Raw genomic sequence first — 45,300 nt, 5'->3', positions numbered from 1 at the left:
GTCAAACCTATGCGAGTCACCCCAGCAGAGCTGGGGGTTTATCAATGTTTAATTATATTTTGTCCTTTAGTTCAGCCTTTTACTTATGACTTGGTCACACTATGATTGCAGGCTTCCGCAAATTGTTTTTTATAAGATTATGGTCACGCTAACGCGTCTGTAAGTTTATGAATTGTAATAGGAAGCTAGGCACTCAACCGAGATTTGTTATGTATGATAACCATTATTGTGTCTGTTAGAACCGCATGACCTATCAAACATCAGACTCATAACTGAACGATATTATTCCAACGCAAGTTAATCAGACCTCACCTCATCTAGAAGCATATTACCGATGCAATTCGGCATATTCTTACTGAACACTGACTCGCCTATCTCCAGGCACTATGTCAAAATACTCGCCCTCACGACGACAACACATAAAGAACCACGGATATGAATTTTCAAGCTGCTATTTTTGATATGGATGGACTGCTGCTCGACACCGAGCGACTTTGTATGCAGGTTTTTGAAGAAGCATGTCACGCGCAAGGTGTTCCGTTTTTGCAGGATGTTTACCTAGGCATCATTGGCTGTAACGCAAAAACCATCGAACAGATTTTTAGAAATGGCTACGGTGAAGGGCTAGATTACCCAGCGCTGAACAACGAATGGCGCACACGCTACAGTGCGATTGTTAAGCACCAAGCTATCCCAGTAAAAGACGGCGTGATTGAGCTTCTTGAGTGGCTGAAATCAAACGACATTCCAATCGCGGTGGCGACCTCCACTCAGCTTGATATCGCGAAAAAGAAGCTTGAGCTGGCTGGCCTAGATTCTTACTTCACCTCACTAAGCACAGGCTGTGAAGTCACCAATGGTAAGCCTCACCCCGAGATCTACCTGCTAGCGGCAGAACGCCTAGGTGTTGCCCCTGAAGCCTGCCTAGCGTTTGAAGACTCAAACAACGGTATTCGCGCATCAATGGCAGCCAACATGATCAGCTTCCAGATCCCTGATTTAGTAGAACCTTGTGACGAAGTAAAAGCGCTTGGACACACCATCAGCCCTTCTCTGCATGATGTGTTAGCGCAGCTTCAACAAGCCGCTGCATAAGCTCTGATTACCGTTGATAACGCTTTAATCAACACAGAATAACCTTTCTATTAAGCCGACTCACAGAGTCGGTTTTTTTGTGGGTATTCCTTTTATAAAAGATAAAAAATCACGCTAGAAACTGTTACAGTCGATGTGAAACTGATGCTAAGTGACAAGCAACATTGATAACGTCTAGAAAGGGAGAAAGAGACGCGTGATTGAAAGATTTGAAAGCCAACTGCTTGATTTTGCAAAACAAGAAATGACACAAGATGCCGCGCACGACATCAGCCATATTAAGCGCGTAGTCAAAACTGCCAAGGCTTTATGTACTCAAGAACAAGCTAAGCTTGAAGTCGTGGTGCCCGCCGCTTACCTTCATGATTGCTTCACCTTTCCCAAGAACCATCCAGACAGAGCCCAAAGCTCACAAATGGCAGCAGACAAAGCCATCTCTTATCTCAAATCTATCGAGTATCCTGCGTCCTATCTTGATGAGGTCCATCATGCCATTGTCACGCACAGCTACAGCGCCAACATCACACCTGAAACGTTAGAAGCTCAAATCGTCCAAGATGCCGATCGCCTAGATTCTCTCGGTGCGATTGGCATTGCTCGCTGCCTGTATGTGGGTCAAAGCTTTAACGCAGAGCTCTATAACCATCAAGACCTATTCGCTGAACATCGTGACTTGGATGACAAGCATTACAGCGTCGACCACTTCTACGTGAAGCTGTTTAAACTCGCTGAAACCATGAATACAGAATCCGCCAAGTTAGAAGCCAACAAGCGCACTGACTACATGCGTGGTTTTCTCTCTCAATTAGCGACAGAAGCTTAACGGCTTAGAAAACAGACACACGATAAGGAAGAGAAAAGGATATGGAAATAAACCGCTTTAAAGCATCCGACGCTGAAGAGATCGTCACTTGGTTTACATCCTTAGAAGACTACGTTCTATGGGGAGGGAGAACATTTGGTTGGCCGTTAAAAGCCGCCTCCATCATCGAGAGATCTCAAGAGCCACATGTAGAGCTTTACACATTCTCCACGCCTTGCACTAATGCCAATGACTTGCTCGGCTTTATGGAATTTCAACGTATGTCAGACAGTGAACTTCGATTCTGCCGAGTTGCGATTCACCCAAACCAACGAGGCAAAGGGCTTGGGCAATCCATGATAGAAAGTGCATTAGACGCTGCAAAACAAATACCGAATGTCACCACCATCAGCTTGGCGGTCTTTCAACAGAATATCGGCGCAAAACGTTGCTACGACAAAGCGGGCTTTGAGGTGGTAGACAAAGAACCGAGCGTCAAAGAATTCAATGGCAAAACCTGGCCCCTATATCAAATGGAATTAAAGCTCGGTTAGTATGTTTTACTCGGCTCGATCGTTTTAATTAACAGAATGATTTTAATTGCCAGATTTGACCCCATATCATTAAACATTGCTCCACACTCAAGATACACAGATGTAATTTGGAACCTTCAATGACCCAAGAAAAATTCGACACCATTTATCAACGTGCCACTCACCGTAAAGGCGGAGCGGCCGAGCTCGAAAAGATTGTTCGTGCGCCCCTTTCACAAGCTGAGCTATCACAAATCACAGACGACCGTTGGTTGGCCGCCTTTACTGAAAAGGTATTCCAATGTGGTATTTCGTGGAATGTGGTGAGAAAGAAGTGGCCGCAATTTGAAGAAGTGTTCTTTGAATTCAATATCGAAAAAATGCTGATGCTACCGAATGAAATGTGGGAACAGAAAGCGCAAGACCCGCGCATTATTCGCCACCTTACTAAAGTGATGACTATCCCTGCCAATGCCACCATGATCCACAATGCCAAGCGTGAAGCCGATTCATTCTCGCAAATGGTTGCCGACTGGCCATCAGAACGTATCACAGAGCTGTGGGATTACCTGAAAAAACACGGCAAGCGACTAGGTGGTAATACTGGTGCCTACACTCTGCGTCAAATGGGTAAAGACACCTTCATCTTGTCGTCGGATGTTGAAGCGCACCTACGCAGTACCGATGTGGTGGATAGCGGCCGTAACACCAAGCGAGCACAACTGGCAGCGGGTAAAGCCTTCAACGAATGGCAGCAACAGTCAGGTCGTAGCCTGAGCGAAATCAGCCAGATCGTTGCCTACAGCTGTGGTGATAATCGCGTTTAGTGGTCACCATAGTTAATTAAAGAACCCGTCCAGATTTATCTAGCCTTTAAAGACCCGTTGCGGATGCCACTGGTCTTTTTTGTGACTCATTCAAAGAAATGTAAATTAACCGCTGACAGACAACGATCTTCGGTGACGCCAAGTCATTATGTTGATAGGTTAATGTTTATACATCTCGATTTCATACGTATCTATAGCGCTCTCTAAAACATTCGTTTCTCCGCTAAATGGAGGTACTAAACCTAGAAAGGAATTCTATGTTCGAACAGGTCATCAGCATTCTGTTTCCCGTTTTTGCTTTAGCCAGTGCTGGCTTTGCGGTCGGTCGTTGGCTAAAGCCCGATTTCAAACCGATCAATCGCATCAACATGGATGTGTGCATCCCTGCGCTAGTGTTTGCATCGCTGACCACCATGCCTCTCGACACAGAGCAATTGCCACTCATAACCGCTTCTTTGGTCGCGGTGTTAGTGCCTGCTTTATTGATGATTCCGATCTGTAAGATCTTTAAGCTCAATTTCAAGGCTTGGGCTTGGGCTCCGCCACACATGTTCCGTAATAGTGGCAACCTAGCCATTCCCCTATTCACCTATACCTTTGGCGAGAGCGCACTAGCCCCTGCGGTATTACTATTTATGGTATCGGCATGTGTCCATATTAGTGTTGGCTTAGCGCTATTGAGCGACGGTAATCCGATCAAACAGATCCTCAAGATGCCAATTTTCTTAGCGGCTGCACTAGCGATGACGCTCAACCTGTCTGGAATTACCGTGTGGAATCCGATCTACGAAGCCACATCACTGCTTGGGCAAGCTGCCGTTCCTATTATGCTGCTGTCGCTGGGTTCGCAAATGGTCAACTTGAGACTGAGCGGATTAAAGGTCGGCTTGTTGTGTACGGCTCAATCCCTATTTACAGGGGCGATCGCTTTTACCATCATCTACTTCTTTATCCCGCTGCCGACGCTGCACTTACAAATGATGGTACTGTTCACCATGCTGCCACCCGCTGTGATGAACTACCTGTTTAGAGAGGTTCAATGTCGAGCCCCCTAAGGTCGCGTCCATGGTGTTGTTTGGCAACTTCCTAAGTGTGGTTACCCTACCAATCTTGTTGTCGTTCGCACTGTCTTTATCGAGTTGAACCCCAAGCTAAAGGAAGGTTTGTCATTCGTTGCAGTTATAAAAAATGGGCAGATAAACTGCCCATTTTTGTGTTCAGAAAGTTAGGAATTAGAGTTAACTACTTCCAGAATTGAATGCTATTGAAGTCTTTGTATTGCTTTGTCGCTGCATCATATTTCGCTTTCATTGCAGTAAACTCAGCATCCGTTAAACCAGAAGCTGATGTAGAGTCTAGCTCCACTGCCTGAAGAATATCAGACGCACTTTTTTTCAAGCTAGCAACCGACACTTTCTTACTGCCATCATTCGTAAGAGTAGAAGTGGTCACTTTCTTTTTACCAGCAAGGTCAGCGGCTGTTGCTGAACAATCCTTTCCTCGATTAAATCCAGTGTACCAAGTTACCGTTGCCTTACCGTCAGCAATTTGCTTAATCGTACAAGCATCAGGGCTCAGACCAACTAATTTATTAGCGTTATTGAAGTTATAAGCGATCAAATCAGACGAGGCTTTGCTAGAGTACGTGTCCTTTTGCTCAATATTGTTGTCGACAGAAGAACGCGCTAAACGGCTAACCGCTGCAGCAAAGTAGAAATCACCGTTAACATTAGAAGGCGCTACATGATCCTTTATCACCCAATGGAACGCTGTCTTTTTGTTGTCCAACGTAACTTTCGATCCGTAATGGTATGACACAGAGTTAACTATCGCTTTCTGACCATCGGCCATATCGTCAGCCCATTGATATGCCTTAAAGCCAATTTTAGTCCCGCCTTCTGGGCCTGCATCCACGTAATGTTCAACAGTGTACTTGCCGGCAGGGCTCGTCTTAACCTTAACGATATCACCGAGCAATTTACCCTTAGATGTGTACAAGAATGTATTAGAGATATCTAAACCAATAAGACTAATCTTATCAATTGTATATTGAGTCTCTTCACCGGTTCCGTAGCGTTTGAAGAAAACAAGATCTTCCGTTGTTTTCGCCATTGCTTTGTGTACTTTATCTAAATCAAAGGCACAAGTCGTCGCACCATCATCAGCTTCGAACGCAATCGTCGCGCCATCTTCAGCTTCGAACGCAATCGTCGCGCCATCTTTTGAAATCACGCACACTTTATTGGTTAATTTGAACTCTTTAGCCTTCGACACAAATACATCACTGTGTGCTGGCTTAGAATTAGCGAGGTCATCAATAGAAACTAGAGTTTGCGGAGAAGTGCTAGGGGAAAGTGTAAGCGCCTTATCTAAATTCATAAATTCAACTTTATTTTGCTGAATTTTATCTACAGCGAACTTTATCGCCGCCTTAGATTTATAGTAGCCCTGTAGATTAATATCTTCGTTTGCATGAACCATTGTCGCAAGTGAAGAAACGCCTAGCACTAGTGGTAATAGTGTCTTTGTCATATTTTATGTTCCTTCTAGTGGTTTATTTGGACTGACTTGGAGCTTCAAATCCAGTAATGCTTGCAGATGAGAAAACAACAGAGCTCAATTTCTGTACATCACCCACGCTAAGTTTAAGAACAGAACGCTCGGGCGCTTGAGTAGAAACCGCTGTACTGCTGCCAGTACCACTGCTGCTACCACCTTTAGTCGCACCGCCACCGCCGCCTCCACCACCGCATGCAGTAAGTGAAGCTAATAAGATTAAACCAACGATTTTCTTCATACATTTGTTCCTAAAACGAAATTTAGACCGCTTGTCTGTTTTCAATTAATTCAAGTGAGAATCAGAACATAGGGCGATACAAAAAAAAATTAAAATCGTTGTTGGTTATTGCAGTTATGTTTAATATACAACCATCAAGCAAAGGAATGGGTTATCGCCCCCCTATACAGCACAATCAAGATGGACAACAAGAACACACATTTTCTTTGACTTAACTTTCGAAGAACTTCATCGCTTTGGCGTGACAATAAATAAAGCATGACCAAGCGCTTTACTCCACTATTACTATCTTTTGTAAGTCATATGAAAATTAAAAATGTAATACCTCTACTGCTATGCCTCTTCTCTCATCAAGCTATATCTGCGGCAAATTTCACAACGGACTTTGTAGAACTTGGGATGCAAGCAAAGCCTATGGGGTTAAGCGTGGATGGTGGACGCGACATCAACGATAGCTTGGCAATTTTGGGCGGCCTTAGTACCAACACAGCCGAAGATGAAAGCAACTTTGATGCATACATCGGCCCTCAAGTTTATGGTCCAATAACTCAAGGGATCGACTTAAATACGCAGCTGCTACTCCATTTCAACAAAAACTCATACGCAGCTGGAGAAACGAAAGCTTATGTCGAATTTAATGCGGGTATTCGAGCGTGGATCACTCAGAGAGTAGAAGCCCATGTGCTTGCGGGTTCTAACGGAGAGCACTCAATCTTTACGTTTGGAGCTAGATTCCATGCCACAGATAAAGCCGTGTTTTCAGTTGCTTCCAAAAACAACGGTCTTTACGGCCCTCAATTACAACTTTCGGTTAGATACCAATTTAAGTAGCCACCTTTATAAACAACTTTCCGCTACTGTTGGATCTAACATAAAAATAGCGTCAGTAATTCAATACTGACGCTATTTTTTTATCTCTAATTCAGACACATCCTATTAGTTATACGCTTACCTAAAGTTATACGCTTGCCTAGCTATTGAGTTACCCATTGATATAGCGATGAACCGTGAACTACAAACATTCAGTGAACTATGAGCATTTATCCAACTTGAGCTCTGCTGTCACCTTAGTAAGACGTAGTGCAATCGCGAAACACACTAAGTAAGGACTCACATACCAAAAGATACTTTCTAGCGGCTGCTTTACCTGCGCTTCTCTGGTTTTTATATATTGGTTTTTCTGCTTTTCATACTGACTCAGCATACCATCCACCCACACCGCATCACTTTCAACTAACGACACGCTCGGCGCAGGAACCGTAAAATCCGATGCATTGGGTAACAAGGTGAAATCGACATCTTTAAACGTAATCGCCGTATTCAAGTACCACAAACACGCGTCGTGGTACTGAGCGTGATTATCTAAAGATGGCTGACTTGTACAGGTATCACTTCTCAGCTTATCCAAAGAGAACTGCTGAACCGATTCTAAAATCGCCACCGCTCTGGTTTGTTCGGTTTCAACCCAATCACCCGCCACCTTCGCTCTAATCTCAGACACGGCACCAAGCATTCCGATACCCGCTAAAAACGGCCATAAATAATCCATACGCTTCCATTTTCGCCGACTCAGGTTGAATCCACACCAAATTGGAATATGTAAGAGGAGCGTTAGTCCAAGTGACAGCAGAACAAAGTTCAAGGAGCTAGAGAGCATGAGCTCGCTATCGAAAAAGTTCTTCATAATGAGAAGCTTGCCTGTATAACCAAGAGAAATTTGATACTAGGTTCGATATAAGAAAAGTGTGTAAGAGGAAAGTAAAAACAGCACTAAGAATTGGTGTTAACGCTGTTTATTTGGGCCTATAACCACCGATGGCAGGGCTTAACCACTCGTTACTCAGAAATGGCTAAGTTGTTCAGTTGTTCACGATACACAAGATGCTAAAGGCGCTTACGCGCCAGACTTGAGGTAGATACCTACTTCTCTTAGCTGTGCTTTAATGTCTAACATTTGGACGTGCGATAGCACTAATTGGATCAAATTGAATATTGCTCCAGCGAACATCAAACCCGCGACATAACCAGACCATGCTTGGTGATCAACTTGATACAGAGTATTGAACGAAAGAACGAAGAAGATGAGACTGGAAAAACCAATAGCATACTCATTACAGTTGTAGACGTATGAATTCGTCGCGTAATCGTATTTGATTTTTACCTTTCCACCCGCTCTGCCTAGCTTAAGATTAAGAACATTTCCGCTAACCTCATATTCCAATCCATTAATTAATACAACGCGCTCTACTTTCTCAAGCATATCTGTTTTTTCCGTATTATTTTGAATACTGTCCATAGTCGTACCCTACTCAGTCACCTAAAAATTATTCGTAAGCGCTCAACCATGCTTTCAGAAGTTGATTAGCGTTCTTCTTCTGGCTCGCAGACAATGACTTAACCAGTTTTTTCTGCATTTCGACATGTTCAGTCATCATTTGGTCGATCAGAATAAGACCATCTTTGGTTAGCTGAACACTCACGCTGCGTCTGTCTTCTTTGCTGTGCTCACGACGGATCAGCCCTTTAGCTTCTAGTTTACCAAGGCGATTGGTCATTGCGCCTGATGTCAGCATCATCGATCCGATCAGTTCTGATGGCGTCAGTTGATAAGGCTTCCCAGAACGTCGCAACGTTGCCAACACATCAAACTCACCAAGTTTCATGTCGTAATTTTTATGCAGCTCGGCAACTTGCGTCTCCATATACTTGGCAATACGCATAATCCGGCCCATCATTGCCATTGGCTCAGTTTCTAACTCAGGCTTTTCCTTTGCCCATTGCTCTACTACGCGGTCGATAGCATCCATTTGCGATCTCGCTCCGTTATTAGTCTTGTTTACCTCAAACTAGTTTAACATAAAGATACTTTACAACCATATGATCTAGGTATACAGTTCATACAACTAATTATCTTAATATAAAGATATTTCATATGAACATATTATTAGCAATGATTCCCGCGTTCTTTTGGGGAACAACCTATGCTGTGACGCAATTTACGCTACAGGAATGGCCCCCCTTATTATTGGGTGCTTTGCGCGCGTTGCCTGCTGGTTTGTTATTGCTAGTAGTAAAACCGACACTGCCTCAAAAAGGCGAATGGCAGATCATTTTCACATTGGGTCTTATCAATATCGCGACCTTCTTTAGCTTAATTTTCGTGATGGCGTTGACGTTGCCTTCGGCAATCTCCGGTGTAGGTATGATCTCTGTGCCAGTGTTTGCGATGATCTTCCATTGGGTAGTAAAGAAACAGCGTCCGCAATTGATTCAAGCCTTGTCTGGTGTTGGATTAATCACATTGGCGTGGATACTGTTTAATCCAAGTCAAATCGCATTAAACCCAATAGGTTTAGGCGCCATGTTCGCTGCAATCATGTGTATCGTTATCGGCAGTAGCATTACCAAGTCACTGGGTAATCGCATGCACTGGTGGAAGGTATTAACGTGGCAACTGATTTTGGGTGGTACGATTTTATCTGTCGCGTCTGGCGTTCATGCGCTCATCGACCCACAGCCTTATGTTAACGCTGTGACTCATTTCGATACTCGTAACGCAATAGGACTTGTTTGGGTGATTGTCCTGAACACGGCCCTGGGTTACGGCATGTATGTGTGGCTACTACAACGTATGTCTGTGGTGGATTTCACCTTCGGTGGCATCGCTAACCCAATTGCGGGAATTGTGACGGGTATGATGTTGATGGGTGAATCCTTTACCCCACTCCAGTACTCGCTAATGACAGGCATGATCGTGATGTCACTGCTACCACAACTGATTCTTGCGGTAAAACAGTCCAAACAAGTTAAGCCTGTTACGTAGTTGAATCTACCGACTGTACTGAGAATAATAACGCGCCTTACATCTTATACAGTGATTTAAACGGCGCCTTTTGTTGCTACGCTGACAGCAATAAACCAAATAGCCATACTCGCCAAGTTGATCGTTTCTTAAACGAAATTAAACCTTACAAAGAATAATGCCTTTACTCAAGCTACCTAAATTGAATTTATTTTCTAAAAATAGATATATTAGAGATTATTTTTCCATGAAACATTGCAATTAGAGATAAAAAGACAAAATTTTTCTCCGACGACCTCCTTATACTGTGCCACGTCATTAAGGCGCCACAAGCCGATGATTTAAAATAATTATTAATGAGTAGTCACCATGAATTCGAAGTCGCTAACTATCTTGCTTTTTGTCTCTGTTTGCCTAATTTGGGGAACCACTTGGTTCGCAATGGAAGTGGCATTGCATTCTATCCCACCAATTTTTGCTACTGCATTGCGCTTTTTACTCGCAGCACCTCTGCTTGCGGTATTAGCGAAAGTCTTCAACCAGCCACTGCTGTTTCCTAAAGGCAAGCGTCAATGGTTACTGATTGTTGCGCTGATGTACTTTGCGATTCCATTTACTTTGATGATCTATGGCGAGCAATACATCTCTTCTGGTCTAGCGTCGATCATCTTCGCTAACATGCCGGTCGCTGTGATGTTGATGTCAGGCCTATTCCTAGGCCTACGATTGGCTAAGCACCAAATATTTGGTTTGGCTACCGCTGTTGTAAGCCTATGTTTGATCCTCGGTAATGAAATGCAGATGGGTGGCGATGACTACCTAGTTGGTACAGTTTGCTTAGGTCTTGCTGTGGCAATACACGCTGTTATGTATGTGTTAGTTCAAAAGCACTGTAAAGGCATCGAAGTACTGACGTACAACGCAGTCCCAAGTCTGATTGCTTCTCTATTCTTGTTCGCCGTTTCGGCGATGGGTGAAAGCGTGAATGTTGAATCCTTCACTTGGGATTCAATCTCAGCGGTATTTTACCTCGGCTTTGTGGCGAGTGTTGGAGGCATTGTTGCCTACTTTAAACTCGGACAAGTTTCGACGCCGTTCCAAGCGTCTATCTGCTTCCTGATTTTCCCTGTGGTTGCACTACTGATCTCTTGCTACATCAATGGAGAAGTGCTGTCTGAACAGTCACTGGTGATGATGATTCCTCTGCTTTGTGGCATCTTGTTGACTAAGGCACCAAAAGGAATCTTCAAGTTACGTGGTGAATTAAAAACCGCAAGAAGCTAATCCTACTGAAAGCTAACCCTACCGGAAGCTGACTAGATATTTCCATCTAGTACATACAAAAAAGCTCCAATATCACTATTGGAGCTTTTTATTAGTCTTTATCCAGAGTTAACGCCAGCTAAACATTCGCACTTCATTGCCCTCTTCGGGCTTCTTAGGGATGTTTAAAGACAACGCCAAAGATACCGCCGCCATCGCAGCACCTATGTAGAAAACCGTTGCAGGGGACGATAACCAAATCACCCCAAATACGACCGGAATAACAACCGCTGCAATATGGTTGATGGTGAAAGAGACACCTGCTGTTGATGCCATGTCGGCAGGATCGGCGATTTTCTGGAAGTAGGTTTTGATCGCTAATGCGAGTGCAAAGAACAGATGGTCAACAACATACAGCGCCGCCGCCCATTCCGCGCTTTGTACTAAACCATAACCGACAAACACACCAATCAAACCAACATACTCGAAGATCAGGGCCTTGCGCTCTCCAACCACACCGATAAATCGACCAATACGTTTTGCGAATAAGAAGTTAAACAGGTAATTAATTAAGAACAGTAGCGTTACGTCAGCAGCCGAGTAACCAAACTTCTCTACCATCAGAAAGCCAGCAAATACCGTGAAGATCTGTCTTCTCGCGCCACTCATAAAGGTGAGCGCGTAGTAAAGCCAGTAACGCTTTCTCAGCACCAATTTCTTATTTTGTTGAGTCTTGGTTTGAAACTCAGGAAAACCAAAGGTCATCACCAAAACTAGAATAAATCCAATACCGCCAGTAATGCCGTACACCCAAGCAAAATCGAGCTTCAGCTGTTCTAACATCACCCAGATTGAGCCATAAGTAATTAACGAGGCCAACGCGCCAACAGAGATCATTTTACCCAGCATCTCAGGGGCTTCTTCTTTACTCAGCCATTGGAGTGACAAAGACTGCTTGAGCGTTTCAAAATAGTGAAAACCCGTCGACATCAAAATGGTGGTCAGCAGTAGGCCAGTGAGTGAAGGAAACAAACCGGTAATCGACGTACCGACAGTGAGCATCGCCAGCGATATCAACATGAAGCGTTGCTCGCGAATGAACGCCAACACAAACACCACGGTAAAGGCCAAAAAGCCAGGGATCTCACGAACACTTTGCAATAAACCAATATCCGCACCATCAAAATTCGCTTTCTCAATAACGAAGTTATTAAGCAGCGCCATCCAGCTCGAAAACGCGATAGGGACAACAATTGAAATCAGTAATAAGAAGTTTTGCGGCGTTTTCCAATTCGTAACAGGTTCACTCATGAGTAGAATTTCCTTATCATTAATCCAACATCATACTCTCGTTTCATTAGAATCAACAAATGATTAACTCGGCATTTACAAGGTGAGCAACGAAACCTTTGATAGTAAAATTAGAATGTGGCGGTAAACGAGGAGGCTTTAAATGTCGAAAAAAATATGAATTATGAATTATGAATTATGAATTATGAATTATGAATTACACCATATCGACCTTAATAAGTGATGAGTAGCATTCATTCGGTGTACATAATGCATCCTCATAGCTCTACAATGACTGAAGACTGAATGGGTATTATAGATAAGCAGCAAGAACGAAAAAATCCTCATAGAACAATTCTATGAGGATCTGTATTCTTAACTTACAAAGTAGCAACCCTGAAAGGAATCAGGTTTACTTTTAAATCAAAAGTAGAACTTTAAACCTGTTACCCCAGACCATTGTTCAGATTCTTTATAAGTTTTATAGCTTGCACCTAACTCAATCGCAAAAAAATCAGTAAAGTTTATCTCGCCCATTAGCGAGTATTTATTCATCGTATTTTTATCAACGTAAGAGTAACGATAGCTAGGAGTAAAAGTCAGAAAGCTAATTGGGGTATATTTGAAACCAACATGCGCAGAAGGAGCATATTCACTAAACTCAAGTTTGCGTCGCTCTGCATCGATACGATTTACGCCAACAGATAAAAAAGGCACGACTCCATTGACATAGTTACCGTTAAACCCTAATCCAGCATAATGATCTCTAAACTGAGTTTTCCCGGTGCTCATCCCAGAGAATTCAGTTTCCACGAATACATTGTTAGTCAATGAGAAAGATAATGAAGCATATGCGCCCACAAGGTCTTGTTCTTCTTTTTCTGAAAACTTGGATCCTAAATATTGGTCCAAACCTTCATTTTGCCCACCTTGAAGACCAAAACTGAAACTATTAAAGTAATTCTGCTCAGCATGCGCGAAACTAGAAAACATGATAGGTAACGCAATGATTATTTTACTTATTTTTTTCATTATACATCCAGATATACATTTTATAAATCAAGGCTAAGGTACAACTTAGTTAGAGTGTATTCAATGATATTTTGTATGTATTTACATTAAATCTCATTAATAACTCATCACAATTTGAAATATACCCTAACAACACGTTAATTCTGTTAATAACCACTCATGACTAGACTTAATTCTATTTATTCAAGAAAGTTAACAGACACTGGTAAGATGTGCGACCAGTAAATATTAGATAGAATCCAACTGAATATAAAATTTATTAAATTCACTTTCATTAAATTATATATTTAATGAAGAAATCAAAGAATCCACCTACAACGTTGAACTATCAATGGTGAGAGAACCACTTATTAACATCAAATTGAATGACGTAAGAAGTACTATTTTCGATATTTATTTTAAGTCACAGTTTCATTTAATCGATAATGAATAGTACAATAAAAAATTCAACGCCAACAAAATCCAAGGTTTTAGCCATGCTCACTCGAATATCGGTCATTACTACTAGCTGTATTTTCATGTTATGGATAAATACAGCCTATGCTGATAATGAAAAATACCTCCCCCTAGATAGAAGTTGTTCTAGTATCGTTTGTAAGCATTCTATAGAAAATACTAGCTTCCAGTACGATAAAGAGGAAAACCTCGTATTCTCTTCGGACAAAACTTCTAACATGGATAAGATATCATCATCTTTATACGTCATTTTGGAGAATAAAGAGGACAAAAATAATAATGATATAGACACCATATTGGATGTAGTAGAACTTTGGGAGGAGTAAAGATCAGGAGGAAATTTCACACAACAACTTACCTTGAATTCCGATAAGGTAAATAGGTTCAAAGAACACCAAAAAAGGCAATATCTAAAACAGAAAAGCGCAATACAACACTTAAGTAATACCACGCTTTTAATTTCAGATAGAACTAGTAGCAAGGAAAAAAGTCAACCAAACACATAAGTTGACTTCCAAGCTCAACAAAAAATGTTCCCCTTCCATTGAACTATTAGGCTTACAGCGCCTTATAAAAAGTTAGCCATTCACCTCGTTCTAAGCCACTGACGTGCACACCAGAGATGCCACTTGAAGTTGTCGCATTGGTCGGAGAAAACGAGAGGTTTACGTTTTTGAATTGATCGGAGATTTCACTTTCCGTGCCCGTTTGAGAAAGAATGTAACCCAAGTTGGTTGAACTCCAATTTGAATTGCCGCTGTCTTCCCACTTTTTGAGGAGTTCTTTGGTCACCAGTTGGCTGCCAACTTTTAGAGCCGGGCCGCTGATATTTCGGAACTGATAATAGTCCGCACCCGAAGAAGTTAACGCAATCACCTTATCTTCTAACACATACAAAGACTTGATAGCATTGTTACTCAGAGACTCTGTTACAAGTAAGGTTCTCGTCATGTTATCAACGATATAAAGAGAACTTGCTGTGGTAATCGCACTGGTTTTTCCGTCTCGCGATGTCGCTATCTTGCTAATAGCAGAATCAACGGTCAGCTCCCCAAGTACAGTTTGTTGTATCGAGTTAGACACCCACTCAACCTTATTACTATCCAGCCCCAACAATATCTGTTGATTCACGACAATATTGGCTGTTTTAAGGTTTAACTTATCAATCGTCATCTTAGTGGATAGGTTAGCCGTATCGATAACTTCTGCCGCTAAGCTGCTGTTTGAAAGGTAATTCTTATAGACAACCAATGCTTCACTTTCATCATAAGATGGCATGACTTGCGAAGAGGTAGCTTTCAAGGCGTGACTCCAGCTTTTCATTACTAGCTTATTAGCACTTAGCAATTTGAGTTCTTGCTGTGAGTATATCGAGCTTCCGGTATTTTTAATCGCCAGTAACGAGCCACTTTGTAACAGAGGAACCACTGCTGCGAAGTTATCATTGATGCACGACTCACTCGATTTAGGCGGCACGGCTGGATTAGGTTTTGGAATGGGTGGAAGCGTACCGCCACTACGACTGCTGTATGTATCAATCGCAAAAGCCTTCACGCCAACATTGTTATTATTCGAACCATTGAGGCTTGTGAGGAAAACACCATTAGCGCCTTGGCTATTACAAATATCACTCGATGTGGGTGAGACGTAAGCGGTCGGTTTGTAAACCTTGTATGCCTGAACACCATTTAACGCAGGAACTAACTGAATGATTTCACTCGAATCTACCGGTATTTCTCCGCCTCCAGTGCCACCTCCGTGATCGTCATCATCGTCATCATCGTCATCATCGTCATCATCGTCATGGTCGTCATAATCATCGTCGTCGTGCGAACGGATACTAACCAGACCAGAAACCGCTTGAGATGCAGGGTCACCATTGATTGTCACCGGCTTATTGCGTGAAGAGCTATCAATTTGCATAACCACATCATTAGCCGTTAAAAACACAATCTGACTGCTCGCTGGATTCAGAGCTATCGACTTCGCACCAGACAATTGCGGTACCGATTGTGAACCGCGAACAACCAAAGAGTCTTCAATTTGTAGATGCCGAGAAACCGTACCAGCAACGTCAATATTAGATAAGTCCAAAGTTTTATGTTCTATCATCAAATCAAGAGCATGCGCAATATTGGTATAAGAAGACTGCTTACCGTCACTTTGCGCCTTTTTCAGTGATTTTAACAACAGATTTGATAGTTCTTTAGACCCATGAGTTGAGTCCAGCACACTAAAATTGATGCCAACATGATCGCCTAACTTACTTTGAAGCGATGCCTTTGCTTGCTCTACATCGTTACTTACCGTTGGGTTAAACATCATCTCGCTATGAATCAAACTAGTGAAAGGCGTCACCACTTTCATACCAGGAGAAGCAGTCAAAATTGCACCATCATATTGCCTTTGCTGTGCGTACCCAGAAACATCAGCAATCTGTTTCTCTTGATCACTGCATACGCCATTCAGATCTGCATCAGCGCATACTAATGAATCTAGAAATACATAGCCTGAAGCCGTAGACCCAACTGGGTTTTCGCTATCAGAACTACCTCCACATCCAGAGACCATTAAGACACTAGATATTGCTAGTGACAATTTGCATATTAAGAATTTATTGTGCATTTTTTCGACCGATTCACCTAGTTTATGATTTTATTGATAGTATTTTATTTTGCTATTAAATCACTTAACGAAATAAAAGATCAAATGATATTGATAATTACTATCATTTAAATTAATATCCTCCGCCTTTCCTATGGGTAATTTATAAATTATTTGGAGTTCAGGTGGTAAGGAATCCATACAAATTAATGAGTGTTTCACTCGTTTCCACAATGCTGATTGCTTGTGGCGGAGCAGAGTCAGATCCGAAGCTCAAACAGTCACAAACTAAGCCAAGTTCTCAGAATATTTCGGGCATAGCTTTGGATGGTTATTTACGCAACGCGAAGGTTTGTTTAGACAGAAACAGCAATGCCATGTGTGATTTTGCTGATGGAGAAATTGCCACTACGGACGCCGAAGGACGATTCCAACTAGACGTCGACAATGATGTCGCCCAATACCCAATATTGGTCGAAGCGGTTGCCGGTATAACCATCGATATGGATTCACCGAATCAGCCTATTGAATCCGGATTTACGCTAGAAGTACCGAGTAGCAATTCGGACGTGATTAGCCCCGTGACGTCTCTCATTGCAAGTGTATCGAGAACCAGTGGAATCAGTTTTGATGAAGCAACCCAGCTTGTAGCCAGCGACTTAGGCATCGATAAACAACTGGCTGTTGGTGATTATTCCGCATCAAACTCAACCAAAAGCCGTGAAGTACACATGTTTGCGCGCGGTGTTACTCGCGTACTTCAAGAAGCACAAATGGCCTCTGTTGATGCAGGTGTCGACCAAGTAAATGCTCGAAAAGGATCTATGTACAAGCTGGCAGAGCTTGATTTAACAGAATTTAAAGCCAAGACCGATTTGCTGTCTCATGGCGCATCAGGAACCGATAGCGCATTGAAACAACTTGGTAAGGAATACCGAGACCAACTCAAAGTTTCCCAAGAAGACATCGATGGAAATGAAATCATCACTAGGCCGCCAGCGCCTAAGCACGGTCAAGTCAATGATGCCTCAGACACCTTCGATTGGCAGCTTGTGCGTGGCTTCACTCACAACACAGATTACGAATATTCATTGGATTCAGGGAAGACTTGGACAACGGTAATTCGTAAGCCGATTGTTGTAGGGAAACTGGCGTTCGACAAAGGAGCCGTTCAAGTTCGAGTTGCTGCGTCTAACGTTCGTAATACCCCTGCCGGAAAGTCCATGCTTTCAGACAAAGCGTTTACGCTAACGACAGTGCCTGCTGCTCCAGCCTGGATTAGTGTGAATAACGCGATCAATCAATTTGATTGGGCATTTGTCGACTCGTTTAATGAACTAGGTTTGTATGAATATTCATTAGATAACGGCTCAAGCTGGACAAAAGCGACTGAAAAGCCTCAAGACATTCCAGATCTAGATATTCCAGTTGGACATCTAAAAGTTCGTGTAGCCAAAGATGACTCGCTAGGTCACCCAACAGGATTAAGTTCAGCATCAGAACAATCGATGACGGTAACCCCAATCCAACCAGTAAAACCGGTATTGGAATTTGCTAACGACAGCACCAATCAGATCAACTGGCTTTGGGTTAATGGATACAACGACCCATCTTTCTACGAGATTAATCTAGGTAATGGTTGGCAGGACGTCACCGCACTGCCGTATCTTGTTGGCAATGTTTCACTTCCTGCAAACACGATTTCGGTTCGCGTTAAGTCAAATGCACTGGATGCCCGCCCCGCGGGAGTTCCGTTGGTTATCAGCTCTGTATTCACTCGCTCAGAAAATCAACCTATAGCACCAACCTCACCGATTGTTGACGATGCAGAAAACACATTCGCATGGACAGACGTTGAAGGATTTACGGGAAGTGATTTCTACGAATACTCTCTCGATAGAGGCATTACTTTTACCCCTGTAACTAGCAACCCACAGGCTATCCCAGATGAGACGTTTGCCAAAGGGCAAATCTGTGTAAGAGTAAAAGCAGGTACCGATCCTCAACATGATCCTGGCGAAGCGCTGTGTTCAGACAAGGGCTACTCTGTTACTCCTAGTATGCCTGCCGCACCGACATCACCAATCTCTCATGACGGATTAGATACATTTGACTGGACGTTTGTTACCGGGTTTTCAGAGGTAACGGATTACGAGATCAATGCGCTTAACACAGGTTGGACAGTCGTTACCACAAAGCCATATCAGCTAAATGACCAAGCTTACGCTATTGATTCAATCCAAGTACGCGTTAAACGAGATCCGATTACGGGTCGCCCTAGTGGTTCAGAGTTGACGAACGATATGGCGTTTAATGTTCGTCCGTCAGCACCAATTGCCCCGGCGGATCTGGTGGTTAACGACACAAATAATACTCTCGATTGGACATACTTCGGCGAATTCACTCAGCCCGAGCACTTCGAAGTCACACTCGACTCCGGTTCAACTTGGACAAAAGTAACCGCTAAGCCTGTAGTGATTGGTAATATCGATAAAAGTATCGGTGAGGTTCAAATACGCGTCGCTCAAAACAAGACGAATGGCATGCCTCATGGCGTAGCAGCATTAACCACACAAGCCTTCACTAAAGTGTTTGAGATTCCAGCACCAACATCGCCTGAGATAACCAACACTTTCACTGGCTCAAACCAAATCAAGACCAATGGTTTTGAGTGGGACTACTTAACTGCCAACGTTGATGGCCAGTCTGTTCGCTTTGATGAAGCCGAATACTATGAGTTCACCAATGACCAAGGCCTCACTTGGCACCCTGCTATTTCGAACCCACAGTTCATTGGCCCTGAAGCGTATGACAAAGCCAATGTCGGAGTTCGACTAAAGAAACAAGCAAAAGAAGGCGTTTCCAATTCAGTCAGTGACACCCTTTGGGCTACAGATGCTAGTAGTCGCTTCACTGCATTAAAATTCGTACCGATGAAAACCCGTTCGCAAGCCGCTGATTTTGGTTACGGTGGCTCATGGAATTCCTACTCCCTAAATTGTATTGCTGAATACGATGACAAAGGACAAGGGGAACCGAGGTTTTGGACGAAGCGATTCTCTTCAGAAACCGATACCGTCTTCGATGAAGTCGCACAACTGGATGATTGTGATATCGCTGGTTGGACGCTTCCAGACACCAATGAAGTGATTACGCTATCGCAACGAGATCCTGCAACACTGCCATCAAATCTAAGAAGTGGTGGTTACTTGGTATCGAATCAGTCAATGAATATATTAGCGGATAAAAATGGCGTCGCTGTCACTATCAACAAAGGCCAGGAATCTGTTGAGCAATATTATTCAAAATACGCATACCCTAAATGGGAATTACCGCCTGGAGCGCAGCTAGTTAGTCACATTGATGCTTCAACAACTGCTGTTGAAACCCTACTCAATACACAAAGTTCAATAGTAAAGGCGGCTGAGGCTTACCTAACAACATGGTTAGCAAACAATCAGAAAAAAGCGCAAAGCTACGCGACTTTAGAAACCCAAGCACAAGCTAAAGCTGTTGAACTGGCGGCCTTTACTAAACCATGGTTTGACGAACTGAGTGCAGTGAGCACGAAACTCACCATTTACGACTTTCAAGTATCGGTTGCTCAAAGCCGCACTGATACGGAGAGCCTTGAGTTCATTACCAAAGTAAAAGCTTACAAAGAAAAAGCAGCCAAACTACAGCAAAACTCGAACGGGTTAAATGCACTGGTAGAAGGCGCTAAGTTTGCTCAAAAAATGGCGTTCATCCAAAAAAAATCGGTGATGCTAACCGATGCCGCAAGCGCAATAGGCTCAGCTTCATTGGCTTCAGAGCTGCATCAAGCAAGTTTGGACCTCTACAGTGCCATTTCAGTATTAGAGAGCCAATATGAGCAAGTCGCTGACTTTATTACTCAACTGAATACAGCGACCAACGGAATTGGCTCTGAGTTTGATTCGCTCATCGCTCTATATCAAACACTTATCAAAGAGATGAGCACAACAGCCACACTCCACGATCTCGCTCAATCTAAGGTGTTAGCAAAAGATGGACTAAAACAAGCGGCAGACAATGGGTTTAGTGTTTCTCAAGCCAACGCAATGGTAAGTAATCGCTTCGCCAAGTTGGATGAACTAGGGAACTACCTGACAAGCGACACAACCTATCAACAAGGTTGGCGCTGTGTTGAAGACACGAAAATTTCAGGAAAACGTCGAGTATGGGCGCTGCTCAAAGATGGACTACCGCATGGTGCTGACGATCTTGCCTATGATGCTTCAGCGACCGGATACGCCAGCATACTAGGCAGCAACGAACTACTCGCTAGCACTAATAACAACAAGCTGTGTGGTTTTAGTGACTGGGAAGTTCCGCACTTAGCACAGCTGCTGTCGATTAACACCAAAGCTGTCGAAGGTTCAAATTCGAAAATGACCTTGGATACAGACGTATTTCCAAATTACTTGGGACTCAAGCCAGAATACGACAAATCTTATTTAGATAATGGAACCACGTTTTATTACTGGTCTAGTGCAGCAAGCGGTGATCAACAATACATCACAAGTTACGACACTAAAGAAAGTAGCCAAACCTTAGATAAAGCTCGTACCGATGGTTCTGAAGACAAAGTCGTCTTAGCTCGATTATTCAGAGAAAAGTCTGCTAATTATCAGTATCTAAATGCGCAAGGAACGGTAGTAACCAACCGACAAAATGCAGTGTGTGCTCAAGACACAGACAGCAACTTGGTTTGGCAACTCTTCTCTCGAGGTGATAGTAGCCGTTTCAAGAAATACGTAGATATTGCCCCTCTTATCACAGCACAAAATACCAAGAGTATTTGCGGAAAAGCCAATTGGCGTTACCCGACAAAAGCTGAACTGTATAGATTATTACCACTTAATAACGAAGTATTTGAGTTCAACGAAGCAACTGGTGGTAGCTATAACTACTACATCACCAGCGATGCTGCCGACTCACAATATAACCGTTTCGTCGGTTTGAACATGAATACGATGGTGGAAACGCAAGTGTTGATAGAGACCCATTCACCAGCTTATCTATATCGATTAGTTGCAGACTAACGACACCTTTATTAATTATCACAGCAGCCTCAACTGAGGCTGCTTTCATCTAGGAAATAACAACATGTTGAACAAGAAAAAGCAGCGCGGCGCGGCCGCTATCGAATACGCAATTCTCGCAGCAGCAATGTCTGTGGTCTTGCTTAATTTTGTAGGCGGCGAAAATGGTGATCTAACCGAAGCCATTACTGGCGCTTACCAAACTGTCGTCGATCAGCTCAAAAACGCTCAAACATCAGAATAAGCCCGTTTACCGTAAATTAAAGGAATAGTTATGACTGCTAAGCGACTCATGTTGCTGTCGTTATTTTGCTCGGTGCTCGGATTGTCCGTTTTACTGTTGAGCCAAACCAATAGCGAGTCTGCGACCACCTCTTCTAAACAAGCCGCTAAGCAAACGGTCAAAGTGCTGGTTCCAACTCGTACGATTGAGATAGGCCAAACCTACACGCCAAACTCGTTTCGATGGAAAGAAGTTCCACAGCAAGAGTTAGAGAACTACATCGACCACGTGGCACCGGAAGATATTTCTGCCGACCACACGATGTCAGGGCTTGCACGCACCAAACTCGTCAAAGACTCAATATTGTCGAAAGCCGACATTACCGAACCCGAAGGTGGCTACTCGCTCTCATTGAAGTTACAACCAGGCTATCGCGCGATTTCAGTCCCTGTCGATCAAGTCACGTCTAATTCAGGCTTCATTGAGCCGGGCGACCGAGTGGATATTCTCCTACTCGGTTCACAAGATGGTGAGCTACTTCGTTATGGCAATTCATCTCAAGGATTGTACGTTACAACGATAGTTCATGACGCAAGAGTCTTGGCATTTAATAACAAGCAAACGGCAGAATCTTATCAAAAGGCTCGGGAATCGAATGGTTTCGAAGATGGTATCCCTGACGACAGCAGTGTCTCTTTAGAAGTGACGCCCGAACAAGCAAACCAAGTGGTTCTTGCGAAACAATTAGGAAAGTTAACGCTTGTATTACGCGGGCAAAACGAGGCTCAAGATCAACCTCAACACGCAAATGCCGTGACGCTAAAAGTCATTTCTCCAGACACAACTCAGGTATTACCTGACGTGGGTTTAGTGGAATTTAGAGCCGAAAATAAAACTGTTAAAACTAATACTGGAGCTGATAACAATGGCTAATATCTGTCGTTGGTGGGGTGTTCTCCTGCTATCAAGCCTATGTGTCTCTTTTGCATCTGCAGCATCAACATTTGATGTCACGATCAATGAGGCGAGAATGATTCGCTTACCTGAAAAAGCGAAATCCATTTTCATCTCTAGCACCCATATCGCTGATTACCAAACCTTAACCAATACCAAGGTGATGATATTCGGTAAGCGAGCGGGCAGCGCTACGATCACCGTTTTGAATGAACAAGAACGCGTGATTTATACCAACAAGATTCGCGTCACGCATAATAGCCGTGAGTTCAATGAACTGGTTAAAAACAAGTTCCCAGAAGCGTCAGTCAACGCTGAATCTCTGGGTGGAAAGTTATGGCTTAAAGGTCGTGTTCCCTCTCCGATGATGGCACACAATATCGTATCGCTCGCGAAAGGCTACTTATCCCCTATTGTCGGTTCTACCGAACAACAAGAGAGCTCGAATTCACAGGGAAACAGTAACAACAGCAGTAATTCAACCAATCAAAATCAGCAGACTCAACCCAATGATGATGAGCTGATCAATCAATTGGTTGTCACCATGCCAAATCAGGTCAACATTCGTGTAAAAATCGCTGAAGTCTCAAGAAATGTATCCAATAAGTTGGGCATCAAATGGGGTTCAATCGCTGGCGGTGTGGGGCAATTTTCGTTTTCAAAGCTGCCTAATGTCAGTAGTTGGGGCAAGCCGAGCATTACTGCTCTGATTGATGCGCTAGCAACCAACGGCATGATGTCTGTGCTTGCTGAACCTAACTTGACCGCAATGTCAGGTGAAGATGCTGAGTTTTTGGTGGGTGGGCAAGTACCGCTACCACTGATTACGGCTGACACCACTCAGATTGAATACAAGGATTTCGGTGTGAAACTGAACTTCACCCCAACCGTGCTCAGCCAAAACCGTATCAGCTTAAAAGTGAACCCCGAGGTCAGTAATGTCTCAATCGAAAGCCAACAAGTGATACACGGAACTAACTTCCCTTCTTTTACCACTCGTAGCGCCTCCACCACCATTGAATTGGCGAGTGGGCAGAGCTTCGCTTTAGGCGGGTTATTGAAATCGGAAGACATTGAACAGCTACAAAAAGTACCGCTTATCGGTGAAATACCGGTTCTCGGTAGCCTGTTCCGCTCGACTGAATTCACTCGTAGAGAAACAGAGCTGATCATCATTGTAACGGCTTACCTAGTTCAACCGACTCGTTCGGACTCAATGCCACTCCCAACCGATGGTTTAATCCCGTTGAGTGATGTTGAACGATTACTGGCACTGCCGAGAATTCAACGTAAAAGAACGTTTAGTCAAGACACATACACCGACAACCAGAAGCCTCGCTTACTGGGTGACAACGGGTTCTACTACTGAGGACATCATGAACAAATTATCCTTATTACTGCCCGCTCTCATTGCGCTTGCGGGTTGCGCGCCAACGCCTACAACCCAACAACCTTCTGTGGATGTGGTGTCCGTGACAAACAAGCTGACTTTAACACTGTCGGGTAAAACGTTATCGGCTCAAGAGAAAGATGACATCTCTGATTTTATTGCTCGTCTAGGTACGCTATCCAACTTAATGGTCAAGATTGAAAATACGACTCAGAAAGGAGAAAGCCAAAGTGAAAAAGTTAGGCTTCATCTGATCGAATCAGGCCTCTACCCTTCTCAAATTTCAGTATCTAATCCATCGGTACAAGGTAAAGGTGATCTCACGATTTTTGTTGAATCTTATCGTGCCGAAGTAACAGCATGTGACGCGGGTAAAACACCAAGAACCACACTCAACGCTTATCGTACTCAGCGCAATTTTGGCTGTGCGAATGCCAGCGCACTGGCGCAAATGGTCGCAAATCCAAAAGACCTGATTGTTGGTCAACCCATCGACAGTGCACAAGGACAAAAAGCGGTGTCTAGCATCGATAACTACTTTGCACCACCAGCACAAAACCAACAGACAAACTCTGGTTCTTCGAATACCACGCTAGGAGGTTCGCAATGAATCAAGTACACAACTTAACGGTACTGATCGCGGCATCGGAGCAACTCGATACATTAGCGCTCACATACACACTGAATGATTTCGGTATCAACAACATCACAACCTCTTCGAATCAAGAAGATGACGTGGTGAGACAGGTACTTAAAAATGACGTTAAAACCATCTTCCTCGATGTATTGAATAGCGAATTGCCAGAATCAAAACAGGTTGTTCAGCGTTTAATACAACGTACTGGGTGCCAAGTTATCGCGATTGGTCATTCAACCGAAATTTTGGCTTACCGTGGAATGCTCGCATCCGGTGCCAGTGACTATTTAGTCAACCCAGTGACACCACAAGATCTTGAACACGTCTCCTTTGCTGCTTTGCAACTCAACAACGAAAAACGAAATGAAAAAATCGTTTCCATTGTCAGTGCAAAAGGTGGCTCAGGAAGCAGCACCATTATAGCCACGTTATCGCAGCAGCTTGCCGAACTCGATAAACGAGTAACTAGTATGGACCTCGATTTTTCGATGGGTGATTTGGATTTGCTACTCAATGTCGAAGGCAACACGGCGTTGGTAGAGCTTTTACAATACCCAGAAAGATTAGAACCTCTCGTATTTGAGCGCAGTGGGATCAGTGTGTCACCCGAGCACACGCTCTTTACCGGTTATCTACCTTTAGACACCACACCATTTTGGCCACAAAAGAGTGCATTCGATCAGTTTACAAAGTTCTGCCTGCAAAGTTCAGACTACTTACTGATCGACATCCCGACCTATTCATTGCGTGACCAGGTTGGCTTTGAAGCGCTTAAAAGTGCCGATATTCGAATCATTGTGGTTGAACCTACACTCAGCTCCATTCGCAATGCAGGCCAGATAATCAAACGACTTCAAAACCAAGCAGCTTCGCAAACCATTGTGGTGTTGAACCATTGTAAGTCCGATTCAGCATCCCTTATTTCAGCCCATGATGTTAAGAAATCACTTGGTACATCTGTAGACGTCATGATTCCATTTTTGCCAAACCATTTCTTGAGCAAGTCATCGCTTGGTCAGCCTGCCCATAAAGGCAATAGGAAAGTGAAGCTCGCGTTTAACTCTCTACTTGAACTAGTCACTGGTGAGCCGCAACAAGGCAACCGCCGTTTTTGGAAGCGAGGCGCATAATGTTTGGTCAGAACACACAAGCCATAGATCCGATTGTAACGAATAGAGCTCGGTCTCATGAAGCCCTAACATCAACACCCTCAGTTCGTGAGCATTATCATGTGATTCATGAAGAGGTCATCAAGGCGATCGACCCATCGGTTGTAGTGAGCTTAAGCGCACCCGATCTTGAAGCTAGAATTGCCGAAATGGTGTCAGATATCGTGGTCTCTAAGCAGTTACCACTTGGTCACAAAGATGTCGCTCATTCAGTGGAACAATTGCTCAATGAGTTTCTAGGATTAGGCCCACTGCAGCCCTTAATTGAAGACCAAGGCATTACCGACATCATGGTCAATGGGTACCGTGAAGTCTACGTAGAACGCTCAGGAAAATTGCAAAAAACGGCCGTTCAATTTCGTAATGAAGAACAACTTCTCAACCTAGCGCGACGCATCGTCAGCAAGGTCGGGCGAAGAATCGATGAATCGAATCCATTAGTCGATGCTCGATTGGATGATGGTAGCCGTGTCAATGTGATGATCCCACCGCTAGCGCTTGATGGAACCTACATTTCCATCCGAAAATTCAATGAGAATAAGCTAACACTCAGCCAATTGGCTCAGTTTGGCGCAATGTCGAAATCGATGGTTAAGCTTATCGATATTATCGTTCGCTCACGCCTTAATGTGCTTGTTGCGGGAGGCACTGGTGCAGGTAAAACCACACTGCTCAACGCGATGTCTTTTAGCATTTCACCTCAAGAACGCATCATTACCATTGAAGACACCGCAGAACTGCGTCTACAACAGCCTCATGTTGTGCGCGCTGAAACTCGCCCAGCCAATGCCGAAGGCTTAACGCCGATTACCCAGCGAGAGTTGGTACGAAATTCTCTACGAATGCGACCAGATCGCATCATTTTAGGCGAAGTTCGTGGTGATGAAGCCTTTGAGATGATGCAGGCAATGAACACCGGCCATGATGGTTCACTGTGTACATTGCACGCAAACTCGGCGACTGACGCACTCGTTCGTATGGAAAACATGTTAATGATGAGCCAAGCGACTCTGCCTCTGTTCTCATTGCGCCGCCAAATCGCAGACACCATCGATGTCGTTATACAAGTCGAAAGAATGCGTGATGGCAAAAGACGCATTGTTTCGATCACCGAGGTGCAAGGGTTAGAAGGAGAACAATACATCACCCAAGACTTGTTCAAATTCAAGCTGTTATCGGAAGATCAACAAGGCAACCTGATTGGCGAATATAAGAGTGCTAAGTGCGTACCAAGCTTCAATGAAAAAGCCAAGTATCATCAACTCGATGCTCAACTAAGAGTAGCGATGGAGCTTGAAGCCTGATGATCCTAGTTCTCACTGTTTTTGTTTTGTTTGTCGCGATCGGGTTAATCAGGTTGAGCTCAAAGCAAGCTATCGTCAATAAGCGCTTATTGTTGGTAAGCGGCAGTCAACGCTCGCTTACAGCTGACGTTTCAATCAAAAAAATCAACCACCAGCGTAGCAACAAACTGCATGCTTTCTTTTTACGAATGAGTGCATTGCTGCCAGTTTGGGATAAGTACTTTATTGTCTTATCAGCTATCGGTTTCCCAGCATCAGGCCACATGTTATTTCCCCAACTGGCAATGCATCATCAACTTTTCTCCGCTGTTGGACTTTGGGTTGTATGCACATGTGCCTTGGTGATGTACCGCCGAAAAATGCAGGTAGAAGAGTTCGAACAAGGCATCATCAATGTACTTGGCTTAATTTCTAGAGCGGTGGCTGCGGGGCTCTCAGTCCCACAAGCGATTGAACAAGTGTCAGAAACCCAACCAGGGCTATTAGGACGTGAGTTCTCCTATATTCGCGATAACTTAACGCTCGGTTTAAGCCTTCGACAAAGCCTCGATGATGCATGCGTTCGCCTTCCTTACAGCAGTTTCCGCTACTTCTCGGTCGCGTTGATCCTGAATCAATCGAATGGTGGCCAACTGCGCGACATTCTTCAAAGCTTAAGCAGAACCATGCATGACAATCGAGCGATGAGAAAAAAGGTCAAGAGCTTAACCTCGGAGCCTCGTATGACAGCCCTCTTTCTTTCTATCTTACCCTTGGGGTTATTGGGTGGTATCTATTTGATGGAACCCGCCATGATAGTCCAATTGTTCAACACAGAGTCGGGACAGCGGGTACTAACCTACGCCGTCATTAGCATCAGCTCAGGCACACTCATTTTGAACGCTCTGACTTGTAACAGAAGGTTCTCATCATGATGTATGTTGCCTTGCTTCTGTTGGGATGTGCACTACTACTCACAGTTGTCGCACACTTGTCTTCCTTCAAACGAGATGTTGTCGCTGAACGACTGACTCGCGTATCGAGCTACTCCTCTAAGTACACCACCGCTTCAAGTAAATGGCGCTTCCAAGGTGCAAAACCACGACGCCAGAAGTTAATCCTCATTGGCTGGTTGAGTCCTAATGCAGAGTTCTATTTTCTTGGCTTAAGACTACTGACGATGGTGATGGGATCTATTGCTTGGTATGTCACTCGAATCCAAGTGCTTAACATGAACTCTGTGGCCGAATGTATCGCAATCGCCATTGTGGTTGGCATCCTGTTCGACCGCATTCTAGATTGGCGTGTGAACCAAGTCCGAATGCAAATTAGCCGCGTTATTCCTGATGCCGTCGATCTGATGGTGGTATGTGTCGCATCAGGCCTAACACTCGAAGCGGTATTTCGCTGTGTCGGTGAAGAGATGCGTGCGATCTCTCCAGCATTGTCACGCGAATGGCTACTCACTGCGACTGAGATATCGGTTCTTGATTCACCACAAACGGCACTTTCAAACCTAGACAAACGAGTCCAGCTTCCTGACATCAACAATATTGTGACCACCATGAATCAATCGCTTCAATACGGCACACCTCTCGCTGAAGCGTTAAAGCTGATTGCCTCTGATAGCCGCCAATATCACTTCTTAGAGCTTGAAGAGTGGGTAGGAAAAATACCAGCCAAGATGTCATTCCCTTTAGTGGTCTTCATCATGCTACCTGTCGTGGGCATTATTGTCGTGCCAATCATGTTATCCCTTAAACAAACTCTGGGGGGCTTATGAACAAGATCGTTCTCTTGGGTTTAGCGCTGATTTTGGTGGGCTGTCAGTCAACGAATAACGTTGAAAAAGAGACCTCTGAAGATATGAAAGTCGCCGAGGTTGCACTGATGAATGGCAAACCAGAAAGTGCCATGGATCTGTACCGAAAGATGCTGATATCGAAGCCTGATGACCCACAGTTACTATTGCTAATGGGGTCTGCTGCGAATCAAGCCAGTCGTTATGATGAGGCGCTGCATTATCTAAAGCGTGGTATCGAGCTTAATCAATCGAGCGCGATTTACAGAGAACTTGGCCGAGCTTGGTTGGCGCTCGGTGAGCTTAAACAAGCCACAACCGCTCTCGAAGAATCTGTCAGATTAGTCGCAACTGATGATGTCGCCCAAAACAGTTTAGGCGTGAGTTACTCGCTCAATAAGCAGTATTCAAAAGCGCGTGAATCTTACTCTCATGCCCTCAGCTTGATGCCATCCAGTAATGAGTATCGCAACAACTTAGCCATGGCTTGGATACTCGATGGTAAACCAGAGCAAGGGATTCGAATTCTGCACCCGATCTTTGTCCGAGGTGAAGCGAGCGTAAAACTGCAACTCAATCTAGCACTGGCTTATGCGCTTTCTGGAGACAGTGCGTCCGCGAAAAGTATCGCTCGTGCACATCTATCTCAACCTGAGTTCGCCAACAATAGTCTGTATTACCAAGAGCTTGCTGCTAAAACAGAGCAAGGAGAACAGTGATGCTCTCACGTCAAAAAGGTGCGCAGACCGTCGAGTTTGCAATGTTGGTGGTACCGTTCCTGATACTGATCATCGGTTTCTTTGAGATCTGCCGCCTGCTGTTGGTCAACATCATCCTTGATGTAGCCGTTAATGCGGGTGTTCGTGAGGCCAAGACACGGCCGATTAGCCCTATTTCAGACCAAGCTTTTGCCGAGACTATCGCAAAGTTCCCACTGATAGATAAGAGCAAGCTCGTCTTGGATCCATCGCCGCTATACGCCGAAAACTTCTCAGATTTAGTTAATGAGAAACCGGTATCCAAAAGCAGAGCAGTGTTAGGCGAGTACAAGGTGTCTTACTCATTTTCATTTGCCTTATTACCTAATCTATCAACTCAGTTTTCTGAGTCTATCGGCAACATGACAACCTTGAAAAGAAAGGTACTGGTTAGTTATGACAACAAATAAAACACCTCGAAAAAAACAAGCGGGTTCAGCAGCGATTGAATTCCCCTTCGTTGTACTCGCACTCATGATCATTTTGTGGGGGCTTGTTGCTACCTACCGCTTATTCAACCTACAGACTCAGCTCGACAACGTGACATATAACCTAGTCAACGCCGTTTCACTAACGCAACTGAAACCAGAGCAAGGCCCAAACGGATTACCTAATACGTTAAAGGATCAGCTTCTCGATCTCGCCGAACGTTATCTTCCGCAAGACATCAAGCGCAGCGATATTGGGTTGGTACTTGAAAGCCGTGTATTTAATACCACTGCTTCGAACTGGGAATACAAGCACATCCATGCCGGGATCATCTGTCAAAGCGACACTCCTCCCATCGAGAAACTAAAGGCACTTATCGTTGAGGGTAGCGGCGACCCTGCGTTAGTTGGAAGACCATCCACCTTGGTTCAACTCACTTTATGTGTGAATACACCGTTTGACTACAAGCGACTCAATCTTCCTAAAACACTCTCAAGTTCATCAGCCGTGATAGGAAAGCATTATGGTTAAACCAATATTCGGCAGCATTGCGCTTAAAAAACAGCAAGGCTCCATGACCATTTCATTGTTGGCGTTACTGTTTCCAGCGCTTTTCATTGCCGTTGGCACCCTGATGATCTCGGCTCAAGTAATGGTTTCAAACCGAGCAGCGCAAGCCGCCGATTCGGCCGCATTAGCGTGTGCTTTTGCTGATACAGCCACACACCCAATGATGTTGGCTTACCAAGAGTACTATAAGCCAACCCTAAAAGGCGTGAGTGGCTTAAAACCAGAAATCATAGGCTCAGAATGCCGTATTAGCCTAGGTTATTCATTATCACCCTTACTGCCCAACTTCAAATATGAGAGCTATGCAAACAAGGTAACGGCGACAGGTGGTGGTTATAAAGGTGTGGTTGAAAGCAAGCACTCTTCGATTCCAACGGAGCTGGTATTGGTACTTGATGTGTCTGGATCGATGGGTTCAAACATCCAGTCGTTGAAATCCATTTTATCCAATGCATTGAATACGATTCAATCTCAGAGCAATAACGCTAACGATTTGGATTCTGTAAGCATTTCAATCGTTCCCTTCGACTCTGGAGTCGCAGCGCAGCGCCCACATTGGTTATCCAAAGAAGCGGCCGGTATCTACTGTATCGATGGGCTTAGCTATCGCAATGGCAATTTCTCTGCAGCACTGACGGTCGACAACTTAGCGACGCTGCACTCAGAACGCCCTGTGAAGTTTACACCGCCAAGTCAATGGTTAAGCGACTGTAACCAAGACTCACCAATGCTGCCATTAACCAGCGTCTTTTCTCGCGTCCGAAACTCGATAAACAGCCTAACAGCAAATGGCGGTACTCGCTCTTTTCACGGCTTGTTATGGGGAGTGAGACAACTGATCCCTAGCTGGCAACAAGCATGGGGAATCAACGTCAGCACAGTACCTGAAACCAGAAGAAAGCTAGTGCTCTTCACCGACGGTGCTGACGAAGGAGACACGTTTGACCAACTGGTTAACGCAGGGTTCTGTACTACCGCAATCAATCAATATGGCATCGAAATGAACTTCATCGGCTATGGCGTCAACTCATCTCGAATCGCCCAATTCGAGCGTTGTGCAGGGAACCCATCACGTGTGTTTAGTGCCACGAATACCACCCAACTCAACGAGTATTTTTCCGACATTTTAGCCGTTGAATACTCGGCAACCATCAAACTCACTCAAGCATCTAATTAACAGAACTTACTTAGAAACACTGAACTTTAAACACAGTTAAAAACAATGGAGAACAACATGTTTACACGAGCCTTAGCGTTATTGGCGCTATGCCTTTCTTTACCCGCATTGGCTTATCAAGAAGGCGATTCTTTATCACCAGACGTTATCGAGAAACTGCAACTTAACAACGATGAACTGACCATTATCGACTTCTTTGCAGAGTGGTGCGTCTCTTGCCGCGAAGAGCTACCGGAAGTCAATCAACTCTACACCGAACTCAAAGGCACTGGTGTCACGTTTAAAGGCGTGGACGTTGATGAAGATGTTGAGGTTGGCTTGGCGTTTCAAAAGCAACTCGGACTGGAATTCCCTGTTGTTAACGACCCTGAACAAGCATTAATTGCCGAGTTCAAGCCGATCGGTATGCCAGCGCTTTATTACATCTATCAAGGCAAGGTTATCAAGATTCGTTTTGGTGCCATCAACCACATTAGCGACGTCATTACTGACGACCTCACCAAGATGGGAGTGCAACTGTAATGCTAATCAAAGCCACCCTTGTTGGGCTACTCGCTATTCCAATGACTGCTAATGCGGCTCTTGAACTCGATCTTAGTGGTTTAGGAAAGAAGCCCGCTGAACAGCAAGCCAACGATAGCGGAAAAAACGAAGGCCCAATCATTGAAGAAGAGATCATCTCCAGCACCGTTTATTCAAGTGGCGGTGATTATTCAAACCCAGAAGCGAAACGTGCAACCAGACGAAATATTGAAATGGTGAAACCCAAGGCAAAGCAACTGGTTATCGAACAGAAAGCACAAGAAGTAAGCAACAAACCTTCTGCTCTGGCTTTCGTTGATGAGTTTCTTGGTATTGAACCTGTAAAGCCTTGGGAAAAAGGCACATTGGCTCAAAAAGAGATGAAACCCGGTGGCCCGGTGCCTGAATTCGACGTCTTTTCTGAAAAGGTCTTCGCTTACAAACAAGGTTCCGTCGGCGGCAGTGGTGTTGGTGGCGGTGGCTGTGGTTGTAACTAACCGCTCCATCAATGAACAAATCAGTATTTAAAAAAACAAAATAAGAACAAAATGAAAAAATTACCAATTACGCTGCTGAGTGCAGCGGCAGTGGCTAACGTGGCATTAGCTGAAGATCATATCTCTGTTCATTACCTGAGCTATGAGGAATACGATGACAGAGTATCAGCCAATGACACCATGGTTTCGATTGAAAAAAGTATCGGCTTAGATTGGACACTCAACGCAGAAATAAGCTACGACAGTGTTTCTGGCGCCTCACCAGCGTGGGGACCAACGACACCTCTTGCTTCGAATGCCGACCAGATAAATCGCGCCCTAAAAACTCAACAGGCACAGAATAAAACCGACGAGGTTATTCGTGCAGGCTACGACCCTCATCGCAGTGGCTATGAAATCCAAAAAGTAGGCCTTGAAGACACCAGAAAATCCATCAGCTTAAGCGCGACCTATCGCGACACCTTACGTAATGAATGGACCTTAGGTGGCAACGCATCTCAAGAAGAAGATTATGAAAGCCTTGGCATTAACGCCAAAGGTTTGGTCTATGCCGATAGCACTAAAAACCGCTCTTACAGTCTAGGGGGCTCTGCCCTTTTCGATCAGACTCAAGCATTCGGCAAATACTCGCTGGCTTCATCAAACAGCCAAAGCTGGGAAGACATTTTTACGGGCAGTTTAGAAGCCGGATTATCACAAACCTTCACGCCGAATCTATACAGCATTTTTACTGCTTACACGGGTTACCGAAGTGGCTATTTGAGCAATCACTATTTAACGGTTCTGCGTGAAGTCGATATCAATGACGACGGTAAAATCGATGACGATGAAGTGTTCTTGGGGCAAGACTCTCGACCAGATACGCGACTCTCTGGCGGTATTAATATCCAAGCTTTTTACTCATTGTCCGACAGTCTAAAAATCCGACCAAGATACAAATGGTTTATGGATGATTGGGGCGTAATGTCTCACCAGTTAGGCGGCAAATTATCTTGGCGAGTGAGTGAATGGTTAACCTTGGCACCGGGCTATTTCTGGTACACGCAAGATGCAGCCGATTTCTATCGCGATCCAAGTAGTGCCGATCCTTCTTTTGCATCGTCAGGCTACGCGACTTCAGACCTTCGCTTAGGCAACTTCACGGCCAATGCCTATGAACTAGGTGCGAGTATCAAGGTACATAAGAAGTTACGCTTAAATGCGCTTGCTGCGTACTACGAACAAAGCAACGGTTTTGAAGCACAGTGGTGGGCTGTTGGAGCAACCTATGAGTTCTAACCTGCCCTTTGTACATCGCTTTCATGCCATGACCGTACCGTGTGAAGTGCAAATTTTGTCGATGGATTTGGCTAACATTCCAGAGGCAAGCGCAACAGCAATAGCGACTGAGATAGAGCAAAACACACGCCGATTGGAAGACAAATATAACTTCTACTGCGACGACTCATGGCTAACACAGCACATTAATCAGCGAGCATCATGTGATGTCGAACTCGATTCTGAATCTGCTGAGGTTTTCCAACACCTCGACCGATTAAGTCAACTGACCTTCGATACCTTTGATACTACGGTTGGCAGCATCAAACATCTTTTAAAACAAAAGCCGAAGATGTTGCACAGTCATGCTTTCCAAGCCCTGTCTTCTGCTTTGGGTAAGCAAGCGTGGGAGCTGAAAGGGACTGTCGATCTACAAAAGACAAGGCTACACGTCCCTGATTCCCGTACTCGTTTCGATTTTGGCGGCGTCATCAAAGAGTACGCCGTCGACCAAGCCGTAGCGATCGGCAAACAGCTCGGCGCGACGTCGATGTTAGTGAATTTTGGCGGTGACATCTATGCGCTGGGAACCAAACCGGATGGCTCGGCATTTAACATTGCTGTCTTAGATCCAAGAGACAACAAGACCCCATTTTTCGCCGTTCCGTTAACGAACGCAGCGCTCACGACCTCAGCTCACAGTGAACGCCAAGTGCAATTTGGTGACAAGACCACCTCTCATATTCTGTCAAAGCAAGATGTCGAGCAGAAGATCCTTTCTGTTACCGCTATCTCGTCGTCCACATTAGAAGCAGGCGTGCTCAGTACTTCACTGACATTGAACCCCAACATATCAGTACCTGAAGACAGCGCTGTTATCTACATCGACGATCAATTACACATTCACCAAAACACGGAGTTCCTTCATCCATGAAGTGCTACCTACTTACGTTAATTCTATTGTTTAGCGGCTTTTTGCATGCTCAAGAAAACGAGTTTCTTCCTGTTGAAGAAGCTTTCCCCGTAACTTGGGAAGCCACAGATCAAGGCGCGGTAATCAGCGTTGATACCCACAAGGGTTACTACCTGTATCAATCTCGATTTTCGTTCAAAGGTGAGTCGTCATTATCTACGTTAGAACCGAGTTATTCGCTGCCAGGTGAAAAGAAAGAGGATCCTAACTTTGGTAACGTCATCGTGTTTCACGAGCCCGTTACCGTTACTGTTCCTTACTCAGGAAGTGGGAAACTCACCGTGCGTTATCAAGGCTGCGCAGACAAAGGACTTTGCTACCTGCCGCAAAAGTTAGTGCTCGATTTACCGATGCTCGAAACCGTAGCTGAAACCTTGGTTGAGGAGCCATCAAACTCTCTATATCAAACCCTAGGTGAGATCAGTGAGGATACGAATGGCTTATCTTCGTTCCTATCCCAAGCCGGTAAGTTACAAGCGCTTCTTGTGTTCTTCTTGCTTGGTCTAGGCTTGTCCCTAACGCCATGTGTACTGCCGATGATTCCGATTTTGGCTAGCATCATCGGTGGCGAAAAAGCGATGACAGGCAAGAAAGGTGCGGCACTCTCCAGTTCCTATGTTCTGGGTATGGCGACTAGCTATGCCATGACGGGGATCTTAGTCACCACCTTGGCAAAAGGTGTCAACCTGCAAGCCGCGATGCAACAGCCTTGGTTGTTAAGTAGCTTTGCAGCGGTTTTTGTTCTGCTCGCATTGGCGATGTTCGGATTCTATGAACTCCAACTGCCTGCCGCCCTGCAGCAAAAGCTCAACAGCGGCTCAGACAAGCTTGGAGGCGGTAAGATCGCCAGTGTCTTTGCCATGGGCGCAATATCAGCCTTGGTTGTGTCACCTTGTGTCAGTGCTCCATTGGCTGGTGCCTTACTGTACGTCTCAACAACTCAAGACTGGGTGTTTGGCGGAGCGACTCTGTTCGTTATGGCGCTTGGTATGGGCATACCGCTTATCGCGATCGGCGCAAGTGGCGGGCGTCTGTTATTAAGAAGTGGCGCGTGGATGGTTTCAGTTAAACAAGTGTTTGGCGTGCTGCTGTTAGCTGTTGCTATCGTCCTGTTGAGCCGCTTTGTTGCTCCATCAATTATTATGATCTTATGGGCGCTGCTTGCTATCGGTTCCGGTGTGCATTTCGGTGCTTTAGAAGCCGCACAACCGGGTTGGGCGCGTACTCGTAAGTTTTCTGCTTTGTTGCCACTGGGTTACGGCCTCATTCTATTTGTCGGATTTTTCTTAGGTAATACCGATCCTCTGAACCCACTAGAAAACAGGGAGTCAGTCCAATCCATTGCGATCACTCCCTTTGAAAAAACAGACTCTGTTATTCAGCTAGAACAACAGTTGCAGACCGCAGCGAGCAGTGACCAAAAGATGCTAGTCGACCTTTACGCAGATTGGTGTGTGTCTTGTAAAGTGATTGAAACCAACGTGTTCAACGACCAACAAGTGAGCCAAAAACTTAAAGAGTGGAAGACAATAAAACTTGATGTGACAGAAAGCTCTCCAGAGCAAATGGCATGGCTCAATGATAAGAATGTATTTGGCCCTCCAGCGATTTTCTTTTACTCACCCGCCAGCGGTGAAATAGAGCCTGCGCGAGTCATGGGGGATATTGATAAAGAGGGCTTCAATAACAAACTCAAACTTGCCAATAAGCTCGCTTACACACGAACGACAGAAGCTGATAGCCTAACGAATTAAAAACACACGCTAGATAAAATCAAAATCGCCCAATCATAAATTGGGCGATTTTTTCTTTTGTGGTTTACAGATATAAGGCAATTTATTCTGGGCTTTCTAGCTGCTCAATCACCGTTTGAGTCAATTGCTCAGTATACAGATTGATCTTCCAGTGTTCTGGACTCCAACCTTTGACAAAACGTTGAAAATCAGCCCACGCCACATAGAACATTGGTCGCCAAGCGGCTTCGATTTCATCAAACGAAAACTGTGGCTGATAGTACGTCAATGCCTCTTCCAAGTATCGGAAGTAAGTCTCTAACATCTGTGATTCAAGCTCTGCACAATCTTGCGGCCTCACTGCGCTGCTCATAAATAGAGCCACGTCTTTCATCGCACAACCATGACCCACATATTGGAAATCGACGGCAGCTGCGTTTTGGCTTTCTGAATCAAAACAGAAATTGGCAAGCTTGGCGTCGCCATGTACCAAAGTTTGATATGGACATTCTTTTAGTAAACGGTCGATGTGCTTGGCTTGGTTCTTCAATGGTAAGTCAGTCAACGCATTAAACTCATCAGGGCGTGTGTCTAAATGCCAGTATGTGCCGACTTGCCACAATGATGCAGACTGCTCTTGGTCGATATGGATGTACTTTGCATGAAAGTTAGCGAGCCATTTAAGAGAAGCATCGCGTTGTTTTTGCTCTTCTAGTGTGTAACCAGACGCCAGTTCAGGCTGAGTCTCTTTGGTTGCCAGATCGTAAGAGGCAGCAAGCACATCAAACTGAGAGATCAACGGAAAGCCGATTTCGGCCAAGTCTTGCATCACAATCAGCCACTCGTTTTCTTGTAACTCACATTGCAACCCTACAGGTACAGGGCAACGCTCATCCCACTCTTGGGTAAACGACTGATACCAAGCCGTTTCCACTTGGTAAGAGTGCACCTTTCGTTGGTGAGAGAGTTTGGTATTCCAACCCTTTGGGTGTTCTGCTTTATCTGGCAACGCGACATGTTTAACAATCACACTTTTCAGTTCAGCATGGCCTTCTTGAGAAAAGACCAAGCGAACTAACTCGCCATATCCACCCCACAGGCGTTGAATCACTTGGACATCAAACCCTTCATGACAACCCAACGAGGTCGCTATTTTTTGATAAAGATCAGGCTGATTTTGACTTGAACTCGCTTCAGGTTGAGCCCGATTATTTGACGATATTGATTGAGACATATTACTCGTTGCTATGCTTTATCAGGTAGAAGATGTGGCCACTGTGGCTGCCTATTCATGTAGTGAACGACATAGCTACAAACTGGCACAATTTTGAAGCCTGCTTGTTCAATTTCAAGCAAGATCGACTCCATCATCACCTTGCCAAAGCCCTTGCCTTGTAGTTCATCAGGGATTCGTGTCGAGGTGATATGTAGTACATCTCCGTCCTTTTGATACTTAACGACCGCGAACTGGTTGGGTTCTAGCTCAACTGTGATCTGGTTCACTTCTTGATCCCATTTTACTGCCTGCATTCTCAACTCCTGCAAATAATTGATACGACAAACAATAAAAGTTTGAAGTATGAGTTCCTTGTAATAGACTAACGCAAGTGCATATAAATAAAACTAAGTACTTACAAACAAAGTAGTTAATTCAGTGCCATCGGCTTAATATAAAAACAGCAATGATAAAAGGCACTCTATAAATCTATGTGAGTACGCCTACTCAATCTAGCACGTAATAACCCCTTGTTAGCAAGTTACCAATATAACTAACAGACGCATGTTGGCGCATGGAGAATATATAATGAACGCACCACTGAAGAAGCCTTTGGAGCATAATCAGGCACTTCAAGACCCTCGTAACCGCACCGTTTCTACGATAAACAGCACCGATGCACTGGCCATGATTGAGCACGGCAGTGAGCTGACATTAAATGTCTCGACTCCGGTTGGCACTAAGTTTCTCGCCACCACCAAATTTATCGGTACGCACAGTGATAACTGTATTGTGGTTGAGGTTCCCGAGGTATCCAATGAAGATCTGAATTTTTTCTTTCAAGAAGGTTTTTGGATGACCGCTCGTGCCTATTCTCTACGAGGTGAAGGCGCACTCATTCACTTTAGAAGCCAAATTCACCATAAGATTGGTGAACCCTTCCCTATTCTTGTGCTTTCGACACCAAGCACGATGCAAGTCACTCAGCTGCGTAAAGAAACACGCTATGAAGTGAACTTGGCTTCAAGAATTATCTTCAACGACCAACGAGCAAACTGTGAGATAAGAGACTTATCTAAAAGTGGTTGTCGTTTTGTGACCTCTCCGACCTCTCGTGCAATTCAGATTGCCGATCGAGTGTCTATCGAGATTACACCTGAAAACTACAATGGCCCTCTTATCCCTCCATTGAGAGGCATCATCTGTAATCTGCAAAAATCGACGCACTACGCTCGATACGGTGTGGAATTTGATGATATTGGCCGCGCTAACGCTAAACACTTGTTGGCAAAATTGAAGTTCGATGGCACCAAGCTCTGCTTACGAAACGGCTAAGATCATTTAACACACTGCGCTCATCAAATTCGTGAATTGACCAAATACAAACCACTCACTCGCGAGCAAAGTCGCAACCAATAAAAAAGCCATCGACTCTAGAATCGATGGCTTTTGCGTTGTGGCTGTTTATCTGTTTATCTGTTTATCTGTTTATCTAGGCATAAACTAGCCAACTAACTATCTAGCTATACAGCTATTTACGCAGTGCGTTCAGTTTAGCTTGAGCGATACCAAAGATAGTATCAATTGGATAGCTACCCTCATCACTTGCCTCACCTGCGGCTTTGCCTGTGAACAGTTCAATCGCCTCTGTGACATGGTCAATCGCCCAGATATTGAACTCGCCTTTTTCAACCGCTTTCACGATGTCACCGCGCAGCATTAAGTTATGAACATTCGATCGTGGGATTATCACCCCTTGTTCGTTTGAACGTCCTTTGATTTCACACACATCAAAGAAACCTTCAATTTTCTCGTTCACACCACCAATTGGCTGAGACTCACCGAACTGGTTCATTGAGCCGGTAATTGCAATATCTTGGCGGTTTGGCTGCTTAGAAAACGCAGACACCACCGCACAGAACTCGGCCATACTCGCACTGTCACCATCAACGCCACCATACGATTGTTCGAAGGTGATGTTAGTGGTGAGTGGTACTTTCGCTGTCTTACCAAATACCGAAGAAAGATAAGCCGATAAGATCATCACCCCTTTCGAGTGAATACTGCCACCTAGGTCTACGTTTCTTTCAATATCAATCACTTCACCATCACCGTAAGCTGTGGTAGCCGTGATTCGGTTCGGCGCTCCAAACATATGATCTGTTGTGCTGAGTACAGAAAGCGCATTGACCTGCCCAACCGCTTGGCCATCAACATGAATAAGCGTTGTACCGTTAGTGAAGGTTTCCATTACGCTGTCTTGCAGTCGTCCAACACGCATCTGTTGGTTAGATAACGCTTGGTCGACGTGCGTTGCACGAATCAAGTTCGATTTTGAGCCTCTCGCTACGTAGTTTGACTCACGAAGCAGATTCGCAATGTGTGCCGAGTGCAGCGACAACTTACCTTGGTCACCCGCTTGACGAGAACTGTGCTCAATGATACGAGCAATCGCTTTTCGGTCACAATGCAGCATGTTGTTGTCGTGCACGATGCTCGAAATAAAGCGCGCGTAGTGCATTTCAGAATCGGGAGTACGCTTCATCTCATCTTCGAAATCGGCTGTCACACGGAACAGTTCACCGAACTCTGCATCGTAATGTTGCAGCAGTTGATAAGTGCGGTAATCACCAAACAAAATGATCTTAACGTCTAATGGAATAGGTTCTGGATCAAGCGATACCGCTCCCGTTAACGTGACCTCTTTTTCTAATGAAGTGAAGCTCAATTGACGCGAACGTAGCGCGCGCTTCAGGCCTTCCCAAACATAAGGCTGTTCGAGGACTTTAACCGCATCCATCAACAACACACCGCCATTGGCTCTATGTAAACTACCAGCGCGAATCAATGAGAAGTCCGTAAATACAGTGCCTTTAAAAGTTGCCGTCTCGACATAGCCAAACAGAGAGTGATAATTCGGATTCTCTTCAACTACGATCGGCAGCGTCTCCTCCTTCTGGCTCACAATCACGTTAACCTTGTAGCGACGCGGCATTTTCTTATCCAAAGAGGCGGTCGCAACTTCTGCTTGCTCTGTGCTCTCTTCCAAGAAAATATCTGCGTTGTCGACAATGTCTTTACGCAGTGCCGTCAGGTACTTTTTGATATCTGGATATTGGCTGTAATCTTGCTTCAACTGCTTGATGAAGTGCGTGATCACATCTCGCGCCGTATCATCATTAAGCTTTTGAATTTTCTCGGTATACGTCTCTTCAAGCTCGGTCAGTTCGCGAGAAATGGTTCGTAGACCCACTTCCAATCCATCGATGGTTTTATCGAACTGGTCTTGCTCTTCCGGCGAAAGCAGATCGAAGCTCTCTTCGGTATGAAGATCATCCCCATTCATTGCGACAAACTGGTAATCACCCTGAGTGGTAATCGTCAGGTTGATGCCCTTGTCTTTCGCTTCTTGGCTAATTGTTTCGAGTGCAGCTTGTTGCTTCGTGGCCAATTGGTTTTTAAGCCTATCTGCACGGCTAAAGTACATCTCATTGTCGAATGCGAGCGGCATGGCTTTAAGCAATTTACGCATCAGCTTTTCAATGTCTTGCTTTAAGCTGCTGCCCACGCCACGTGGCAACTTGAGTACCTTCGGTGTACGAATATCTTCAAAATTCGCGATATAACACCAATCAAAAAGCTCTTGGACCTCTTGAGTGTGTCGGTTTAGATAGCGCAAAATCATGGTGCGCTTACCCAAACCATTTCGCCCTATCGCATAAATGTTGTAACCCTTTTCCTTGATTGACATCGCGAACTCAACGGCCTTTTGTGCACGTTCTTGCCCGACGATTTCGTCAATTGGAGCCAGTTCTTTGGTCGACTTACATGGTAGCTTATCGAGTTCCGCTACCTTATACAGCTGTTCTGTATTGAGTCTTTGCATCGCCATCGCCGCCTCCTTAGTCCTTCATTACTTGGGTGTAGATAAAATCAGTGTAGATGTAATTTCCTATAAATTTAGTGACTTACGCAACATCGCTGTTCAACTGAGCAAATAACGCACAATTTGAGCCATTTTTAAGAATAACCGGCCACTTTCTTTACCAACTTAACACGTGAATGATTTTAATTTGCATTTGATAATAAATATCATTAACATTTTCAGATATTATAAATTGAGGATGTGGATATGGAAATTGAACGATGCTGGATGCACTACCTAAAAGCTGAACAGTTAATGGAACAAGGTCACTGGCCAGAAGCACAGCGCCTGTATGGTGATGTTCTAACGTCTCTTCCTCACCACATCCAGGACGCTGCATACCAAAGCGACATCAAGCCCTGCCAATTTGCCTGTCTACTTGCAGGGCTTAGAGACGCAAGTGTCGCTCAATCAGAGATTTTCAACCGTTTAGGCCATCATCAGCAAGCCTTCGACACCTTGAATCAGTCTTACGCACTGATGCAATTTATCTCTCTCGAAAGCACAGAACTGATCCAACGCACCTATTCACTGCTGGAAAAACAGAGTGAAGATCTACTCAATCATTTGATCGCTTTTTGCAGTGCTCAACGCAGTTCGTATTGGATGCTCGAACTAGAACAAATTCAACGTGCTCATCACCATTTTGGGCAACTTAAAACCACGTCAGAAGTGAAATCTTCACCTAATGTCTTAAATTGATAAGGATATATCATGTCGGACCGGGCCATTCTTAAAGTCAATAACCTCTCCGTTAGCTTCACAACCAATGATGGAATCATTGATGCGGTAAAAAAGGTTAACTTTACCCTTAATTCTAGCGAAACCTTGGCCATTGTTGGTGAATCAGGTTCAGGTAAATCAGTCTCTTCTAACGCACTCATGCGTTTGCTCCCTGATAACGCCATCATTGATGCTCAATCTGAAATAGAATTTGAGGGGCAATCAATACTTGGCAAGACTGAACGAGAGATGCAGTCGATTCGTGGCGACAGAATCGGCATGATCTTTCAGGAACCGATGACCTCTCTCAACCCATACCTGCGCGTGGGCACACAAGTGGCTGAAGCCATTATGTGTCACCGCAATGTATCGAAATCAAAAGCAAAACAGCGTGTGCTAGAGCTCTTCAATCTTGTGCATTTACCAATGCCAGAACAGGCTTACAACAAGTATCCGCATGAGTTTTCAGGCGGTCAGTTGCAGCGCATCATGATTGCGATGGCTTTAATCAACGAGCCCGATATTTTGATTGCCGACGAACCCACCACCGCATTGGATGTGACCGTACAAGCGGAAGTGCTTTCTCTTATCAAAGAAATCCAAAACAAAATGGGCATGGCAATTTTGTTCATCACCCATGACCTTGGCGTCGTGAAACATTTTGCCGACCGTGTTCTGGTGATGTGCAAAGGTGAGCTAGTTGAAGAAGGGATGACTCAAGCCTTATTCGAGAATCCAAGACACGATTACACACGCATGCTGATTAACTCGATTCCTAAAGGCGCTAAGGTTCCTGTTGAGGCGTCAGCCCCAGAGCTATTGTCTGCTGACGACATCCGAGTTCAGTTCTTGGTTAAATCACATTTCATCAAGAGTAAAAGTCAGTACTTCGAAGCCGTAAAAGGCATTTCGTTGAATCTTAAACAAGGCGAAACCTTGGGTATTGTTGGTGAATCCGGATCAGGAAAATCAACACTGGGACGAGCGTTAATCGGCTTGCTGCCAAGTACCGGACGTATTGTTTACAAAGGCCAAGACGTTAGCTTATTAAATGATAAAGAGCGTCACAAGCTCAAGAAAGATGTCCAAATGGTGTTCCAAGATCCTTATGGTTCTTTATCACCACGCATGACAGTTGGGGAAATCATCACCGAAGGCTTAACGGTGCATCAACCTCATCTATCCAAGCAAGAACGTTTAGAAAGAGCGCGCAAAGCATTGATTGAAGTTCGCTTAGAGCCGAATTCAGTAAACCGTTATCCACATGAGTTCTCTGGCGGGCAAAGACAACGTATCGCGATTGCTCGCGCGCTGATTCTTGAACCTTCTTTCATTTTGCTGGATGAACCGACTTCAGCACTCGATCGCTCAGTACAACTGACCGTGATTGACCTGCTGAAAGACATTCAAGCCAAGCACAATATCGGCTTCCTGTTCATCAGCCACGACCTCTCGGTAGTGAAAGCACTGTCGGACCGTGTATTGGTGATGCAGAAGGGTGAAGTGATGGAAGAAGGGTCTGCAGAAGATATTTTCAACAACCCGAAAAATGACTACACCAAGAAGTTAATCGCAGCGTCATTCGACTTAGAAAATAAATCGAAAAAAAATGCGGCGTAACGGGAACTAATCAACATTAACAGCGTCTTATATGTACATTCTGAATATTTATCGATACTCAAAATAATTGGAGTTGCAGCTAGGCAACAAATAAGTTCAGCCCTATGAGCATAGGGGTTCTATGTGATTAGGGTGAACTTAGGCAGTTAACAACGCTGCAGCTTCAAGTATGAAGAGTAGAATGGATTGAAATCTAGAATGGATATAGCAAAACTGGTTTGGCCGCCAAAAGAGAAATGTCGCATGGATGCGACATTTTTCGTTTCTGGCGTATATGAAAAATCAACTCAGTGATTATGAAGGTTTGCTAAAATTGACGGACTTTAAACAGGGTTAGCTGGTAGTCGAGTCGCAGAGGGGCTTCGTTCAACTCGTTTTTGGACATAAATGAGCTACAGCCTCCCCTAAATTAGCAATTTATAGATAACTAAAGGTATGGAAAGTCGCTTAACGTAGCGTCCAGTATTGATGGTGCAGATCAAAAGCGCACCAAACTTCATACCAAAACCGCCGAGTGTAACGCATCACCTTGATTGCTTTGTTGAACGAAGCCGCTGCGCGGCAGAGTAAAACGAGTACAAGCCATACTCTTGTCACACCATCACCCTGATGGTCGTTGACAGGAGTAACTTATGAATCCCACCGACTTAGAACGCTACAACGCCCTTTATGAACAACACCTTACCAACCTAAAACTGCAAGGTAAACGCCCTGCAACTATTGATGCCTATTCTCGTGCGGTTCGTCGGATCACCGCTCATTTCGATCGCGTTCCTGACACATTAACCACGGCCGATCTCAAACAGTTCTTCGCGTCTCTTATCCAAACCCACTCGTGGAGCACCATTAAACTCGATCGTAATGGCTTGCAGTTTT

At 44.5% G+C, this 45,300-nt stretch carries 41 protein-coding genes and 1 pseudogene; 30 read left to right on the top strand and 12 right to left on the bottom strand.

What is annotated here, in order from left to right; genetic code table 11:
- The first annotated feature begins 435 nt into the window (after nt 1–435).
- From AB6C75_RS12440 to AB6C75_RS12420, 5 genes and pseudogenes are all read left to right on the top strand, one after another.
- A complete protein-coding gene (locus AB6C75_RS12440) occupies nt 436–1,095 on the top strand; it encodes an HAD family phosphatase (RefSeq protein WP_102442037.1) in 660 nt (219 codons plus the stop codon).
- A gap of 196 nt (nt 1,096–1,291) precedes the next feature.
- Nucleotides 1,292–1,918, top strand: coding sequence for an HD domain-containing protein (locus AB6C75_RS12435; protein ID WP_372107907.1), 627 nt, complete (start codon nt 1,292–1,294; stop codon nt 1,916–1,918).
- A 41-nt stretch (nt 1,919–1,959) separates the two neighbouring features.
- Complete coding sequence (locus tag AB6C75_RS12430; protein ID WP_372107906.1) at nt 1,960–2,451, top strand: GNAT family N-acetyltransferase; 492 nt, start codon at nt 1,960–1,962, stop codon at nt 2,449–2,451.
- Between the two features lie 119 nt (nt 2,452–2,570).
- Nucleotides 2,571–3,257 (top strand): DNA-3-methyladenine glycosylase I, encoded by a 687-nt coding sequence (locus tag AB6C75_RS12425; RefSeq protein ID WP_017089701.1) that lies wholly within the window; start codon nt 2,571–2,573, stop codon nt 3,255–3,257.
- A 257-nt stretch (nt 3,258–3,514) separates the two neighbouring features.
- A pseudogene (locus AB6C75_RS12420) lies at nt 3,515–4,400 on the top strand (AEC family transporter).
- Nucleotides 4,401–4,499: 99 nt separating this feature from the next.
- Here AB6C75_RS12420 and AB6C75_RS12415 read toward each other — a convergent pair.
- Both AB6C75_RS12415 and AB6C75_RS12410 read right to left on the bottom strand, forming a co-directional pair.
- On the bottom strand, nt 4,500–5,789 hold the full coding sequence (locus AB6C75_RS12415) for a hypothetical protein (RefSeq protein ID WP_372107905.1): 1,290 nt from the start codon (nt 5,787–5,789) through the stop codon (nt 4,500–4,502).
- Between the two features lie 22 nt (nt 5,790–5,811).
- On the bottom strand, nt 5,812–6,054 hold the full coding sequence (locus AB6C75_RS12410) for a hypothetical protein (protein ID WP_372107904.1): 243 nt from the start codon (nt 6,052–6,054) through the stop codon (nt 5,812–5,814).
- 399 nt (nt 6,055–6,453) lie between these two features.
- Between AB6C75_RS12410 and AB6C75_RS12405 the strand changes: the two genes are divergently transcribed.
- Nucleotides 6,454–6,885 carry a hypothetical protein gene (locus tag AB6C75_RS12405; protein ID WP_244499065.1) on the top strand — a complete coding sequence of 144 codons (432 nt, stop codon included), beginning with the start codon at nt 6,454–6,456 and terminating at the stop codon, nt 6,883–6,885.
- A gap of 199 nt (nt 6,886–7,084) precedes the next feature.
- On the opposite strand, the gene AB6C75_RS12400 is transcribed toward AB6C75_RS12405, so the two are convergent.
- The 3 genes from AB6C75_RS12400 to AB6C75_RS12390 all read right to left on the bottom strand — a co-directional run bounded on the left by AB6C75_RS12400 (nt 7,085) and on the right by AB6C75_RS12390 (nt 8,861).
- Complete coding sequence (locus tag AB6C75_RS12400; protein ID WP_372107903.1) at nt 7,085–7,603, bottom strand: hypothetical protein; 519 nt, start codon at nt 7,601–7,603, stop codon at nt 7,085–7,087.
- Nucleotides 7,604–7,948: 345 nt separating this feature from the next.
- A complete protein-coding gene (locus tag AB6C75_RS12395; protein ID WP_009846182.1) occupies nt 7,949–8,350 on the bottom strand; it encodes a hypothetical protein in 402 nt (133 codons plus the stop codon).
- Nucleotides 8,351–8,378: 28 nt separating this feature from the next.
- Complete coding sequence (locus AB6C75_RS12390) at nt 8,379–8,861, bottom strand: MarR family winged helix-turn-helix transcriptional regulator (RefSeq protein ID WP_012601155.1); 483 nt, start codon at nt 8,859–8,861, stop codon at nt 8,379–8,381.
- A gap of 125 nt (nt 8,862–8,986) precedes the next feature.
- Between AB6C75_RS12390 and AB6C75_RS12385 the strand changes: the two genes are divergently transcribed.
- The gene (locus AB6C75_RS12385) at nt 8,987–9,877 is read left to right on the top strand and encodes a DMT family transporter (RefSeq protein ID WP_372107902.1); all 891 of its coding nucleotides are present in this window, start codon (nt 8,987–8,989) and stop codon (nt 9,875–9,877) included.
- A 348-nt stretch (nt 9,878–10,225) separates the two neighbouring features.
- On the top strand, nt 10,226–11,140 hold the full coding sequence (locus tag AB6C75_RS12380; protein ID WP_372107901.1) for a DMT family transporter: 915 nt from the start codon (nt 10,226–10,228) through the stop codon (nt 11,138–11,140).
- Nucleotides 11,141–11,248: 108 nt separating this feature from the next.
- Here the strand turns inward: AB6C75_RS12380 and AB6C75_RS12375 are convergent, their stop codons facing one another.
- The 3 genes from AB6C75_RS12375 to AB6C75_RS12365 form a co-directional block, all read right to left on the bottom strand.
- The gene (locus AB6C75_RS12375) at nt 11,249–12,430 is read right to left on the bottom strand and encodes an MFS transporter (RefSeq protein ID WP_372107900.1); all 1,182 of its coding nucleotides are present in this window, start codon (nt 12,428–12,430) and stop codon (nt 11,249–11,251) included.
- A 402-nt stretch (nt 12,431–12,832) separates the two neighbouring features.
- Nucleotides 12,833–13,441: a hypothetical protein gene (locus AB6C75_RS12370; protein WP_102344501.1), complete on the bottom strand. Its 609-nt coding sequence runs from the start codon at nt 13,439–13,441 to the stop codon at nt 12,833–12,835.
- 1,014 nt (nt 13,442–14,455) lie between these two features.
- A complete protein-coding gene (locus tag AB6C75_RS12365) occupies nt 14,456–16,468 on the bottom strand; it encodes a hypothetical protein (RefSeq protein WP_372107899.1) in 2,013 nt (670 codons plus the stop codon).
- 242 nt (nt 16,469–16,710) lie between these two features.
- On the opposite strand from AB6C75_RS12365, the gene AB6C75_RS12360 reads away from it, so the two are divergent.
- The 18 genes from AB6C75_RS12360 (at nt 16,711) to dsbD (ending at nt 36,961) form a co-directional block, all read left to right on the top strand.
- Nucleotides 16,711–21,567 (top strand): DUF1566 domain-containing protein, encoded by a 4,857-nt coding sequence (locus AB6C75_RS12360; RefSeq protein ID WP_372107898.1) that lies wholly within the window; start codon nt 16,711–16,713, stop codon nt 21,565–21,567.
- A gap of 64 nt (nt 21,568–21,631) precedes the next feature.
- The gene (locus tag AB6C75_RS12355; protein WP_371708279.1) at nt 21,632–21,811 is read left to right on the top strand and encodes a Flp family type IVb pilin; all 180 of its coding nucleotides are present in this window, start codon (nt 21,632–21,634) and stop codon (nt 21,809–21,811) included.
- Nucleotides 21,812–21,841: 30 nt separating this feature from the next.
- Nucleotides 21,842–22,723, top strand: coding sequence for a Flp pilus assembly protein CpaB (gene cpaB, locus AB6C75_RS12350; protein ID WP_371708280.1), 882 nt, complete (start codon nt 21,842–21,844; stop codon nt 22,721–22,723).
- The gene (locus AB6C75_RS12345; RefSeq protein WP_102299841.1) at nt 22,716–24,113 is read left to right on the top strand and encodes a type II and III secretion system protein family protein; all 1,398 of its coding nucleotides are present in this window, start codon (nt 22,716–22,718) and stop codon (nt 24,111–24,113) included. The genes cpaB and AB6C75_RS12345 overlap by 8 nt, the downstream gene beginning before the upstream one ends.
- Before the next feature lie 7 nt (nt 24,114–24,120).
- The gene (locus tag AB6C75_RS12340; protein ID WP_371708282.1) at nt 24,121–24,744 is read left to right on the top strand and encodes a CpaD family pilus assembly lipoprotein; all 624 of its coding nucleotides are present in this window, start codon (nt 24,121–24,123) and stop codon (nt 24,742–24,744) included.
- Nucleotides 24,741–25,901: an AAA family ATPase gene (locus tag AB6C75_RS12335; protein ID WP_372107897.1), complete on the top strand. Its 1,161-nt coding sequence runs from the start codon at nt 24,741–24,743 to the stop codon at nt 25,899–25,901. The genes AB6C75_RS12340 and AB6C75_RS12335 overlap by 4 nt, the downstream gene beginning before the upstream one ends.
- Nucleotides 25,901–27,244 carry a CpaF family protein gene (locus AB6C75_RS12330; protein ID WP_372100422.1) on the top strand — a complete coding sequence of 448 codons (1,344 nt, stop codon included), beginning with the start codon at nt 25,901–25,903 and terminating at the stop codon, nt 27,242–27,244. Before AB6C75_RS12335 ends, AB6C75_RS12330 begins: the two co-directional genes overlap by 1 nt.
- On the top strand, nt 27,244–28,158 hold the full coding sequence (locus AB6C75_RS12325; protein ID WP_371708285.1) for a type II secretion system F family protein: 915 nt from the start codon (nt 27,244–27,246) through the stop codon (nt 28,156–28,158). The genes AB6C75_RS12330 and AB6C75_RS12325 overlap by 1 nt, the downstream gene beginning before the upstream one ends.
- Nucleotides 28,155–29,006 carry a type II secretion system F family protein gene (locus AB6C75_RS12320; protein ID WP_371708286.1) on the top strand — a complete coding sequence of 284 codons (852 nt, stop codon included), beginning with the start codon at nt 28,155–28,157 and terminating at the stop codon, nt 29,004–29,006. Before AB6C75_RS12325 ends, AB6C75_RS12320 begins: the two co-directional genes overlap by 4 nt.
- Entirely contained in the window at nt 29,003–29,743 is a 741-nt protein-coding gene (locus AB6C75_RS12315; RefSeq protein ID WP_102497085.1) for a lipopolysaccharide assembly protein LapB, read from the top strand. Before AB6C75_RS12320 ends, AB6C75_RS12315 begins: the two co-directional genes overlap by 4 nt.
- On the top strand, nt 29,743–30,192 hold the full coding sequence (locus AB6C75_RS12310) for a TadE/TadG family type IV pilus assembly protein (RefSeq protein WP_004732812.1): 450 nt from the start codon (nt 29,743–29,745) through the stop codon (nt 30,190–30,192). The genes AB6C75_RS12315 and AB6C75_RS12310 overlap by 1 nt, the downstream gene beginning before the upstream one ends.
- Nucleotides 30,179–30,742 (top strand): tight adherence pilus pseudopilin TadF, encoded by a 564-nt coding sequence (gene tadF / locus AB6C75_RS12305; RefSeq protein WP_371708287.1) that lies wholly within the window; start codon nt 30,179–30,181, stop codon nt 30,740–30,742. The genes AB6C75_RS12310 and tadF overlap by 14 nt, the downstream gene beginning before the upstream one ends.
- Complete coding sequence (locus AB6C75_RS12300; RefSeq protein ID WP_372107896.1) at nt 30,735–31,958, top strand: VWA domain-containing protein; 1,224 nt, start codon at nt 30,735–30,737, stop codon at nt 31,956–31,958. The genes tadF and AB6C75_RS12300 overlap by 8 nt, the downstream gene beginning before the upstream one ends.
- A 57-nt stretch (nt 31,959–32,015) precedes the next feature.
- Nucleotides 32,016–32,480 (top strand): TlpA disulfide reductase family protein, encoded by a 465-nt coding sequence (locus AB6C75_RS12295; RefSeq protein WP_065105139.1) that lies wholly within the window; start codon nt 32,016–32,018, stop codon nt 32,478–32,480.
- The gene (locus AB6C75_RS12290) at nt 32,480–32,977 is read left to right on the top strand and encodes a DUF4266 domain-containing protein (RefSeq protein WP_017107673.1); all 498 of its coding nucleotides are present in this window, start codon (nt 32,480–32,482) and stop codon (nt 32,975–32,977) included. Before AB6C75_RS12295 ends, AB6C75_RS12290 begins: the two co-directional genes overlap by 1 nt.
- A 51-nt stretch (nt 32,978–33,028) precedes the next feature.
- Nucleotides 33,029–34,255: a DUF3570 domain-containing protein gene (locus tag AB6C75_RS12285; protein ID WP_017083026.1), complete on the top strand. Its 1,227-nt coding sequence runs from the start codon at nt 33,029–33,031 to the stop codon at nt 34,253–34,255.
- The gene (locus AB6C75_RS12280; RefSeq protein ID WP_061021281.1) at nt 34,245–35,168 is read left to right on the top strand and encodes an FAD:protein FMN transferase; all 924 of its coding nucleotides are present in this window, start codon (nt 34,245–34,247) and stop codon (nt 35,166–35,168) included. The genes AB6C75_RS12285 and AB6C75_RS12280 overlap by 11 nt, the downstream gene beginning before the upstream one ends.
- On the top strand, nt 35,165–36,961 hold the full coding sequence (dsbD, locus tag AB6C75_RS12275; protein ID WP_371708290.1) for a protein-disulfide reductase DsbD: 1,797 nt from the start codon (nt 35,165–35,167) through the stop codon (nt 36,959–36,961). Before AB6C75_RS12280 ends, dsbD begins: the two co-directional genes overlap by 4 nt.
- Before the next feature lie 82 nt (nt 36,962–37,043).
- Here dsbD and AB6C75_RS12270 read toward each other — a convergent pair whose 3' ends face one another.
- Nucleotides 37,044–38,174, bottom strand: a complete 1,131-nt coding sequence (locus AB6C75_RS12270) for a phosphotransferase (protein ID WP_372107895.1) — start codon at nt 38,172–38,174, stop codon at nt 37,044–37,046.
- Nucleotides 38,175–38,185: 11 nt separating this feature from the next.
- Nucleotides 38,186–38,470 (bottom strand): GNAT family N-acetyltransferase, encoded by a 285-nt coding sequence (locus tag AB6C75_RS12265; RefSeq protein ID WP_372107894.1) that lies wholly within the window; start codon nt 38,468–38,470, stop codon nt 38,186–38,188.
- 274 nt (nt 38,471–38,744) lie between these two features.
- On the opposite strand from AB6C75_RS12265, the gene AB6C75_RS12260 reads away from it, so the two are divergent.
- Entirely contained in the window at nt 38,745–39,491 is a 747-nt protein-coding gene (locus AB6C75_RS12260) for a flagellar brake protein (RefSeq protein WP_004732802.1), read from the top strand.
- Between the two features lie 196 nt (nt 39,492–39,687).
- On the opposite strand, the gene AB6C75_RS12255 is transcribed toward AB6C75_RS12260, so the two are convergent.
- Entirely contained in the window at nt 39,688–42,048 is a 2,361-nt protein-coding gene (locus tag AB6C75_RS12255; protein ID WP_004732801.1) for a Lon protease family protein, read from the bottom strand.
- 240 nt (nt 42,049–42,288) lie between these two features.
- Between AB6C75_RS12255 and AB6C75_RS12250 the strand changes: the two genes are divergently transcribed.
- Together AB6C75_RS12250 and AB6C75_RS12245 are read left to right on the top strand one after the other, a co-directional pair.
- Entirely contained in the window at nt 42,289–42,783 is a 495-nt protein-coding gene (locus tag AB6C75_RS12250) for a hypothetical protein (RefSeq protein ID WP_004732800.1), read from the top strand.
- Between the two features lie 12 nt (nt 42,784–42,795).
- Complete coding sequence (locus AB6C75_RS12245) at nt 42,796–44,424, top strand: ABC transporter ATP-binding protein (protein ID WP_372107893.1); 1,629 nt, start codon at nt 42,796–42,798, stop codon at nt 44,422–44,424.
- Nucleotides 44,425–44,871: 447 nt separating this feature from the next.
- Here the strand turns inward: AB6C75_RS12245 and AB6C75_RS12240 are convergent, their stop codons facing one another.
- Complete coding sequence (locus tag AB6C75_RS12240; RefSeq protein ID WP_372107892.1) at nt 44,872–45,021, bottom strand: hypothetical protein; 150 nt, start codon at nt 45,019–45,021, stop codon at nt 44,872–44,874.
- 35 nt (nt 45,022–45,056) lie between these two features.
- Here AB6C75_RS12240 and AB6C75_RS12235 point away from each other — a divergent pair.
- The coding region (locus tag AB6C75_RS12235; protein WP_372107891.1) for a phage integrase N-terminal SAM-like domain-containing protein at nt 45,057–45,300 on the top strand (244 nt) is incomplete at its 3' end.

The organism is Vibrio sp. 10N.237.312.B06 (genome assembly GCF_041464685.1).
In the GTDB taxonomy this organism is placed as follows: domain Bacteria; phylum Pseudomonadota; class Gammaproteobacteria; order Enterobacterales; family Vibrionaceae; genus Vibrio; species Vibrio tasmaniensis_A.
The sequence above is the reverse complement of the archived record's forward strand: the minus strand, read 5'-3'. Positions and strand labels throughout refer to the sequence as shown.

Bases quoted from the DNA above. Each gene is read 5' to 3' on its own strand.
- AB6C75_RS12375 (WP_372107900.1), bottom strand. From the start codon at position 12,430: ATGAGTGAACCTGTTACGAATTGGAAAACGCCGCAAAACTTCTTATTA.
- AB6C75_RS12430 (WP_372107906.1), top strand. From the start codon at position 1,960: ATGGAAATAAACCGCTTTAAAGCATCCGACGCTGAAGAGATCGTCACT.
- AB6C75_RS12310 (WP_004732812.1), top strand. From the start codon at position 29,743: ATGCTCTCACGTCAAAAAGGTGCGCAGACCGTCGAGTTTGCAATGTTG.
- cpaB (WP_371708280.1), top strand. From the start codon at position 21,842: ATGACTGCTAAGCGACTCATGTTGCTGTCGTTATTTTGCTCGGTGCTC.
- AB6C75_RS12260 (WP_004732802.1), top strand. From the start codon at position 38,745: ATGAACGCACCACTGAAGAAGCCTTTGGAGCATAATCAGGCACTTCAA.
- AB6C75_RS12290 (WP_017107673.1), top strand. From the start codon at position 32,480: ATGCTAATCAAAGCCACCCTTGTTGGGCTACTCGCTATTCCAATGACT.
- AB6C75_RS12395 (WP_009846182.1), bottom strand. From the start codon at position 8,350: ATGGACAGTATTCAAAATAATACGGAAAAAACAGATATGCTTGAGAAA.
- AB6C75_RS12365 (WP_372107899.1), bottom strand. From the start codon at position 16,468: ATGGTCTCTGGATGTGGAGGTAGTTCTGATAGCGAAAACCCAGTTGGG.
- AB6C75_RS12315 (WP_102497085.1), top strand. From the start codon at position 29,003: ATGAACAAGATCGTTCTCTTGGGTTTAGCGCTGATTTTGGTGGGCTGT.
- AB6C75_RS12330 (WP_372100422.1), top strand. From the start codon at position 25,901: ATGTTTGGTCAGAACACACAAGCCATAGATCCGATTGTAACGAATAGA.
- AB6C75_RS12245 (WP_372107893.1), top strand. From the start codon at position 42,796: ATGTCGGACCGGGCCATTCTTAAAGTCAATAACCTCTCCGTTAGCTTC.
- AB6C75_RS12285 (WP_017083026.1), top strand. From the start codon at position 33,029: ATGAAAAAATTACCAATTACGCTGCTGAGTGCAGCGGCAGTGGCTAAC.
- AB6C75_RS12405 (WP_244499065.1), top strand. From the start codon at position 6,454: ATGCAAGCAAAGCCTATGGGGTTAAGCGTGGATGGTGGACGCGACATC.
- AB6C75_RS12410 (WP_372107904.1), bottom strand. From the start codon at position 6,054: ATGAAGAAAATCGTTGGTTTAATCTTATTAGCTTCACTTACTGCATGC.
- AB6C75_RS12355 (WP_371708279.1), top strand. From the start codon at position 21,632: ATGTTGAACAAGAAAAAGCAGCGCGGCGCGGCCGCTATCGAATACGCA.
- AB6C75_RS12380 (WP_372107901.1), top strand. From the start codon at position 10,226: ATGAATTCGAAGTCGCTAACTATCTTGCTTTTTGTCTCTGTTTGCCTA.
- AB6C75_RS12425 (WP_017089701.1), top strand. From the start codon at position 2,571: ATGACCCAAGAAAAATTCGACACCATTTATCAACGTGCCACTCACCGT.
- AB6C75_RS12360 (WP_372107898.1), top strand. From the start codon at position 16,711: ATGAGTGTTTCACTCGTTTCCACAATGCTGATTGCTTGTGGCGGAGCA.
- AB6C75_RS12325 (WP_371708285.1), top strand. From the start codon at position 27,244: ATGATCCTAGTTCTCACTGTTTTTGTTTTGTTTGTCGCGATCGGGTTA.
- AB6C75_RS12295 (WP_065105139.1), top strand. From the start codon at position 32,016: ATGTTTACACGAGCCTTAGCGTTATTGGCGCTATGCCTTTCTTTACCC.
- AB6C75_RS12400 (WP_372107903.1), bottom strand. From the start codon at position 7,603: ATGGATTATTTATGGCCGTTTTTAGCGGGTATCGGAATGCTTGGTGCC.
- AB6C75_RS12370 (WP_102344501.1), bottom strand. From the start codon at position 13,441: ATGAAAAAAATAAGTAAAATAATCATTGCGTTACCTATCATGTTTTCT.
- AB6C75_RS12390 (WP_012601155.1), bottom strand. From the start codon at position 8,861: ATGGATGCTATCGACCGCGTAGTAGAGCAATGGGCAAAGGAAAAGCCT.
- AB6C75_RS12280 (WP_061021281.1), top strand. From the start codon at position 34,245: ATGAGTTCTAACCTGCCCTTTGTACATCGCTTTCATGCCATGACCGTA.
- AB6C75_RS12415 (WP_372107905.1), bottom strand. From the start codon at position 5,789: ATGACAAAGACACTATTACCACTAGTGCTAGGCGTTTCTTCACTTGCG.
- AB6C75_RS12385 (WP_372107902.1), top strand. From the start codon at position 8,987: ATGAACATATTATTAGCAATGATTCCCGCGTTCTTTTGGGGAACAACC.
- AB6C75_RS12250 (WP_004732800.1), top strand. From the start codon at position 42,289: ATGGAAATTGAACGATGCTGGATGCACTACCTAAAAGCTGAACAGTTA.
- tadF (WP_371708287.1), top strand. From the start codon at position 30,179: ATGACAACAAATAAAACACCTCGAAAAAAACAAGCGGGTTCAGCAGCG.
- AB6C75_RS12270 (WP_372107895.1), bottom strand. From the start codon at position 38,174: ATGTCTCAATCAATATCGTCAAATAATCGGGCTCAACCTGAAGCGAGT.
- AB6C75_RS12440 (WP_102442037.1), top strand. From the start codon at position 436: ATGAATTTTCAAGCTGCTATTTTTGATATGGATGGACTGCTGCTCGAC.
- AB6C75_RS12265 (WP_372107894.1), bottom strand. From the start codon at position 38,470: ATGCAGGCAGTAAAATGGGATCAAGAAGTGAACCAGATCACAGTTGAG.
- AB6C75_RS12320 (WP_371708286.1), top strand. From the start codon at position 28,155: ATGATGTATGTTGCCTTGCTTCTGTTGGGATGTGCACTACTACTCACA.
- AB6C75_RS12335 (WP_372107897.1), top strand. From the start codon at position 24,741: ATGAATCAAGTACACAACTTAACGGTACTGATCGCGGCATCGGAGCAA.
- AB6C75_RS12340 (WP_371708282.1), top strand. From the start codon at position 24,121: ATGAACAAATTATCCTTATTACTGCCCGCTCTCATTGCGCTTGCGGGT.
- AB6C75_RS12255 (WP_004732801.1), bottom strand. From the start codon at position 42,048: ATGGCGATGCAAAGACTCAATACAGAACAGCTGTATAAGGTAGCGGAA.
- AB6C75_RS12345 (WP_102299841.1), top strand. From the start codon at position 22,716: ATGGCTAATATCTGTCGTTGGTGGGGTGTTCTCCTGCTATCAAGCCTA.
- dsbD (WP_371708290.1), top strand. From the start codon at position 35,165: ATGAAGTGCTACCTACTTACGTTAATTCTATTGTTTAGCGGCTTTTTG.
- AB6C75_RS12300 (WP_372107896.1), top strand. From the start codon at position 30,735: ATGGTTAAACCAATATTCGGCAGCATTGCGCTTAAAAAACAGCAAGGC.